Raw genomic sequence first — 57,671 nt, 5'->3', positions numbered from 1 at the left:
TCTAAGGAGGACAGCATGAAAAGCGCAAAAGAGTTTGCAGCCTGGCTGATAGAGAGGTTTGATTCACAGGCCAACGTTTGGCTGACACGGCGGGACATTACCGAGTTAACCAGCAGGCAGTCACTGCGGAGTGAGTTTATTCATGACGTGCACTGCGAGCTAATGAGCTTCGGTCGCGGCCTGATAGCCGACATTAAAAATGACCGTTACTACATGGTGTCACTGAGTGAAACCTACTGGAAAGATGTGGGTGATATCTACGCCAAACCCCTTCCCGCGATGAAAGCGCGTCAGGCTGATCCCGCACCATTGATCCGGGCGTTTCAAAAGCAAACTTCTTGATCTGCCTTTCTATTTTCCTTTTTTATTCAGCCCGCTGTTGGCGGGTTTTTTTGCCTCCAACATTAAATCACCTAATGAACTTTCCGCGACTAAATGCCTGCCCGTTGATTCCGACAATTGACGCCCGCGGCCTGCATTGCAGGCTATTTATTGCACAAACAGTTTGAGTTCAAAATAAATCCCCACTTTTAAGGTTGAATTAAAAACACTGTTCAATAGAATGGCGGACTCTTATTGGTAAGATGGATATTATTCATGAGAAATATAACAACCAACATTTTGCAAACACACACGTTGAAAACCATGCTCGTTGCTCTCACACTCCTTGTGACAGGCTGTTCCAGCATCGTCAATGGCTCCACACAGCAGTTATCAGTGAAAGCGACGCCTGAACAGGCACATATCCGTCTGCTGACCGCTAACGGCGATTTGCTCAAAGAGCAGCAAGGGAGCCTGACCTACTTGATGAAGCGCCACACCGGCTACTTCGAAGGGGCGGAGTACAAGCTGGAAGTGGGGTATGACGGTTACCAAAGCCAGTCCATCGAACTCATGCCAACCACCAGTGGCTGGTATCTGGCGGGCAACCTGTTTTTTGGTGGTTTGATTGGCTGGCTGGTGGTTGATCCGCTCACTGGCGGTATGTGGGTGATTGAAGCCAGCAACCAGCAGGAGACCGATGCGCTGAATGTAACCCTGCTGAAAATGGCTTCTCCCGAAATGATGGAAAACGCCGTTAAAGTTAACTGATCCCGACTTTTTGTACCGCCTCAGAAACTGTAAAGTGGCGGTACAATTTTCACCACATGCCTGCCTGTAAAATTTGAACCTGTCTCGAAAGTGAGCGCCTTATCAATATTTTTAAAAAAATATATATCGCTATATTTCAGAGTCTTAACTTCATTTACTTATGAGCGAAAGCAAAGATCAACGAGATAGATACTGTGCGGTATACGCACCTGGTTTGATTTTCCACTGTCTCTGCTAAATTAGAAAGACGACGTTTTTATCGCCAACTGCCGCCTTCCTTTTTGCAGCTGAAAACGTCGCTGTGATTCCATAAAGCAGTGCATTTTCAGATACAACGCCTTCAAAAACTGACAGGGATGACACCGATAATGTCGCCGGATTGACGCCGGTTCTCGCACACTAACTCATCATCAAACTGGAGTAGCCTATGTTGACAGCAACAGAGGTTAAAGCTGTTGTTTTCGAACTGGACGGAACCTTGGTAGATACCGCTGCTGATGTCCGTCATGCTGCTGAAGAAATGCTGACCGATCTTACCCTGCCCAGCCTGCATGCAAAGCATGTCAGCGACTGGATGGGAGATGGCACAGACAAACTCATACATCGCATATTGTCCCGCAAAATCGATGGCGTCGTGCCAGATCCGGTTTTCCGTCTCGGCAGTGCGCTGTTTTTGAAAGCTTACCAACGACGCAACCATGCGAAAGCTGCCCTTTATCCGGGCGTCGAAGCCTGTTTACGTCAACTGACAAGAAAAAAAGTGCCGATGGTGGTTGTCACCAATCAGGCAACGTCACTGGCAAACGAACTGCTGACCCGGCTTGGGATCCGCAGCCACTTTTCACTGATATTGGGGCGTGATGCCTTGCAGGAGCCTAAGCCTTCGCCGGATGGTTTGCTGGAGGCCGCCCTGTTGCTGCATCTTAACCCCGAGCAGTTGATGGTGGTTGGCGGAAGCGTAAACGATGTAAACGCGGCAAGGGCAGCAGGGTGCGGCGTGGTTTGTGTCAGCCATGGCTACAACTATGGCGTGGACATCCGCCATGCAGCGCCTGATCTCGTCCTCGAATCGCTGGCAGAACTGCCCGCCTATCTGGAAACTGAAAAACCACAACCGACAAAAGCGCGAACACGGCGATCGTATCCCTCTTTCCCTTCGTTGAGAGAAAAGCGCTGAAAGGCGCTTTTTTCACATCTGACTGAATAAACACCACTTTGATGCGTTCAATGTGAGTTAACGCAAGCTACTGTAATGGAGTGTAAATCCGATATTCCCCCCACAGAACACGCCTTAAGATGCCGCCATTGATAACAACGAAGCGCCAATCAATCCGCCTTCATTAGTCATTTTTATCACCGTTGGTGGAAGGCAATTTGCGCGAAATATGGATAGGCACTTCGGGGATTGCACATGTCGACCAAGACAACAAAACAAGAAAAACCGTTTGGCGTAAAAGGGTTCATCAAGGCGCTGTTGGATTTTCCTCCGTATCTCTATTTTCCGGTCAAACTGAATCAGCCAAAAGAGCCAGATACACAGAAATCCAATGTAGCGAACTGACGACATAAACAAGCAGAAATAGGTAATGAGTAGCCCGCTACCCAAGGGGCTTGCTGTAATCAATGGTAAGGAAAAGAGACATGAAAAAACTGTTAATCGGTGTACTGGTGCTGGTGGGTGTAATGGGAACGGCGCATGCCCTGGACATGCACCTTATGCAGGACTGGCATCTGCCGGGCGTATCATTTTTTGGGTGCGGTCACTAACAGAAAAGTGCCACGCGAGTGGCACTTTCTGGCAAACGCCCTTCAAGGCTTGATGTACGCAAAGCCCTCAGATTGCCTTGCCACCAGATACAGCACGCCTACAGGCACCTCCTGCACAAAATCAGGCAGCGCTGCCAAATCAATATTCTGCGCTTTCATCGAATTGCGGCAAACGTGGATCTTCGCCCCTGCTTTGTTCAGGGCGTCCAGCTCTTTCTGGTAATCGTTCTGGCTACTCCCGTCAAACACCGCGACAGCAGCACCATTAACCAGTACCGCGATATTTGAAGACTCCATATTCACCACTGGCAGAGTGTTCTGAAGGTTAGAAATGACTTGTGGCCATTTCTCAAACTCATTGATATGAAAGACAACATTGATACTTTGCACGCTAGCTCCCCGACTATTGTTTTGAACATAAGGTTAAGTTTAGAAGCAATTACGGGCATGGTGCTGATTGTTAAGGCTACCTGATAACCTTGGAGGTAACGGTATGCAATCAAATTGTATCCAATTTAGACACGATGAAAATGCAAAATTCATGCGTTACGTTCTGCGAATAACCGCACGCAGATAAATGCCTCGCCTTGCAAATCAATCCATATAATTCCTGTGGTGAAATTTAGACAAGTCATCAGGGAGAAGATGAATGCGAGAAGTGGAAACCATTAACTTTAATCGGGTCGAAGTAAAACTTGCAGGTACGGATGACCCACTAGCAACGCAAATATCTTGGAACCCCGCTAAATCAGGCGGTGCAAACTTTAAAACGCAGAAGATAGTTGATTCTAATGAGCGTATCACTATTCAACGAAGTGTAAGGGCAACCCTGTTTTATATGGTTTTTGTCATTCCAGGTTTGTTTGCCATTCTTGTCGGTGTGCCATACTTCTTCCAACAAGGCGATATGATCCCAACAGTTTTCGCCTTGATTTGGGGACTCTTATTTGGCGGAGGGGGCGTATATGCCATTAAAAAAAGCAAACCTTTCGCGATAGACAAACGCAAGGGGCTCTATTTCTTTGGAAATGAATACCCGTCAGCACAGCAGCCAAATCCAATGGAATTTGGTTCAGTGAAGAATATACATGCTATTCAGTTGCTCACAGAACGAATCAGATCAGATTCTAACTCCTTCAACAGCTTTGAAATGAATCTGGTTTTTAAGGATGGTCAGCGCCTAAACATAATGGATAGCGGTGATGCTCAGGAAGTAAGATACGCCGCTAAAATTATCGGTACACACTTGAACATTCCCATCTGGGAAGCCAGCTATTAAGCGTTTTTAAGCATACTCGCCGCGATGGCGAGTATGCTTTCCCTCTCTTTACAAAGCGCGGATCCTGACTATTTCATCCTGCGCGATGCCGAGCGATTCCAGAAACTTCTGATGTTCCTCCGGCTCCATCTGCTCAAACGTCTGATGCCATTTGACCATGTCATTTTCACTGAAGCCTGAGGCAGCCATGATTTGAGTCCAGCGTTCTTTGTTCACGATGTTTTCCTCCAGTAGATAGGGTTCCTGCAGCAGCGCAACAATGGCTTTTTGTTGCGCTTTCAGAACCTGAATTTCACGCTCCAAAGCGTTGAAGTGGGCTTTCAGGATCTGCGGCTGCGTTTGCGCTTTCTGCGAAATCAGTGACTTTATGCTGGCGATGGGTAAGCCATATGCCCGGTAAGCGACAATATCACCCAGCAGCGACACTTCCTTTTCGCCATACCAGCGATAGCCATTCTCTGATCGGCAGGACGGCGTCAGTAACCCTTCACGCTCGTAGTAAAGCAAGGTGGCGCGCGAGATACCGAACTGTCGGGCAAGTTGTGTCACTGTAAGCATGAAAATCCCCTTTTTCGCTGAAAGTGATTTCATCGTGGACCCTGATCTAATAGACGGGTCAAGGAACATTGTTGGCGTTGGCGGTGAAAAAGAAAAGGGCCTCCCAATGGGAAGCCCTTGTCGGAATCAGCGATATGGCGTTTTACTTCTTGCCACGATTTTGCAGGTACGCATCTTGGAGGATATACATGCGCTTCACGTCGCAGTATTCACCGTTAACGAAAATATCCTGCACCAGATGTCCTTCCTCGATGAAGCCGCAATCTTCGTAAAGGTGGATCGCTTTTTCGTTGTTCACCGCCACGCTCAGATACACCTTATGCAGGTTCAGAATCGTGAAAGCGTAGTTCAGCGCTTTGTTGATCAGGGTGCGCGCATAGCCACATCCCTGGAAATCAGGCGCGATGATGATTTGGAATTCTGCCTTGCGGTGAATCGAATCGATTTCAACCAGCTCCACCAGACCGACAGATTGCTTGTCGCTGTTTTCAGCAATAAAGCGTCGCTCGTTATTGTCGTGGATGTGCTTGCGGAACAACTCTTCCAGTTCGTAGTAGGACTCATAAGGCTCTTCGAACCAATAAGACATAATCGAGCGGTTGTTGTTCAGTTGGTGAATAAAACGAAGGTCAGTTTGCTCTAGCGCGCGGAGTCGGATTTCATTATCCATGTTACTTTCCATTAACAGGTGATGTTAGATTTATTGACACAAATAATTGGCTTTTACGTCATGGAAGGAACATATCACCATTAAATCCATCGTAGAAATGAAATATTGATGGATTGTGCTGAATGGTGAACAACTGTGCAATGCAACCTCTGGCGTCAAACCCGACAGCCAAGCCCCCGCCGTGTCCGACCTTTCTCTGCTTTTATAAGCCTACATTTCGTGAGGTTACTCGCGAATTTAAACAGTAGTGCTTCCGGGGATGCAGAAATACACAATTCATGATCTGGTTTATAAAATTAAATCAAAAGTGAACTTTCAGTGAGAGGAATATCAATAAACCCAAAGTGTAAATCGGAATGAATTTTGACCAAAGTAACACTTTGTGTGTCATTTCAGTTTACTAAAGGTAACTATGGCTATTGATGATATGTAAACCCGTGCGTAAAGTGGCGGCATTAAAGTTTACATTTGTTGACCAAGGCCATGCAGGTAAAGCAAGTTAAGTTTACGCAACTGGACAGGGAACACCTTGCTCGATACTTCCGTGTCGCAGACACGATTGCCGATCTTATCGGCCCACACTGCGAAGTGGTGATCCACTCGTTTGAAAGCCTCGAACATTCCGTCGTGAAAATCGTCAATGGTCACCATACCGGCCGGAAACTGGGTTCACCTGTCACGGATCTTGGCCTGCAGATGTGGCGTGAATTTGAAAAAACCGGGCAGGTTTCGCCGAAAAGTTATTTCACCAATGCCGCAGATGGATCGTTATTAAAATCAACCACCTGTATTTTGGCGGGTGATAACGATAAGCCTATTGGTATGTTGTGCATCAACATGAACCTGTCGTTTCCGTTCCCGGAAATTATCAAAACACTGATGCCGGATTGTTCACCGAACAGTTTTGTCAGTGAAAGCTTTTGCAACAACGTGCAGGACGTCATTACCAAGGCGCTCAATGCCGCGATTGCGGAGGTTGATACTGACGCCTCCATCACACCGAAAATTCGCAACAAAGCGATCATCCGCCGCCTGTATGACAACGGTATGTTTGAGCTGAAAGAGACCACGGCGCACGTGGCGGAATCGCTCCATATAAGCCGACAGGCGGTTTACAAATTCTTACGGGAATTCAAATCTGAGTAATTTCTTTTTTATCAGGAGTTAAGTAGTGAAAGAAATCATCGCCACAGCCAAGGCGCCGGAAGCCATCGGCCCTTATTCACAAGGTACGGGCTTTAATGGCCTGGTTTATACCTCAGGCCAACTGCCGTTAGATCCGCAAACCATGCAGTTTGCTGAAGGCGGCATCGAAGCGCAGGCGCGCCAATCGCTGGAAAACCTGAAAGCGGTATTGGAAGCGGGCGGTGCCGGTATTGATACCGTCATCAAAACCACCTGTTTCCTGGCTGACATGGAACACTTCGCGGCATTCAATGAAATCTACACCAGCGTATTCGGCACAGAAAATGCGCCAGCCCGCTCTTGTGTAGAAGTTTCACGCCTGCCGAAAGACGCACTGGTTGAAATTGAAGCGGTTGCATATCGCAAGTAATTGCTGAGATCGATAAGGAGTATCTCATGAGCTTTACGTTTATTGCTTTGTGTTCCATTTTTCTTGGCTTTTACGCCCTTCTTTCTAACTTTAAAAAGCAGAAAAAAAGCTTCAACTTCCGCGTACTGACTGCGCTGGTGTGTGGCTTGCTGTTCGGTGGTGCAATTCAGCTGACGCTGGGCTTTGGCAGTGAAAGTGTTGCCGGTTTCTCAGAGTTTATCTCTGTGTTCGGCAAGGGCTACATCAAGCTGCTGCAGATGATTGTTATCCCGCTGGTTTTCGTGGCGATGATCTCGTCCATCATGAACGTGGATGGCGGCGGTGCGCTGTCTAAAATCGCACCGAAAATCATCGGTATCCTGATTTTCACCGTGTCAATTTCCGCCATTGTTGGTGTAGCGAGCATCTACCTGTTCGGCATCGATGCCAACGCGCTGATTTCATCGGTGGGTACTAACGATTCGATTATCGCGCGTGGTGAGGCAGTGGTCAGCACCCAGAACGCAATGGCAAGCAAAGGCCTGTCTGGTCTGGTGCTGTCTATCATCCCAGCCAACATCTTCGACATGCTGACCGGTTCACAGCGTACTTCCACGCTTTCAACCGTGCTGTTCGGCATGTTCCTGGGTTACAGCATCCTGCAGGTGAAAAAGCGCAAGCCTGAGAAAGTGCAGAGCTTTGTTGATTTCATCAACGCAGCGAAAGAAGTCGTGCTGTCAATGGTGCGTGAAATCCTGAAGTTGACACCATACGGTGTATTCGCACTGATGACCTCGTTCATGATGACCAACGACCTGTTCGCACTGGCAGAGATGGGTCGCTTCCTGGTGGCTAGCTACGTGGCTATCGGCGTGATGTTCGCGATTCACTTCATCATGGTGGGCATGTTCGGCCTGTCACCAGCGAAGTTCATGAAGAAAACATGGCCTGTACTGGTGTTCGGTTTCGGCTCGCGCTCAAGTATGGCGGCGATTCCATTGAACGTGGAAACCCAAACCCAGCGTCTGGGTGTGGATGAAGAAACTGCCAACATGTCAGCGACTTTCGGTACCAGTATCGGCCAGAACGGTTGTGCGGGTATCTACCCAGCCATGCTGGCAATCATGGCCGCGCAGGTAATGGGTCTGGACGTTGACCTTGCCTTTATCCTGCAACTGACCGCAGTGATCGCGATTGCTTCATTCGGTATTGCCGGTGTGGGCGGTGGCGCAACATTCGCAGCGGTAGCGGTATTGACCATCATGGGTCTGGATATCACCGTCGTAGCGATTCTGGTCTCCATCGAAGCACTGATTGATATGGCGCGTACTGCCCTGAATATCTCAGGCTCCATGCTTTCCGGTGTGGTGACGGCCAAGACCAATGGCTCGCTCAACCTTGAGCAATACAACGCTGAGGTGACGGGTAAGTCATCTGGCGACAGCGAAGCCATCGCATAAAAAATAACAAAAATATCAGAGGCTCCCTTCACGGGAGCCTTAAACGTACAAGGTAAATAGAATGAAAATTGTTGTCGTTGGCGGTAACGCCGCTGGAATGAGCTTTGCGGCCAAATACAAACGTAACCAACCTTCAGATGAAGTGATTGTTATCGAGAAAAGAAGCTATATCTCGTTTGGTGGCTGTGGCCTGCCGTACTTTGTCGGCGACATGTTTGAAGACACAGACCGCATGATTTCCCGCACCCCGGAGCAGGCAATCCAATCGGGTCTGGATGTGCGCGTGAATACAGAAGTGACCGCACTGGACAGCCAGAACAAAACCCTGACCCTGCGCCACGAAGGCGGTGAAGAGACTCTGGGTTACGACAAACTGATTATTTGCACCGGAGCGCGTCCAATCGTGCCGGCGTTTGGTGAATACAACACCCGTAATGTGTTTACCCTGACCAGCATGGAAGACGGCCTGGCGCTGAAAGAGGCGTTCCAGCAAGCGTCAAACCAGCGTATCTGCATTATCGGTGGTGGCTTTATCGGCCTTGAAGTGTTCGATGCGGCGCATCACCTTGGCAAGCAAGTGACCCTGATTGAGCGCGAAGCGCACGTCATGAGCCGTCAGTTCAGCCCAGAGTCCATCACCCTGGTTGAAAGTGCGATGGTCGAAGCAGGCGCTGATCTCAAACTGGGTTGCAGCGTTGAACGCATCCGCGACGCTGAAAACGGCGGGTATGTGATTGAAACCAGCCAAGGCGAAGTGGAAGCCGATGTGGTTGTATTGTCGCTGGGCTTTAAACCAAACACCGAGCAGTTTGACCTGCCAAAAGCACCGAACGGCGCGCTGGTGGTGAACGAGTTTGGTGCGACTGATGATGCCCACATCTACGCAGTGGGTGACTGTGCGCTGGTGCACCATATGGCACTGGGCGAATCTGTCTACCTGCCACTGGCAACCGTTGCCAACAAACAGGCGCGCATGATGGCTGACCACCTCGCAGGCAAAGACACCTTCTTGAAAGGCTTCCTGGGTTCATCTTGCCTGAAAGTGTTGGACTACGAACTGGCTTGCACTGGCGTGACCGAACTGATGGCACAGCAAGCAGGCATGGCGGTGAAGGTTTCAGTCATCAAAGACAAAAACCAGACCGACTACTTCCCAGGTCAGGAAGACATTCTGGTGAAGCTGGTTTACCAACCAGAAACCAAAGTGCTGCTGGGCGGCGAGATTGTCGGTAAGAAAGGCGCGGTAGGCCGCGTGAACGCACTGGCAGTCGCGATTTCAGCGGGCATGACCACAGAGCAACTGGGTTACCTGGATTTTTGCTACGCACCGCCATTCGCCCGCACCTGGGATGTACTGAACGTTGCTGGCAACGTGGCGAAGTAACCACCCAAGAAACGAATAACCATAACAGAAACACCCTACGACACAGCGCCCTCCGGGGCGCTTTTTTTGTGCGGAGGGAGCGGGGTTTGCGTGTTGGAGGCGAGCGGACTGACCGGTTTTTTGATGCTTTTATGGGGTGGTTTGGGGCAATTTTCCCTCGTCGTGGAAGTAGACAAATGCTCTTGGTTCTTTCCCCTTTTTAAGGGGGAAGTTAGATGGGGGTTTTGGCTCTTTGCGCTTCGGTTGTGCGAATTGGAAAGGGATATAAATGAATTTCAGATTGGGGAACGCGAAGTGGACGGCTTTGTTGTTCGAGAGCATTGGCTGCTAACGCAGCCAAAAGAATGCGATTGCCTATTGACCGGAGAAGGGCTCATATGTGTTAGGCTTTTTTTACCGACTTTGGTTTCACAGTTGGTCTTTTAGGTTTTTGTTCTGCTTCAGCATCAATTTGATATTGTGCTAAAAGTTTCACGAGCTGTGCGGAGGTAGTAGTTTTTCCTGACCCCGTAGAAAATCTAATAACATGTGGTTTATCAGCACTATTTTGAGTTTGAGCTTTAAGCTTCTCAACCTCAGCTTTCAAGTCCTTAACAAGATCAGCTTGAGACTGATGTTTACCATTAGATGAATCTAATTCATTAAACAATCTGTCGATTTCTGCTATATTTTTATCATTCTCTTTTTTAAAAGCTTCATTCTCTTTTTTAACCGCTTCTAGATCTCTCGCTGTCGACTCGAATTCATTCACGAGTTCTTTTACAAAAGACCCCATTTCGTCAGCACTACCTGCCAATCTATTAAATATGCGTAAAAAATAAGATATTTGTGGATTATCAGAAAAATTAGGGTATCTGATCTTATGGTCAATCTCACTCCAACCCTCTTCAAAGATAGTCCGTACCTGAACTTCTGTATAAACAATTTGGTTAAGCGGCTGAGATTCGAACACATAGTGCAATGATCTGTAACCCGCAGGATGCGGCTTAACATCAAACTGTTCAAGTTCATCCTTAGTTTCATCACCGTCTCTAACGTAGTATGTTGGCTTTTCTTTCGTATTCCATATACCACAAAGGTAGCTATCAATTTCTAAGCAATCGTCTTTAAACAAATGAAGTGCCCTTATACCGACTAAATCTGTAATTATTTCATGATAATTATCCTTGTTAATGCCGACGTAGTCGCTATTAAATGAGTTCGCATCATTAATTGTTTTCCGAACAATTTTCTCCATTAAATGCTCGGGATCTTTAACTCTCCACCTAACAGAGTGAACTTTTGAGCAGCGCTGAATTATTCTAGCAAAAAGCTCTGCCGTTTCTTTTCGTTGTTCCACCTTTGATTGGTGGTCTATTCCAATATCTCTTAACGTTTGCCACTCAATGTCGCTTGAGTTCCACTCATCAGCACTTATATTATTTTTTGCTAGAAAAGTCTCTAATTCTAAATTCTCTACTTTCATTTAATCTTCCAATAAACCTAACAATTTATCAGATCCCAATTTGGGGCATTTACCCCCGTTTTGGGATTTCTCATACATCTAATGAACACTGAAATTCAGCGTAAACACATGTTTTTAATAGGATATCATGGAGTGTATCAAAAGAGAGAATGATAAAATACGACAAAATAGACTATTTCTTTACAGCTTACGATTGGCATTAGAAAATCTATCTAAAACTCTTAAAGTGAGATTGGTAACCTCTAATGTCTGAAACAAGGGGTGGGGCATAAACGTGCCAGAACAGATCTGCCGGACACGCGTAGGAACAGTTCCGAGTTAGGGGTTGTGGTTGAGTGCGGCTATATCGGATAAGTAGAGTTTCGCGAAATTCATCTTCAAACTCGGTTGCTATTCACAGATAAGTAACCTTTGAGTTAAGTTGTGCAAGGGTAAACGCATAACACGTAGTACAATACCTTGAGTTTATTTTGGGGTAAGCACATGTTTAAAAACATAAAATCAATAAAAAACTTCGGCATTTTCAAGGATGCTAGGACCAATGGTGGCCTGCCTTTCTATCAGTTCAATCTGTTTTATGGCTTTAACTATTCAGGTAAAACAACATTATCACGTATCTTCCGTGCTATGCAGTTAGGTGAAATGCCTGAGGGGTTTGAAACTGGTTCGTTTGAAATTGATCAGCATGAAAGCATTTCAATCAAAAGCAACGCGATCAAAAAGGTTGAGAACCTACGTGTATTCAATTCAGACTACATAGCAAAGAACGTTAACTTTGATGAATCAAGTGTTAGCCCTGTTTTGATTGTTGGTGAACGCAACATCGACTTAGAAAATGAAATTCAAGAACTTGAGGCAGCTATTCCTAGCAAAGAACAAGAACGAGAAGATAATTTAAAATCAGCCGCTTGCAAAGAGAAAGAAAAGAACATAAGACTTACAACCGTTGGTCGCAATGTCACAGACTTAAACATTCTTGGAAGATCGACCTTCAATGCAGCAAGTGTAAAATCAATGCTTAGTGGTGCAACCGCTGAACATAAACTAACACCAGAACAATTAGGTGCATTCACAGATACAGCAAAAGCCACTGCCGTTGCTAGTGCGCCTAAAGCAGTAATTTCTGTTCCTGATATGACAACTGTCTTCAACGAAATCGAAGACATCTTGCGTACGTCGGTTACACAGATAACCATTGCTGAATTAGATGCAGACAAGAAATTAAGGGACTGGGTTGAAGACGGTATTGAACGTAACGAAGGCCACACGACTTGTCAGTTCTGTCAAAGTCCTATCAATCCGGCACGGTTAGAAGAACTAAATACATACTTCTCAAAGGCGTATAAAGATTTAAGTCAGCGAATTGATTCTGCTATTGAGACGGTAAAAGCAAAATCATTAACTTCCAGTATTCCTAAAACTAGCCAGTTGTACCCTGACTTACAGGCAGGATTTGATGATCTTAGAAATGAAGTTGAGTCACTGAATGAATCTTTTGATGCTGTCAAGATATCACTAATTGATTTGCTGACCGATAAAAAAGAACACATGGCTGAAGATGTCACTTTCAGTGCTTCAGATTATCCGTTGCCAGATGCAACAGAGTTAATTGAGAAATTCAATGTGCCAATCAAAGCACATAACGAAAGAGTCTCTAATCATTCAACTGAACAGCGACAAGCTATTGAAGCGATCAAGCGTCACTATGTTTATCAAGAGACGCAGGATTACGACCACCCACAAGCAGTAATAGATATCCAAGCATTTCAAGATGCAGCAAAAACATTGCAAGGTGACATAGATGCTAGGAATACACGTATCGCTGCCATCAAAGCTGAACTGAATAATACCAAGCAAGGTGCCCAAAGCCTTAATGACAACCTAAGACAGTACTTTGGCAAGACAGATATTGAAATTAAGCCGATTGATGGCACATACAAGTTCATGCGCGAAGAACGAGAAGCCAAGCACTTATCTGATGGTGAACGTACGGCTATTGCCTTTGCGTATTTCATAACTCAGCTTGAAGATGAAGCACTGAAAGATGTTAAGCCAATTGTGTATCTGGATGACCCCATCTGTAGCCTTGATTCAAACCACATTTACAACGTTCTTGGGATCATTAAAAGTAAGCTGAATCATGACCACGTAGAGCAGCTTTTTATATCTACGCATAACTTTGAATTCTTCAATCTAGTGAAGATGTGGATGTCTTACTATCGTGCAAAAGAAGGCAACCAGAAACGTTCGCAGTACTTCTTGATTAACCGTAAAGGCGATCATTCGCAAATTGACCAGTTGCCTGACTTATTAAAGAGCCATAGGTCTGAATACGCTTATCTAATCAGTAAAATCAAAGAAGCGGTCACTCAACCACAAAACTGTGACGCTATTGCTGTTCAGTCGTATGTCAGAAAGATAATGGAAGTGTATTTTTCGTTTAGGTTCAACCTGACTGATTTCAGAAAGCAAGGGACAGATCATATCGCCCCTAATTTATTGAAAGGTATTGATGACGCAGAAGTGAAGTCAAACGCCTTGTATGAGTACATGAATGAAAAGTGCCATGCCAAGTCGATAGAGCTTGGTACCCAACTTCCTGAAGCCGTACAGCCACAATTAGCGGCTATTTGGGGCATAATCTGCACTGCTATTGAAACGAATGATAAGCCACACTATGACGCTTATTTCGCTTGATTCATTCTTCGAGTTTTGAGCTCAGCCTAGAGTCAGTGATTCCTTCGCTGACTCCATGGTCGCATAAGAAAATGTAACGGAAACTGTCGAACTGATATTGATAGTGTTTGCTGTCTCAAAATCACTTTGGGACATGAACGTGCCATAGCAGGTCGACTTGGCACGAGTAAGCGCTAAACCAACCCCATCCTAACCTTCCCCTTAAAAAGGGGAAGGGACTAAAAGCTGGAGGTGCATTGGGTTTAGGGCATAAACGAGCCAATGAGAGCTGTCTCGAATCTCATACCATTACTGGTTTATCAACCTAGCTCCAATTCGCCATAGTACGCGCAGTATTTTTATTTCTATCAGTGAGTTGAAGCCGTGAGTGTTACCAGTGTCCTGTCTGTGGTTGAGGTGATAGAAAACTGCCTGCCGGAAACCCTGAGTGTTTCGGAGATCGCCAAACGATGCGGGCTGAGTCGCTCCAATCTCCAGCATCAGTTTAAAAACAAGACCGGACTGACCATCAGCCAATACCAGAGCCGACGCCTGCTTTCTCTGGCCGCTGGCGAAATTGCCAACACTGACCGGCGTATTCTGGATATCGCGCTGGATTATGGTTTTGAATCCCAGGAAGCCTTTGCCCGCGCGTTTAAGCGCTTTGCTTGGGTTGCCCCGAAAAACCTGCGTGAGCAACCGGTTTGGGCTGCCCGCGTTGAATTTCCCGCTATCGACAAAGCGGTACTGGAAAAGCTCACTTATCTGAAATCCCTGCCTTTGGTCGAGAACGCTGCCCCCGCTTCCCGCTGGGCATGTTACGGCTTTGAAGTGGACTCCCTTGCAAGGCAAGCTGATGAGATGGATTCTGCCATTTACCAAAACTTTGAAAGGTTTTATGACCAGCCTTTTGCGCGATATTTTGAAGGGCTGGGGAGCCATATCGTCGAGTTTTGGGATCACTGCCAGTTTGCTAATTCCCGTTTTCCACTGGCGATTGGTTTCGAGGTAGATGAGGAAAAAGCTATCCCACCAGAAATGGTTGAAGTGCATGTGCCGCCAAGGCGAACAATGACCATTTCGCTTCCGGGCAGTGACTACATCCGTGAAATGGGGATGTGCCTGCCTTATCGGTTAAAGGATGAATTGGGACTGAAGCTCGGTCTGCCGCCCCATTTTTGGCTTGCGAGCCCTGACTCCCGCGCGCTGCATTTTACTTTTTCGGTAGAGGACATCAGTGATGATTCACTGGATGACTTGCTGACTGCGTTTTCCGCCTCGTTGGAGACTTTGAGAGTGACGGGGCAGGAACTCGAACCGCTTTGTTTTCCGCAAGGAAAGAACTTGGGTACTCGCCGTCTTTCCACCCTGTTTAGCGAGTTTCAGGATGTATTAACGGCTGTCTCTATTCAGGATGATGGTCAGGTGATATTGGACAATATGGTGCATGGAGAAGATGCGCAGGTTCAGGGGTTTTTCACATCGCCGGAGAGCACAGAGGCGCTGTCGTTCGAGGGGTTATATTTAATCACCGAGTGGGAGGGTGACGATATCTACAGCGTCGAAAATAGGCTAGAGACGCTTTATCACGCACTCAATCACAGCCCGGCAATCTACATATCCCCGGGGTTTGAGGTGATAAGAAACCTGTCGCTGGAAAAGGGCTATTTTGCCTTTCAGTTACTGATCCCTGTCCGTTTCAGGCGGGGCAGCAGTTCGGTATAGAAGACGCCCAGTGCACAAATGGCTGCACCAGGCGACCCCAAATATCACGTCAGAAACGTTCGGTTAGAAAAGGTTCGTCAGATAGATAGTCTGGTTCTGCGCCTGGGTATGGGCGAACTTTATCTGCTCCATGTTGGGGGTTCCCTGAAGGGCAGGGTTGTTGGAAAACCCAAATCCCTCGGCGGGCAGGCCGCCAGCACCCATGGTTAACGTCATGTTCCCATCCGTGTCCTGAAACGCCATCACACCATAGTAACCTGCAGGCAGGGTATCAATCGTCACCCCGTTTTTTACTTCCTCGACAGAATACGGGCGGGCGTGGGCAGTCGGCGTACCAAATAACACATCACTTTCTTTGTAAACCAACACCATGACAGGCGCAGCGTCGTCCTTTATCTGCTCGATTTTGATGGTGAGCGGATAGTGTTCATTCTCTGCGATAGTGACAGTTTCCTGTTTGCCCGTGCCAGCCATCCCTGTCGCCAAGACGATGACGAAAATGGATGAGAGCGCCGACGCAGGCAAGATGGGAAAAGCCATAGATTTTCGAGCGTTTTGCAGCCAAGCCGCTATCCAGAGTGTCGCGGTAAGCGCGAACACTTCCGCAATGTAAAACTAAGCGTGACGCATCTTAGTCAATAACGGTGCACTGATATAAATCAGCACTGCCTGCCAGGTAAACACCTGTAGCGATTGCCTGCCGATATAGCCAAGCGGACGGAAATCGAGCAAGTTCGGTGCTTTGCGGATAATGACGGCAACCAAATAGACCCAGAGTGCGAGGTTGAGTATGCGAAGCCAACCCAGCTCGGGTTTGTCAGCCATTGAATAGAGCACACCTTGATGGATACCAAAGCTGAGAAAAGCGTGGTGATGGGCGGCAAACAAGAGACCGGAAAGCACGGCGACGACAACCGCGACGACAGGGTGATACCAAACCAGGGTGCCTTTTCGCATGAAATAGCCAATGGCAGAGCCGCCAATAAACAACAGCTGCCATGCGAACGGGTCAAAGTAACCGAACTGGACGCTGAGATCTGGCGAAATGGCATTGAAAATAGGAGCAAGCACAGTCGCTTGAATGCTATTGCTTAACGCCCAAACGCCCGTGCTCACCAGCAAAACAAGCCAAACATATCCACGGCGATACGCATAAAGCGCCAATGGCAACACCAGCATAAACATGATGTAGAGCGGCAGGATTTCCAGATAGTCCGGCTTGTTAACCAGCAACGCACTGAGGGCAACGGTCAGCAACGGAGTGTCTGTCAGGTTGTTAAAGCTGGCGCCGAATACAGACGTGAGGGAGGGTAGGAACGCGACGCAAAAGGTGAACCACAGCATCACTACAAAAAGGCTGGCAACGTGGTATTTGTAGATGGTAAATGCGCGGTGCCATACTTTACGTTTGGCTTCTCCATTGCTCAATTCGCGACGACTGTAAACCGCACCAGCCAGCAGGCCAGAGATCAATATAAAGCCTTCAGCTGCGCCAAACTGCCCCAACGGTTGCAGGGTAAAATACTGCAACGCACTTTGGCCCCCGCTTATCCAAATTAAGTGGTTGATGGTCATGATGACCAACAGCAAACCACGGATGCTATCCAATGCTGGAATGCGTTTCATAGTCTATCTCCTTGTTTTCATTTAAGGAGATTCTGCCGCAGGTAAAAACGGAAGATCTGACCGAATGTGCTGTTTGAAAAACTGACACGGAAAAACTGAGACGCAGAAGGTGCTTAGTAAAAACGAGGGCTGATTGTCTTCACCCGTTTGCGGCTACTCGCACCAGATTCAGGCCTTCACCCTCTGTAGGGGGGTCAAAATACTGAGTGACATGATGGAAAACCGCTTCGGTATCAAAGTGGGCCCGTTGCGGTTGTTCCGTCCGGCGTTTCGCGATTTGAGACAGGCACTGTTCGTCGGAAAGGTCGAGATACCAAAGTTGATGCTCGCAGTTTGTTTCGTGGCAAAGTGTCGTAAACCAGGCTCTTTGCTTTACCGTATTTGCGGGAAAGTCCATGACAACATTCACGCCTAACTTCAGAAGATTTTGCACATGACGTTTGACGAAAGGTTTGATCAGGATTGAATACTTGATGTAGTCATCAAAGGTCTGGATCTGGCCGGGATAGTGCGCAGATAGCCAGTCGTCTTCTGAAATGAGTATGGCGCTGTTTTCCGCGGCTAATGACTTGGATTTTGTCGATTTACCTGCGCCCATTTTTCCACAAAAGAAGAGCAGCTTTCCCTGATTGTCCATTTGTTACCCTCTGCGCTTATTGATGAATTCGCTACTGCTCAATTAACCCCAAGGCTTTAACGGTACCAAGAATATCGAAAGGTGTGTTGAATATTTCACTGGCGCTAAATTGCTGGAAGTCTTCACCTTCAAGTTTGTCGAGATCTTGTTGCATTTCTGGTGAATGCCAGGTTCTGTGGAGCTCAATAAAGGCAGACAGCGCCTCGATGTCTCCCGATTTCTTGGCCTGGTCATAAAGAGCCAGTACGACGTCGTACTCTTCTTTCTCTGAACACTGCTCAAGCGCTGATTGACCAACTTTTAGAATCGCCGCTTTTTTTAACTCAACCGGCAAGGAGTTAAACCAGCTATTGTCTATCTTTCCGATAATACGGTTCTTCTTGGTATTGCAAATTTCTACTCTTTCTCCGTACTTTGCCATTGCGGAAATTACTTCATCTGAAGTGTTATTGGGTAACTCTTGGGCGAACGCAGAAGTAGTCAGCAAAAACACTGATGTTAGATTAACGAGTCGCAGCACTTACACACCTCCAAAATTTTGCCTCTTCTCCATTGGAAAATATCGCTGCCTCGGTTGCGATATTATTGATCTTTGTTCTGGCGATTCTAGGCACGGCACGCATTGCTTGCCCAAATTCTTCCCAATCATGCTCTGCGATAGCTTTCAACCTACTACCGGATGACATTCGACCTGAGAATAGTTTTACCATCGGATGAGCAGACATAACGAGCGCTAAATGATCGGCGACCGTCTGTGCGTTATCAATCTGATTTATATACCTTCTCATTCGGTCGCTAATTTGGAACTCATCGATTCGACAATAATTAAACACAGACATAGTGAGACCTCGTTGTTTGTCTCTTGAATGCTAAGAGGTTCGAGGTTCTCGTCAAATAGTTACCATCTGACGCCATCAATTTTCCTATGTAACTACGTGTTAGATCGTGGGTTTATGGAAATACAAACTGCACATTTACACTGAAGCAAGGGAGTTTTGCTCTCGCTGACAGTTAAAAAGTCTTTTTGAAAGTTGAACGAAAAAGAGCCTCAACCGAGGCTCTTCGTTTATCCATTTGTAGCGAATTACTTCTGCACTTTTGGCTCGATGATGTTGAACCAGAATTCGAAGTTATCCAGCATGCCTGCGATGTCGGCCAGGGCTTTCGCGTTGCCTTCGATCTTGGCATTGCCCGCTTTCACCAACTGGCTGATCGAGGTTTTGCCCATCAGCACTTTGTTCAGTTCAGCGCGGTTGATCGTCAGGGTCATGTCTGGGTTGTCCGACTGAACGCCTTTGAGGTTGTTCAGGTGCGCGTTTTCCAGTTCAACCAAGAATTTTTCGTTCACATCCGGCAGCACGAAGTTGATGGTGTATTCCACGCCAGCCGCTTTGTCGCCGTTGAGGCGAACGCCCAGGTAATCCAGGAACAGTTCAGTGTCCATCGCTACCACGGTATCTGCACCGGCAGTTTTGGTTGCGCCAGATTTAGGCAGGCCGTGGCGAAGCTCATATGCACCCATCAGGTAGGTGTTGCGCTCACCGGCTGATTCACTTTGGTAACCCAGTTGCTCCAAGCAATCTGCCTGCAGGTAACGCGCTTGCTTGTTGCCAGGCTCAGCAAATACCGCTTTATCGACAATCTCAGCACACCAGCGGTAATCGCCAGCGTTGAAGGCGTCTTTACCCACTTTCAGCACGTTGTCCATGCCACCCATGGCTGCCACGTATTTTGGCGCAGCATCAGCCGGAGCTAGTGGGCGAAGGGTCGCTGGGTTCATGTCGAAGTAACCCAGGTATTTGTTTATCACCGCTTTGGCATTGCGGTGGTAGCTGCCGTGGTAACCGCGGTTGTACCACTCGTGTGCCAGTACGTCAGGTACGTGGAATTCGTCCTGGATTTCGTTGATGGTCACACCGTGGTTTGCCAGACGCAGCGCCTGATCGTGAATGTAGCCGTACATATCACGCTGCTTGCGCAGGAATTCGTTGATGGTGTCGTTGCCCCAGCGAGGCCATGAGTGAGACGCAAACATTACCGTCGCATCTTTCGCGTACAGGTGGATAGATTCGTTGATGTACTTGCTCCACGCTTTAGCATCACGCACTTCAGCGCCGCGCAGGGTGTAAACATTGTGCAGGCCACCCACGGTGTTTTCTGCCATCCACAGCGCATCAAACTGCGGGAAATAGGTGTTCATTTCCGCTGGCGATTCAGTGCCCGGGGTGTTCTGGAATTCCATGGTGATGCCGTCGATCACTAGGGTTTCAGTTGGTTCGGAAATCACTTTAGTCGGTGCAATCAGGCTGACTTCACCTTGTGCAACGCCTTTACCGATTGCAGCATCGACCTGACCGGTAGCCGATTTTGCCAGCGCATTACCGTATTGGTAGGTCACACGGCGGGACATGGCGTTACCCGCCAGCACGTTTTCTGCCACTGCATGGTGCAGGAAGCCTTTTGGCGCGATGATTTGCACTTCGCCGCTGTCTGCCTGCTCCTGGGTCACGATACCCTTCACGCCGCCGAAGTGATCAGCGTGCGCGTGGCTGTAAACCACGGCTTTCACCGGACGTTCGCCCAGCTCTTTGTTCACGAATTCCAGTGCAGCCTTTGCGGTTTCTGGTACTGTCAGAGGATCGAAAACGATCCAGCCTGTGTCGCCCTGAACAAACGTGATGTTGGCAAGATCGTAGCCACGAACCTGGTAAATGCGGTCGGTCACTTTGTACAGGCCGTGGTGCATGTTCAGTTGTGCCTGACGCTGAAGGCTTGGGTGAATACTGTCGTAGTTTTTTCCATCCAGCAGGAAGCTGTAGTTACCCAGTTCCCACACCACTTTGCCTTGTGCGTTTTTGATTTCGAGGTTGTCTTGCTGGGCGATGAAGCCTTTTTCGACCAGTTTGAAATCTTCTTTGTCGGCAAAAGGCAGGGTTTCACGCTGCTCAGCGGCAAATGCTTGTGTGGTTTCGCTTGGGGCTTTGGTTTCTGAAGTGAATGAATGCGCAGAAACAGGAGATGCCGCTGCAACCAGCAGGGCTAAAAGCGTTGGTTTACATACTGTTTTCATGAGGTATCTCTTCTTGTATGTCGAAAGGAAGCGCTGACAACAATAGGAGAGAACAGCACGAAGAACGATTCGCCCCGCGATAATCAATAATTAAGTAATGCTTAACTATTTTTGGTTGAGAATATCTTCGACAAGATCGCGTAGCCAGATCAGCCCTTCATCGTGTTGCTTGGCTTTGTGCCAGCAAACGAAGGTGGGAACAGGACGGATCGAAAAGGGCAGGGGTTGGATCGTCAGCCCGAGTTTTTCTGCCCACATATCGGCCAAGCGTTTGGGGGTGAAGCAGAGCAGATCAGTGACGGATGCCGTTGCCATCAGGTTGAGCATAGAGTCGCTTTGGTAGTGCACTTTGCGCGCAGGTAATGGCTGATCAACCAGGTTGGAAAACATGTAGTTACCGAAGCGGCGGCTTGTCAGCGCGGTGTGTTTTTCGGCAAAAAACTGCTGAAAAGTCAGCTCGCCTTTAATGCGAGGATGGTTCTTTGCAAACACCACCACCAAGGCTTCTTCCGTCACTTGTGAGGTGATCACGGATGGATGGCTTACCGGCAGGGAGGAGAGAAAAAGATCCGCTTCCCGTTCGCTTAACACCTGACTGGGTGTGAAGTGGTTATCTTCATAAGGCCTTAAATTGACGGTGATATTCGGTGCAATATCACTTAGCTTTTGTAGAAGCTGGGGAAGCACCACCAAGTCAAAATAGGCATGGCCGCCAATCACAAATTCACGGGTACTGGTGGCAGGATCAAAACTGGCGTTGGTTTCCAGCCCAAAGCGGATCGCGCTTAACCCTTCAGAGACATGCTTGTGCATGTTGAGCGCGTATTGTGTGGGTTGCAAACCCCGCCCTTGGCGAACAAACAACGGTTCACCGACCTGTTCACGCAACCGGGAAAGGTTCTGGCTGACTGCAGCTGAAGTCATGTTGAGTTTGTCGGCGGCTTTGCCCACAGCACCGAGAGTCATCACGGCATCGAACACAGTGAGAAGGTTAAGATCGTAATCGCGCAGCATGGCTATTTATTAAGCAATGGTTAAGATTTGTAGCCTAGCACGGATAGGGTTGGGTGAGATAGTGCGCGATGGAGAGAGAAAGGGGAGGGGAGACGCCTCCCTCATGGGGGAGAGAGGCGCGTTATGGGGTTACACCGTAAAGTGCGACACCATTTTATCCAGCGATTCAGCGGTTTCTTTCAACTGGCGGCTGCTGCTTTGGGATTGGGTAGCTGCACTTGAAAGCTCGCTGACGACCTGCGAGATCTCAACCAGATCCAGGCTCACCTGCTCAGACACCAAGCTTTGCTGAACAGCGATACTTGCCACTTCCGTGTTCAACTGGGAAATGTTGTCCACTTCCGAAGTCATCTGGGTTAGTTGAACGGCAGCTTCATTTGCCAGCGCAACGCAGGACTGAGCGCTCCGGCTGCCTGCATCCATCACTTGTACCGCGTTTAGCGCGTCTGACTGAAGCTGGTTAATCAGATCGTAGATTTCCTGCGTGGAAGATTGGGTGCGCAGTGAAAGCGAACGGACTTCATCTGCAACCACCGCAAAGCCACGGCCATATTCACCGGCGCGGGCAGCTTCAATCGCGGCATTCAACGCCAGTAGGTTGGTCTGGTCGGCAATACCTTTGATCACATCGATGATCGAATGCACGTTCTGGCTGTTTTCGCCCAGACGGGAGATAACGTCTGATGCTTCAGATACTTCAGTTTCCAGCTTCTCAATGGCGCGCTGTGCGTCAGTCAGTTTTTCCTGACCGAGAGCCGCGGCACTTTGTGTGCTGGTGGCAGCGCGCGCTGCACTTTCTGCGTGATGGGCAACGGTCTGTGCGGTGGTGCTCATTTCAGTTGAAGCAGCAGCAACCTGATTCACCATTTGCATCTGGCGGCTGACGCCTTGCAGCGTTTGTTCCGAAACGGCCGAAGACTGGATGGCGCTGTCTGACACCGTATGGCTGGTTGCTGCAACCTGCTTGATAACACTCTGGGTTTTATCCAGGAATGTGTTGCATGCACGTGCTAGCTCGCCGGTCTCGTCCGGCGCGTCAGCTTCGCTGCCAAGGCGGCGGGTAAAATCGCCGTCGGCTACCTGCAGCATAAATTGTGCAGTTGAACGAATTGGTGCCGCGATGCGACCGGCAATCACCCAGATCAGCGCAATGTTGATTCCAAGAGCGAATAGCCCCATCAGCATCGACATCATGGTCAGATCGCGTTGGTCTTCCTCGGCCTGTGCCTGAAGGGCGATAACGTCTTTCAGTACCAGTGCTTTGTCCAGTGTCACCACCAGTGTCCAAGATGCCATGCTGACATCCGGTTTAACCGGGATCATCGCAATAATGCGTTGACCGTCTTCGCTGGTGAAGCTTTGGAAGCGGTTTTGACCGATAAGTTTCGCCCATTCCTGATCGTCGCGGGAAAGTGAGCTGATTTTACGCCCTAAAGCGCGGTCATCGCTGTCTGCCGCAATGGTACCGCGATCTGTCACCAGCATCACGTGGCTTTGGCCTTTGTACAGGTGTTGGCTGGTGGTTTCAGCGACGCGCGACAGTGAGGCCAGAGAAATATCCAGACCGGTAATACCCGCAAATCGGCCGTTCACCATGATTGGTGAAACCACGGAAGTCAGGAGAACATTTTCGCCGTTGATTGGGTAAATGTAGGGGTCAAGCAGACAGTTACGCTGGCTGTCGCGCGAGCAAAGATAGTACTCACCCACACGCGCCCCGTTATCAGCGCGGCTCTCATCGTTGTACCCCGCTAGTGGCTCCAACTGGAAACGGCCGTGGTTGTCACGGTTCCAGTAAGGAATAAAGCGGCCGGTGGCATCATGGCCGTTTTGGTTCGCGTAGAGGCTGTCCATTCCGTCCAGCATGCCCGGTTCCCACGCGGTATAAACGCCCAGTGCATGCGGGTTGGTTTCCAACAAGCCTTGCAGTTGAAGGTTGATGTTGGCGCGCAGCGTATCACGGGAGTCTGTGTCACTGGCTCTTTGTTGGCGTGAAAAGCTTTCCGCCATCAGTGATGTTTGCAGGAAACTGTCTGACAGTTCGCTGGCAATGGTTTCGGCAGCGGCACTTAACTCCGCTTGCAAACCGCTGTCGAACATTTCAAGTAACAGGGTTTGGTTTCGTTGGTTTGACTGGGCTTGTAACTCAGTTGAGGAATACAAAGAAAATGCAGTCATTGCACTCACTGCCGCCAGCGTAGCGATACCAGTGAAGACACTGATCTTTAGCTTAATAGACTTCATAAAGTGTGTTTTAGAACCGGGTAATGTTGGAACTAAAGAAAAAGGGGCGCAATGTTCGGTTAAGCCTGCGTAAAAGTCTATTTTTAAATGAATTTCAAGCGATAAATTTTACACCTAGTGATGCATATTTGAGACTGGATGGAATGTTTTCCTGTTTTTATAAATCTTTAATGATTTATTTTAATGGTAAGGCGCAAAACCATTTGTTTTCGGGTGGGGGAGGTGGGCAGCTTTCCCGAAAACACCGTTTGGTTTTGTTGGACGGTATTGCAGCTAAATTTCGGTAATTCGCGAAAATATCCCAGTCATTTCCAATGAATAAAACACTCACCATGTCGACTAACATTAACACCTTGTTTAAGGTTTTTATTTAGCCAAATTGCCACAGGGAAATGGATGGAAAAGCGGTACCAGGATCTCTATTGGGGGGCACGCTATCACCTGAAACGTGATGGTTTTGGTCAGTATTATCTGATAGGGATGCAACAAAAAATCTGGCAGGTTTTCGGCTTGTTAGCCTGCGTTCCGATGATCGCCTCTGTCGTGATGGCGTTAGCGACTTGGCTACGCAAAGATACCATTCCCTACTTTTACCTAATTGCGGCCTCGTTTCTCTTCTTGCTCGTCATCTTCTTACTGAAAAGAAGCGAGCGGTTTGTGTTCCAGCATGATCGCGTGACGCATTTGCTCGGTTGGGGGAAATCACCGGCCGAGAAAGCGTCATGGCCGATGCACGAATGCGACCTCACCATTATGCCAATTGTGGAGCATGGAACAGGATGTTGGCTCCGGCTCAATGCCAATGGGCAATCCCTCACCCGAAACAGCATTGGCAAATTCGCTCAAAGCGCTGAAATGGCGCTATTCATCGTCCAAGAAACAGGCATTACCGCTTACGACAATGTGACGAAATGGCCGGCAAAAGTCCGGTTGGAATCCAGGGTGACGGGTGATGCTCGTGTGGTGAAGCCGCAGCGGGCAGAAGGCAGTCAGTTTCAGGTGCAAGGTTCAATTTGGCGTATGTTGCTGGTGTTTCCAGCGACCCTTGGCGTGAGTGTTTTGCTGTTTGCGTTGCATTGGTTTGGGGGTAAGTAATGGTAAACCCTGCTTCAAACTCCGGTGCAGTCCGCGAAGTAAGGCTCGGCGGGGGCGGTGTGCTCAGGGTTTTCGGAATTTCATTTTTACTCTATGCCGTCTTTCTCGCGCTGTCGAATTCCGTCGATTCCTATGACCGAATTGTCTACTGGGCAGTGTGGGCGGGCTTTGGCTGGCACATGGCATTTCTTGACCATCACGTTCGCGTTGACATGCGCCAAGGCACCCTGGTGAGGCAAATAACCAGTATTTACCCCGTTTATCGGTTTTCGGCCAACCTTCATGCCGTGAGCGGATTTTGCGTAACGAAAAGCTTGATATCCCGAAGCAGTCACTACGGCACCAGACGTTATGAGCTGGTAGTACTGTTCGACACGGGAGAGCGTCAGCACTTAATGCGATTGGGCGGACGTGCGATGTTGATTGCTCATGGGAAAGAGATTGCGGCCATGTGCGGTAAGCCATTTTTGGTGGATGAAAGCTGAATGCAGGTACTAAGAAGCGGAGATTAAGGAAAGGATATGACAAAGAAGATGCCATTAAATCGCCCCAGAGTGAGCCAATGTGTTGCCGCTGTTGTTATGACAGTGACGTCTTTTTGTGCGTTTGCAGCCACCGATTTGGAACAGAACTTAAGCGCGGTTGAAGCGTTTAGTGCTCGCACCGAGCCTTTGATTGAAGAGGCTCAGGAAAATGGCGATGCTTACTCCCTGCTTGTCGAGGAAGTCGGTGATGTAATGGCGCGCACCCAGAGTGCAAAAGCGGCCATGCAAACCGTCGATCTTTCTAAACTGGCAGCCCTTGCGCGTAGCAATGCGGCGTTGGGTGACAAATACGTCTCTGAATACAAAGCATTTATCGGTGCATTGGCATCTGATTCTGCCTGTAACCGTCCCGAATCTGTGGTGGAATTTAATCAGAATATCCAAAAGCTTCGCGATACAGCCACCACCCTCTCTACACTAGCTCCCCCTAGCACGGAGGAACAAGCTCTTGAGACGCTAATGATGCTGAGTGCAAACAGTGTCCTGGTTGCCACCGTCCCTTCGATGTTTGCAGTCAATAATCTTTGCATGCTCGAAGACGCAGCGCCTGTCCTTGAGCAGTTTGGCGAAGTGGAAGCCGATATCGTGAAAGCGCTGGTTGGTCAGGCGATATTAGCGGGAGATGATGGTGATGATCTCTTCCCAGAGGCTTTCGAAGAAGACGATTTTGACCAAGATGGTGCCAATTGATTGCCACGGATTGCGGCAAAGACAGTGTGTTTTAGCGCGAGGAGCAATAATGAATAATTGGCTAGGACGAACAACAAAATCTGTCGCAGTAAGCGCGACGCTCGGCGTACTGTTATTTGGAAATGCTCTGGCAGGAGAGCTGTTTAGTGCGCCGCCGGAAAGTGAACTTGAAGCGCGAACGGTTCAGCATTACACCAAGTTTCCCTTGGTTACTGGGTTTGAGAAAGGCGAACCCATTGCAAAGCCGCAAGGTGGTCGATTGACCCGTTTGGCCTACAAACTGCCAGCGGGCGTTGAGCCTTTTCATTTAATTAATAACTACAAGGCGCAGATTGAAGCCTTAGGCGGAGAAGTGCTGTTTGCGTGTGAGGAAAAAGAGTGTGGGCGGCTAAAGAACCTCAAAAAACTGATTGAACCTACGTTGGATAATCCGGGGGATGCACCTGTTTTGCTGGTGGCGAAGATCAATCATGAGATCAAACCCATCTTCTTGTCCCTTTACTCTGCCACTTCTCATCTTTACACCGGCTTGCAAGTGGATGTGATCGAAGAAATCGAGGAGCCGCTTGATCTGATCAGCGTCGACGCGGCTTATTTGAGCGCGCCAATCGAAGCGTTGAGCTTTGAAGATAAGTCGAGTAAAGATGAAAATGGCAGCCAAGATCACCCTATGATCCAACGTTTACCGGGCGCATATATTCGAGAATACGTTCAACACGGTTACGGGCAGATAAAAGTGATGACGGCGGTGACAGGTAAAGGCGAACAACAGTTTGTGTCATTGGACGGAAAAATTACCGACATCGGTTACGTGTTGCCTCGCCTGTACTCAGAATATGAGGCGTTTGCTAACTATCAGTCAGCACTCAGTAAGCTCGGGTTTGTGCCTCAGTTTCGTTGTCAGGGTACAAGCTGCGGTGATGATAAAAAGCTGCAAAAGGGCCTGAAAACCTTGGTCGATATCGGCAATGAGGACAATCAGTATTACGGTTTGTTCATGCTGGAAAGGCCCGAAGGCAAGGTTCACGCCATGGTCTATGTCCTCGGCTTCAATGGTGGCCTTTGGGGAGAGCTGCGCGTTATTGAAGAAACCGATCTAAAAGATGACCGCTTGGTTATCGACTTGGAAGGCCTGACAGACAAAATCGCCCAAACAGGGCATGTGGCGTTGGATGGGTTGCTGTTTGAATTCGACAGCGACCAAATGTTGCCGGAATCCAAAGAGGTAATGGATACCTTGGCAACGTACCTGAAAACCCATCCAGACTGGCAGTTCTATGTCGTCGGACACACCGATGACAAAGGCAGTGAGTCATACAACCAAAAGCTTGCGGATAAGCGCGCCAAATCGGTGGTGAATGCTTTAACCAAAGATTATCAGATCCCGAAAAAGCAGCTTACCGCAAAAGGTGTCGGGGAATATTCACCCGTTGCAAATAACCTCAATGAAGACGGTCAGCAGCAAAATCGCCGTGTCGAACTGGTACTGAGATCTGATACTCGATAGCACATTCAAATAATACTGATTCTTCAGCCGCACCGGGCTGGAGAATCAGATTTTCCCTTTTAGTTAATTTCAGCGGGAACACATTTCACTGCAAATGTTTATCCCTATATTCTGGTTTGATCTCAGCGGGTGGATGCAGCTCATCCAGTGATTGTGGCGCTGCCCCTGTGCCTCCGTCGGCGGAACCCAGTGTGATAAAGTCTGAAGCTGTATCCAATACAGTCTAAAAACAAACGAAATTTTAAAAGCATGGAGAGAGGCGATGTACAAAGACGTACTGACATTTTGGTTTGAAGAACTGACGCCAAAAGACTGGTTTATGAAAAATGAGGCGCTGGACAAAGCTATCGCCGCGCGTTTCTTGCCACTACTCGAAACGGGCGCACAGTCAGCCTTGTTTGATTGGCGCGATACCGCCGAAGGCCGGTTGGCGGAAATCATCGTCCTCGATCAGTTTTCCCGCAATATTTACCGCGACACACCGAAAGCCTTTGCGCAGGATCCACTGGCGCTCGCACTGGCACAGGAGGCCGTTGCACAAGGTTTTGACCGCGAATTAGATGTCGTGCATCGCGCATTTATGTATATGCCTTACATGCACAGCGAATCGCTGGCTGTTCACGAGGAGGCGGTAAAGCTTTTCAACCAGCCCGGCCTTGAAAACAACTACGAGTTTGAGCTGAAGCACAAAGCCATCATCGACAGGTTTGGACGTTATCCTCACCGCAACGCTATCCTTGGGCGCGAAAGTACCGACGAGGAAGTACAGTTTCTGACAGAGCCGGGTTCGAGCTTCTAAGTGAATGGGCTGCAATACCCAGTCGGTATTGCAGCCTAAGAGCGGTGTCGTTTGGCGACCAAGGTGAACTTGTAATCCGTTGATTTGAAGTAGTTACGGCTGTATTCGAAAACCGTGTCATCCAATAGGTGTCCGCGGGTGCGCTTCTCGATAATTGGCTGGTTTGGGTCTATCGCCAAAAGTTCGGCGATTTCCTTCGGTGGAAGTACGGGGATAATTTCCTGCTCACTGCGGTCAATCACCATCCCTTTGGTGTTCTCGATAAAATCGTATTTAGACCCCTGCATGACCTGATAACTGAGATCCGGGAACATCTCGGTGGGCAGCCAGGTTTCTTCAACAGTGATGGGCGCATCATCCACATAGCGCACACGTTTAACGTAAAAAACCTTGTCGCCTTCCGCGATGTTAAGGTTCTCTGCCATCGTCAGGGAGGCATTGGTCACTTCAAACGCCAATACATCACTGCGGATCACGGAATCAAGGTGTGACCACTTCTCAGCAAAGCTGCTTTGGTGGTAGATGTCGTAATTAACTTTGTTTTCTTTAACGTAAGTGCCGCTGCCCTGCTTACTCTCCAGCTCGCCGCTTTCTACCAGCAGCTTAATCGCCTGGCGAACCGTCACTCGGCTGACGGAGTAGGTTTCACGAAGCTGCGCTTCAGTGGGCAAGGCTTCCCCAACTTTGTATTCTCCCGCACTGATTTTCTCGCGAATCGCATCCGCAATTTGGCGGTACATTGGCAATCTGGCCATAAAGCTCTCTTGAAATTCAGGCAATTTTCATCGGTGCAATCTAGCGAAATTGCACCCTGTATTGCGCCTAAATGTATCATACGAATCAGATTTTCCATACAAGAAGACAAACCGCCGCACTGATTGTTAATACAAATTAAATACATCTAATTTGAAATTAGCGATCTCTATCACGTCATATTTGTATTATAAAGGTATTATTCACGCATTGTTGTTGGGACAACTATGAATAACGTGACAATGGGAAAAATGTTATGAATCTAACCTCTCTGACCCACCCATCGCTGATCAATTTACAAACGACCTTTACCAGTCGGGATGAGGCGATAAGAGCCCTTGCCGACCAACTAGAACAACAAGGCAAGTTGCACGACAAACAGCAATATCTGGACGCTGTGTTTGCGCGTGAAGACCAAGGCCCGACTGCGTTAGGTGAAGGATTGGCAGTACCGCATGGGAAGACGGATGCCGTTAAGGAATCTGCGTTTGCAATGGCAACGCTGAAGCAGGATATGAAGTGGCAAGGCATCGATGAAGAGGAAGACGTTAACCTCATTTTCCTGATTGCCATTCCTAATGCGGAAGCGGGCTCTACCCACATTCAGCTTCTGACTGAATTGACGACAACCCTGGTCGATGACGATGTGCGTGAAGCGATGTTGAATGCAACATCAGCCGAGCAAGTATTGGCGCTATTGGACAACAAAGAAGAAACTGAAAGCGAATCTCAAGACAACATAGATACAAATTTACCGACAATTGTCTGTGTCACTGCCTGCCCAGCGGGTATCGCACACACTTACATGGCGGCTGAGTATCTTGAAAAAGCCGGTAAGAAGCTGGGTATCAATGTCTTCGTTGAAAAACAGGGCGCAAATGGTATTGAAGACCGCTTAACGGCAGAACAACTTAACAATGCGGTTGCCTGTGTATTTGCCGCGGAAGTGGCTATCAAAGAGCAGGAACGTTTCAACGGTATTCCACGTGTCGAAGTGCCTGTGGCTGAGCCCATCAGACATGCTGAGCGCATTCTCAATGAAGCGCTGGAGGCGGGCAAGAAAGGCAGTGGCGCAGAACGTGCAGTGATCACTGATGACAAACCTAAACGTCTGCCACTGAAAACCGAGCTGAAACAAGCGCTGCTGTCAGGTATCTCCTACGCTGTCCCACTGATTGTGGCAGGGGGAACTGTGCTTGCGGTTGCTGTGTTGCTGGCCCAAATGTTCAACCTGCAGGAACTTTACGCAACGGACGGTTCTTGGCTGAACATGTACCGCAAACTTGGCGGTGGCCTGCTGGGAACCCTGATGGTGCCGGTACTGGCCGCTTACACCGCGTATTCTTTGGCAGACAAACCTGCGCTGGGCCCCGGCTTTGCCGCGGGTATTGCCGCAAACCTGATTGGCTCCGGCTTTCTTGGCGGTGTTGTCGGTGGCTTGATCGCCGGTTATGTAATGCGCTGGGTGAAAGAAAACATCCGCCTCAATCCTGCGTTCAACGGCTTCCTGACTTTCTATCTCTACCCTGTGATTGGCACTTTGGTGGCTGGCTCTCTGATGCTGTTTGTTATCGGTAAACCGGTCGCATGGCTGAACCAGGGGCTGACCGACTGGCTGAACGGTATGTCTGGCACCAATGCCCTGTTGCTTGGCGCGGTGATTGGTCTTTTCGTTTCTTTCGACCTTGGTGGTCCGGTAAATAAAGCGGCTTACGCTTTCTGTCTGGGAGCGATGGCAAACGGTGTGTATGGCCCATACGCCATCTTTGGCTCCGTCAAAATGGTATCCGCGTTCACGGTGACCGCTTCAACCATGCTGGTTCCGCGTCTGTTTAAAGACTTTGAAATTGAAACCGGTAAATCGACTTGGCTGCTTGGCCTTGCGGGCATCACTGAAGGCGCGATCCCGATGGCAATTGAAGACCCTATCCGCGTGATCGGCTCCTTCCTGCTGGGCTCTGTCGTAACAGGTGCCATGGTGGGCGCAGCGGGGATTGGCCTTTCAACACCGGGTGCAGGCATCTTCTCAATTTTCCTTCTGCATGATGCCGGAATCGGTGCTTATACCGCAGCGGCAATCTGGTTCGGCGCAGCCTTGATTGGTGCGGCAATTTCCACTGCAACCCTGATTGCATGGCGTACACACGCCGTTCGCAGCGGCAAATACACCGTCCAAAACGCAACCGCAAACTAAGAAAAACAACAAAAGGGTGCCTGAATTCAGGCGCCCTAAGACCCAATTCGATTGTCGAGCCTTTTCGCTCAATAGGTAACAGTAATGGCTACATCTCGCGTACACATCACTCCACACATGCACTGGGACCGTGAATGGTATTTCACGACGGAAGAATCGCGCATTCTTCTGGTGAACAACATGGAAGAAATCATGCAGCGTCTGGAAAGCGACCCTGCATACAAATACTACGTTTTGGACGGTCAAACCGCCGTACTGGAAGACTACTTCGCGATTAAACCTGAGAACAAAGAGCGTGTTAAAGCGCTGGTTCAGGCGGGCAAGCTGATCATTGGCCCATGGTATTCCCAAACTGACACCATGCAGGTTTCCGGCGAATCAATTGTCCGCAACATGCTTTATGGCATCCGCGATTGTCTGGCGCTGGGTGAGCCAATGAAGATTGGCTATCTGCCGGATTCATTCTCCATGAGTTCTCAACTGCCAATGATTTACAACGGCTTTGGCATCGACCGCGCTATGTTCTGGCGTGGCTGTTCAGAGCGCCACGGCACGGATAAAACCGAGTTCATCTGGCAATCCAATGATGGCAGTGAAGTGACCGCACAGGTGCTGCCGCTGGGTTACGCGATTGGTAAATACCTGCCACAGGATGAAAAAGGGCTGCGTGACCGTCTGGATAAATACTTCCCGGTGCTGGAAGCGCCATCTGTGACCAAAGACATTCTGCTGCCTAACGGTCACGACCAGATGCCAATCCAGAAAGATATCTTTGAGGTGATGGACAAACTGCGCGAAATCTACCCGGATCGCGAGTTCTTGATGAGCCGTTATGAAGAGGTCTTTGAACGTATCGAGGCGATGCGCGATCAGCTTGATACCATCAAAGGCGAGTTTAACGACGGCAAGTACATGCGCGTTCACCGCACCATTTCCTCTACGCGCATGGATATCAAACTCATCCACGCTGAAGTGGAGAACAAGATCGTCAATATACTTGAACCGCTGGCTGCTATTGCCTGGACGCTTGGCTTTGAATACCACCACGGTCTGATCGAGAAAATGTGGAAAGAGAGCATGAAGAACCATGCCCACGATTCGATTGGCTGCTGTTGTTCAGACAAGGTACATGCAGAGATCATGAACCGCTATATCCTCGCGGACGATATGGCGACTAACCTGATTAACTTCTACAAGCGCAAGATTGTCGACCACATGCCTGCCCGTGGCGACTGCGACAAACTGGCGCTGTTCAACCTGTCGCCTTACGCCCGAGAAGAGGTGATCAACACTACCATCACCCTACGTGCCAAAGAGTTCAACCTGTTCGACGATAACGGCAATGCGATTGAGTACTTTATCCAAGATCAGCGTGTTATCGACCCGGGCAAGATTGACCGCCAGATTGTTCACTACGGAAACTATGACCCGTTTGTTGAATACGACATCCAGTTTAAACACCAAGTGCCGGCCATGGGCTTCACGACCCTGCATATCGAAGCGCACAGCAAAGGCAAAACCAAGGTCGCTGAACAAGGTGAACACCTGCTGGAAAATGAGTTCTACCGCATCAAGGTAAACACCAACAGTACGTTGACCATTTTTGATAAAGAAACCCTGCACACTTACGATCAGGCGTTGCGTATTGAAGATGGCTCTGACGACGGTGACGAGTATGACTACTCTCCATCCCGTCAGGAATGGCTACTGTATTCCGACGAGTTTGACGCGCATACCGAGATCAAGCACGAAGGCTTCCAGTCTGTTGCCAACATTGGGCTGAGAATGGCGGTGCCTGCCAACCTGCAGGAGCGCGAAGAACGCTCAGGCCAGAATGGCTATCTGGATGTTCAATGTCAGGTTGTACTGAAGCAAGGCAGCCGCCGCATTGAAGTGCGCATGGAACTGGATAACCAAGCCGATGACCACCGCGTCCGCGTGCTGATCCCGACGCCGTTTGTGTCTGAAACGGTTGTGGCTGATAACCAGTTTGGCCTGATTACCCGCCCGACAAACGACCCGGCAATGGCCGTTTGGGAACAGGAAGGCTGGAAAGAGGCACCGGTACCGGTTTACCAGTTGATGAACTTCGCCGCTCTGGAAAATGCGTCGGGTGGTATGGCTTTAATGACCAACGGCCTGCGTGAATTTGAAGTGATTTCAAGCCAAGGTAACGAGGAGCGCGATACTTTTGCCCTGACACTACTTCGTGGTGTGGGCACCCTGGGTAAAGAAGAGTTGCTGCTGCGTCCGGGTCGTCCGTCAGGGATTAAGATCCCAACGCCGGATTCGCAAACCCGCGGTAAGCTGGTGTGTGAATTTGCCCTGTTCGGTTACGCAGGTGATCACATCAGTGCAAACATCATGGCAGAAGCGCGCGACAACGTGACGCCAATCCAGTGCTACAACAAGATCCCTTACAACGCGATGAAGCTGAACGTTGGCGAGCAGAATTTGCCGTTGACCTACAGCTTATTGTCGAAAGAGAAGCGTGGCGTTGTCCTGAGTGTGCTGAAAAAAGCAGAAGATGAACAAGGCTTGGTGCTTCGCGTCTACAACCCGGCAGAAAGTGGCGATCTTGAAGATGCGGTCAGCTTCAACCTGCCTGTCTCTTCCTGGCAACAGGTCAGCATGGATGAGCAGCCACTGGATGCTGTCTCAGCAACAGAGACTGGATTTGGTGCAGTAAAACCGTGTCAGGCTAAGTCATTCCTGGTTAAGTTCTAACTGTCTGTCATTCCGATCTAAGTAAAACAAAACACCCATGACGCACAGTGCGGCATGGGTGTTTTGCTTTCCAGTTCGTATCTACGCACTGATGCCGCGCATTGATTCGTCTAGGTGATGCAGTCGGGTAACTTATTGGTTTAGGTTGGTCAGCAACACTATCAGCGCATCAACTGCTTTCCCCATATCTTCATCGCTCGCATATTCTGCCGGGTTATGGCTGATACCCTTGCGACAGCGCACGAACAGCATGGCTACTTTGGTGAGGTCGGCCATGGCGGACGCATCGTGTGTTGCGCCGGAAGGCAGGTAGAAAACTTTCTCGCCAGTGGCTGCAATGGCATGAGCAATCGCCTGTTGTAAGCCATCATCACACAGCGTTGCGTTCTGGCTGTAGGTGCGTTCTATGTGGCACTCAAGGTCACGAAGCTGCGCCGTTTCCAGCGCATAGCTTTTCAGCATCTCGCCTGCTTTTTCTCGCACCGCATCGTTGGGTGAGCGAAGTTCGATGGAAAGGGTAACACTGCCCGGAACGGCGTTGACCACATTGGGTGACACATTCAACTGGCCGACGGTTGCCAGCAGTTCCGGGATACGGATTGCCAGCTTTTCGGCTTCCAGTATGACGGCAGCAGCGCCTGCAAGGGCATCTTTGCGTAAATGCATAGGAACGGTTCCGGCATGTGCCGCCTGACCGGTGAAGGTCAAAGTGTGGCGTTCAATACCGTTGATAGCGGTAACAACCCCCAACGGTAATCCTTCGTGCTCCAATACCGGGCCCTGTTCGATATGGGTTTCAATAAACCCGAGGATATTGTCCGGTGAACGTTTAAGTTTTGGGATGCTCTCTGGGTTTGCACCAAACCCGCGAAGTGCGTCTGCCAGTGATACACCGTCACTATCTGTGCGGTTTAGTACATCTAAATCGAGGGTGTCCGCCAAAGCCCGGGGGCCAAGCAGGGCGGTGGGGAATCGGACACCTTCTTCATCGGCAAAGGCCAGGATTTCGACAGAGAAAGGCAAGCGGATCCCTCGCTGCTGAATGGCTTGCAGCGCCACAATACCCAGAACGATGCCCATAATGCCGTCGTAACCGCCGCCCTGTTTTACGCTGTCCTGATGGCTTCCCATCAGGAGTACAGGTTTTCCTTCCCCGGCGTTGTAGCGGCCAATCAGGGTGCCCGCATCATCCATAGAGATGGACAGCCCGGCTTCGCATATCCAGCCTTTAATCAGATCAGCGGCGCGCTGGTGCTGCGCGGTAAATGGTAAACGGGTGACACTGTTTTCGGTTTCAGAGCATTCAGCCAACTGGGTCAGGTAGTGCTGGGCTTTTTGCCCTAAGGAGTAGTTCATGGTTAACGCTCCGGGTTTTCGCGGGTGGGTAGGGTAGTGAGCCAGCGCTGGTAATCGCTGTCTTGGTATTGTTCATACAGCCGTTGCAGAGCGGTTAAAGGGGTTTCGTGGTAGTCAATACGCAAGGTCAGCGGTGGGGTGTCTGGGCGAAAGACTAACAAGGATGCGGACAGCAACCCCCGGTGGTCGCCGCCAGCTTGCTGCGCTGCCACCAGCGTCTCGATAAGCTTTTCTTCAAAGCAGGCTTTAGAGCCTTGCATGGTATCGACCATGACATCCAGCACCTTCAGGTCAGTGAGAAGATTGCCGCTGACTACCAAATCCTTTTCCCAGCGGCCACCCCGGGCATTGCCGTTATTTTTACCGGTATAGATGGCGCCGTTTCCCTGTAAGTCCAGCGCTGCCAACTGACGGTATTCTGCGCCGCTGTCAGATTGGGTGACGGCATTGATGGCAGCATGTGCACTGCTTCCGGCTGCCATCAGTGTCAGTACGTCCTCGCCCCACATAGTGCTGGGTTTTGCCCCCTGCGAGGCTGACATTCCGGCATTGGGGTTGCCGCGTATCACCCAGCCACCCACACACAAGCTTCCCGTTGCCGCGGCAGCGCCAATCGCACCGCTTTGCGGATCACGTGCTAATACTGAAAAGGTCATAGGTCTCACTCCTGAGCCAATCATTGAAGTGTGGAATGGTCACACTTTGAACATAATTTATCATGATAAATACTTGCGGCAAGTAATTTATAGTGATAAATCTGAATAAAAGTTAACCGTGCGTTAACTGTTTGGTAACCGCACGCAAACCAGTCACACAAACAAATGGGAAGGAGTTTCCCCATGAAACAAGCGAAAAGTGAGTTCATGAAATCGCTGCGGAGTGCAGCCAAAAGCGCGTTGATTGCAGTCTGTGCACTACTGCCGCTGACAGTTGCAGCACAAACACCACCCAATGTGCTGATCGTCGGTCAGGTTGCAGAGCCGAAATCGCTGGATCCGCAGGCGGTGACGGCGGTGAATGATTTCCGCATCCTGATGAACCTGTATGAAGGCTTGGTGCGCTACAAAGACGGCACACTGGAAGTAGAGCCTGCGCTGGCAGAGAGCTGGACAGTCAGTGATGACGGTAAGGAATACACCTTCAAGCTGCGTAAAGGCGTGACTTTCCACGACGGTACACCTCTCACGGCAGAAGCAGTGAAATTCAATTTTGACCGCATGCTGGATGAGTCACACCCTTACCACAACACTGGGCCTTTCCCGCTGGCTTTCTTCTTTTCCTCGGTGGACAACGTGGAAGCGGTAGACCCGCAAACCGTGAAATTCACGCTCAGTGCGCCTTATGCGCCGTTTCTTTCCAACCTTGCTTATCCAACCGGGCTGATTGTGTCGCCGGAAGCGGTGAAAAAATACGGCAAAGACTTTGGCCGCAACCCGTCAGGCACTGGCCCTTTCCGTTTTGCTGAGTGGGAGTCCAACAGCAAGGTGGTAGCAGTACGCAATGATGACTACTGGGGCGACAAAGCCAAGCTGGAAGCGGTGGTGTTCCGCCCAATTACCGATGCCAACACCCGCGTGGCGGAAATGTTGGCTGGCAGCATCGACATGATGGTGGAAGTGCCGCCCAATGCCTTGTCTGAATTTGAAAACGACCGCTTTAAAGTGGAAGAGCAGGCTGGCCCACACCTGTGGTTTTTGATCCTCAATGCCAAAGAAGGGCCGTTTGCCGATAAACGTATGCGCCAGGCGGTGAACTATGCCATCAATAAAAAAGCACTCGTTGAAGGTGTGCTGGAAGGCACAGCTGAAGTCGCGGCTGGCCCAACGCCGCCCGCGTTTGCCTGGGCATACAATGACAGCCTGCAGCCGTACCCATATGACCCTGAAAAAGCCAAAGCGCTGATCAAAGAAGCGGGTCAGGAAGGGGCGAAGCTGACGTTTTATGTGACTGAAGGCGGCTCAGGTATGTTAGATCCTGTGCCATTGGGCACTGCGATTCAGGCCGATCTGAAAGCGGTCGGGCTGGATGCAAACATTGAAACCTATGAGTGGAACACCTTCCTTGGCAAGGTAAACCCTGGGCTGGAAGGTAAGGCAGACATGGCTGAAATGGCGTGGATGACCAATGACCCGGATACCCTGCCGTACCTTGCGCTTCGCACTGAAGCGTGGCCAGACAAAGGCGGCTTCAACTCGGGTTACTACTCCAACCCTGAAGTCGACAAACTGTTGGTGGCAGCCCGCGAGTCGACTGATCAGGCCGAGCGCGCCAAGCTCTACCGCCAAATGCAGGAAATTGTGCAGGAAGATGCGCCTTGGGTCTTTGTCGCGAACTGGAAGCAAAATGCGGTGACCAGCGCTCAGGTGAAGGATTTCAAACTGCAGCCTTCTTTCTTCCTCATCCTGGATGATGTTCAGAAATAAAACCAATGCACCCGGGCGTTTTGTCTGGGTGCTGTTTTTCCTGACGTGAACGCAGAAGGGAGCACTGCGCGTGGGTAGCTATTTTTTACGCCGTCTGGTGTCGGCAATACCGGTGTTGTTCGGTATTACCGTGATTGTTTTTCTAATCATGTCCATGATCCCCGGCGACCCGGCAACGGCGATCCTCGGTGCGTATGCGACCCCTGAAAATGTCGCCAAAATCAACAAAGACCTCGGCCTCGACCAGCCATTGGTAAATCAATATTTTATCTGGCTGACGAATATGCTGCAGGGCGACTTTGGCCGTTCCTATTCGCTCAACCGTCCTGTGATTGATGAAGTGATGGAACGTTTCAACGCCACCATGATCCTGGCGGGGGTGTCGTTTGTGCTCTGTTCGTTTCTCGGCATCATTGCCGGTGTGGTCTCTGCAGCGCGTCAATTTTCGCTGGCGGACAAAGGCATCACACTGGTGGTGTTACTGGGCATTTCAATTCCGTCCTTTTTCCTCGGCATGATGATGATCCTGCTGTTTGCCGTGAACCTGCGCTGGCTGCCGGTTTCAGGCATGTATGCGATATACGGTGGTGGCGACCTCCCAGATTTGCTGATGCACCTCATCATGCCCGCAGTGGCACTTGCTTCGGTAGCAACCGGGGTTATCGCCCGCCTTTCACGCTCTGCCATGCTCGAAGTGCTGCGTCAGGATTACATCCGTACCGCCCGTGCCAAAGGTGTGCACGAACGAAAAGTGATTTGGAAGCACGCGCTCAAGGCCGCCATGGTCAGCATCATTCCTGTGCTGGGTATCCAGGCGGGTTTTGTGCTTTCCGGTGCGGTGTATATCGAGATGGTTTTCCAGTGGCCGGGTGTCGGCAAAATGCTGGTGGAAGGGATTTTGAAACGCGACATCCTGCTGGTGCAGGGCGGTGTGGTGTTCGTGGCAGCCTGTTATGTGCTGTTTAACATCGCCGTGGATATGTTGCAAAGCTGGCTCGACCCGAGGATCAAAGCATGACGGCATTTTTAAAACTGCTGGCACGCAACCGGCTGGCTGCTTTTGGCGGCATTGTGCTCAGTATTATCGTATTTCTGGTGCTGGTCACCCCGCTGCTGGGCTTGCAGGATCCGGCAGCGACGGATACCGCGAACCGTTTTTTGCGCCCATTGAGTGACGGTCACCTGCTGGGTACTGACCAACTTGGCCGTGATTTGCTGTCCCGACTTTTGTGGGGGACGCAACTGAGTCTGGCGGTAGGCTTTGCCGCGGCATTGATTGCGGCTTTGATTGGCTCGGCCATTGGGATTGTCGCCGGGTATTTTGGCGGGCGTATCGATAATGTCTTTATGCGAGGCATCGATATCCTGATGGCATTTCCTTACATCCTCTTGGCGCTGGCCATTGTGGCAGCACTGGGGCCGGGCCTGCTTAACGCGCTGGTGGCGGTAGCTGCGGTCAATATTCCCTTTTTCGCCCGTAATATCCGCGGCGTGACAGTTTCTCTGGCGCAACGTGAATTTGTCGAAGCGGCGCGTCTTTGTGGCATGTCTGACATGCGGATTATCTGGTCTGAAATTGTCCCGAATGTGATCCCTGTGATTGTGATTGCGATGTCGACAACCATTGGCTGGATGATTCTGGAAACCGCGGGGCTGTCATTCCTCGGCTTGGGCTCACAGCCGCCGCAGGCAGATCTGGGCTCAATGCTGGGCGAAGCGAGAAATGCGCTAATCACCGACCCTCACGCCAGCGTGGTGCCAGGCATTATGATTTTCTTTATCGTGATGAGCATTAACCTTCTGGGTGATGGGGTGCGTGATGCGCTCGATCCGCGCCTTAAATCCGGTGCGCTAACCCGTCCGCAACCGGCGACCAAGATTGACCCCACTTTCAATGACGCGAAAGAAGAGAGTAATCCTGATGCCGTGCTGTCGGTGAATGCACTCGAAACCCAGTTCCGTATCGCGAAGCGCGTTTACCGCGCAGTAAACCAGGTGTCGTTTGATATCGCTCCGGGTGAGTGTCTTGGGCTTATCGGTGAGAGTGGGTCGGGTAAATCGGTCACCGCACTTTCGGTGATGGGGCTGGTCGCCTCACCGCCGGGCGTGATCAGTGGCGGTGATATCCGGTTCAAAGGCGATTCGCTGATAGGCGCCAGCTACGAAACCTTGCGTAAACTTCGCGGCAACGATGTGGCGTATATTTTCCAGGATCCGCTGGCCACACTGCACCCATTGTTCCGGGTCGGTGAGCAAATGATGGAAGCGATTCTGGTGCATGAAAAAGTCCCCCCCGCCGATGCCCATGCGCGGGCAGTTTCCCTGCTTGAAGCGGTGCATATTCCGAATGCGCCAGAGCGGATGAATGCCTTTCCCCATGAACTTTCCGGAGGAATGCGTCAGCGGGTGGCGATTGCCATGGCGTTGGTAAATAACCCGTCGCTGATCATTGCAGATGAACCGACGACTGCGCTGGATGTGACCGTGCAGGGGCAGATCCTCGCGCGGCTGGATGAGCTTCGCCGCACCCGCAATGTGTCTGTGCTTTTCATTACTCATGACTTTGGTGTGGTCGCCCAGCTTTGCGATCGCGTAGCGGTGATGTACGCCGGGAAAATAGTCGAAACCGGGAAAACGGCAGAGGTGCTGGATGCGCCAGCGCACCCTTACACCAAAAAGTTGATTGCCTGTGTGCCGGAGCTGGGTCGTGGTAAGGGCGATCTGGAAGCCATTCCCGGTTTGCCTCCGGTGGTGGATAAACTGCCACCGGGCTGCGCATTCGCGGCACGTTGCTCAAAAGCCAAGGCGGCCTGTGAGACTGGCGATGTTGCATGTCACCAACATGCCGGACGCATGGTGTTGTGTCACTTTCCTGAGGAGAAATGGGTATGACCGCAGCGTTGCAAATTCAGGGATTGAAGAAAACCTTCTATTTCAAAAAACCGCTCTTTTCTGCTGCGATGCCCGGCGTGAAAGCGGTACGCACAATCAGTCTGGATGTTGAGCAGGGCGAAACGCTGGGTATTGTGGGCGAATCTGGTTGCGGCAAATCGACCCTCGCCCGCATGCTGGTGGGGCTGACAACACCCACAGAAGGCAATGTATTGGTGGAAGGCGAGCCACTTGCGCTGGATAAACCGGAAGAAAACGGCAAACGCATCCAGTATGTGTTTCAGGATCCGATAAGCAGTCTGAATCCGCGCAAGACTATCCGCCAGTTGATGGAGGTGCCGCTGATTTATCTGCATAAAATGGACAAGGGCGCACGCGAACAACGTATCCGGGAAATCTTTGCTGAGGTGGGGCTTCGTGAAGAGTTTCTGGATCGCTACCCCCACGAGTTCTCTGGTGGACAGGCGCAGCGGATTGGTATCGCCCGTGCGCTGGCAGCCAACGCTCGTATATTGGTGTTGGATGAACCGGTGTCGGCGCTGGATGTGTCGGTACAGGCGCAGGTGCTGAACCTGTTGGCAGCACTGAAACAATCGCTGTCGCTGACGTATCTTTTTATCAGCCACGATTTGGCGGTAGTGGAGGCGGTGAGCGACAGGGTCGCTGTGATGTATTTCGGCTCACTGGTGGAGCTTGCCCCGGCAGAAAAGATTTTCAATTCACCCAAACATCCTTACACTCAGTTGCTGGCAAATAGTGCCCCAGTGGTAGGTCGTCCTCTGCAAGTGCCTAATCAGCATGCAGAATTGCCCGACCCGCTTAATCCGCCGAAAGGGTGTGCGTTTGCCTCAAGGTGTCCTCGTGCCCAACCTGATTGCCTGGAAGCATCGCCCCCTTTGACACAAGTTACGGAGAATGAATTTGTCGCCTGCTACCACCCCCTCGAATAACACAGCGCCGTCTGCCAAAATGCGCCGCCCTTATCAGGTCGCGGAGGCAATAAAAAGCTGGATAGTCGAACAGGGGCTTCAGCCCGGAGACAAATTGCCCCACGAACAGACCCTGATGGAGCTGTTTGGCATGTCCAAAGGCACCATTCGTGAAACCATGCGGGTGTTGGAAGCCCAGGGGCTGATCATTACCCGCACTGGCCCAAAAGGCGGCGCGTTTATCAATGCGGTGTCTGAGCCGCTGGCCAGCAGCTTGCTGAGCAATTATTTCTTCTTTAATGAGTTGTCAGTAAAAGACATCTATCAGCTGCGTCGATTACTGGAACCTGAACTGGTGGCGAATCTCGCAGGCAAACTGACTGAACCACAGTTGGCCGCGCTGGAGTCAAATTTAGAGAAATATGCAGAGCCTGCGAAGACGGCAGAAGATGAACGGCGTCAACATATTGATTCGCTCCAGTTCCACCTTATTCTTGCAGAGCTTGCAGGGAATGAACTGCTTGGTTTTATGATCCGCTTTATGGTGCGGATGCTGACGGATCTGACTGTCTATCGCCGTCTTTACGAGCCGCCTAACCACGAATTGTGGGAGCAGGGGTTTAATCATCAGAAAAACCTGATCGTTGCGCTACGAGATGGCCGCGCAGAGGACGCCCGTGCGATCATGCATGAGCACATGGACATGGCGCAAAGACTGATGGAAGCGCAGGAAGCGGAAATGGCGCGCCGTTTTATGCGCCACACCCCGTAGCTGTCCCCCATTCTGATACAGATCATTATTTCCTTCATTGAATTGGCGTGCTTCAGGTATGGCACACATACTAAAAAGAGAAGGCATTGTTGCCGTTCTCCGAGGAGGGAATGATGAAAAACGAACTGGATCCCACCAAGTTGCTCGCCGCCTATGAAGTGGTGATGCAAAAAGGGACAGAGACTGAGTTGGGGAAAATCTACCAAGGCGTGGAAGCCGTGTCGGATTATGACGGTTACAACGTGTTTTTGCGCGGGATTGGGGTGGAAGTGCATATTGGCTTTCACAACACCTATAACATCAAATACGATCAACTCCACATACGAGACAGTTTTTTGCAAAAAATCGATGCATTAGTCTCTGAGAAGACAATCGACACCCACCATTAAAAAAGCCCGGGCAACCGGGCTTTCTCATCATTAGTTTTCCAAATCAGCTTTCCAGTTTCTCTCCCACTCTCCGCGGGGACGATTTTTCAAACTGCACCAGAAACCGCGTGAATGGCAGTTTTTCCAACCCAAATACCAGCGCAAATGAAAGTAGCAGCGTGAGTGGCGCGACCAGGAGATCTTTCGTCAAACCCTCAATGCCGTAAATACCGAAGAGGTTAAACAGGATGATCAACGGGACGAAGTGTGCAACATAAACGCCGAGTACCCGTTTGCTGAGTGCATGCACCAAAGGTTTATTCCCCAACTGCGGATGGTTTTTCAGCAAAGAGAACAGGCCAATGGCAATCAGTGGCGTGCCGAGCAAAAAGTCGTGGTTTGCCATCCAGATGTCATAACGGCCAAGGAGAGTGCCTTCTGCGAGGATAAGCACCGTGCCTCCGACAAACATCATCCACGACATGCTGTTGGAAAAAGTAATGTTGCGACGGCGCAGTTCAAAACCGGCGGTTACCATCAACAAGCTGAAAAACGGGCCGTTGCGGGTAAAGATAGGCGCCGTTCCTTCCATGACCGGTTGGTAGCTTCCTGCCCCCAATCCCCATACATAAAGTCCAAGCGCCAAGGGAACAATAAGGCTTTGCTGACCTTTACCGATCAGTAGCGCCAAGATGCCAAGCGCGCAGAGCAAACCGGGAATATACCAAAGGTGCACCAAGCCACCTTCAAACAGAGTATTTAACGGAGTCTGCAGCAGGTAATCCCAATAACCGGAACGCTCTGCCAAGTAACCCTCAGTGAAAACAAGGTCGAATCGGAATGGCAGGGCGAGATAGATAGCACTCCAAGCCAACCAAATCACCATCAGGGGATTGGCATAGCCTAGAAAGGTTTCTTTCGGCGCTTGTGTCAGTTTGGGTTGGACAAAAAAGCCGGTCAGGACAAAAAAGAAAGGCACGGCAAAACGGCACACTTGGTTAATCACATCCGACAGGGTGTTGATATTTTCACTGTAGAGTTCGCCGCGAAGGGGGCCGGCGTGAATCGTCACGACGGCAAAAATAGCCAGCAAACGCCCCAGTTCGAGCGAAGAGATCCGCGAAGTAGACATAGAAGCTCCGATTGAGGGAACGTGTAAAAATTGCTGCGCACTATAAAGAGGAAACTTCCTGACTCTGAGTATTGTTTCTCTGATTTGCGAAGTTGAGAGGGATTGCAGGCTGAATAATGGTGTGTTTGGTTGAAAAAAAATCGCTTTGTCTCCAACTCCTCAATCACAAACGACAAAAGTCATGACTCGCCATTAAGAAGAAGAGAAAAGCGCTGATTCTGGGTTTGGGTATCGCGCAATTCGGGTCTACGCTGTAATCCGAAACTAGGCAAGGTAACAATGGTTGGGTGGGAAAACGGGTCTCCCGGAGAGGAAATGGCCCCGTAGCGTACGGAAATAGCTGCCAAAATACGCAGAATAGTGTCTGGAAATGCGCTCGTGACAACTTATCGTCTATCACTGCGCTCTACATGTTTCTTTACGCGACAACGCCTGCTATACTCCCCGCCCTGATATAAGCCAGTAATTGTTTATAGAGACGAACAATGACAGATCTAAATAAATACAGAAACATTGGTATTTTCGCGCACGTTGACGCGGGTAAGACCACTACCACCGAGCGTATCCTGAAGCTGACCGGTAAGATCCACCGCACCGGTGAGGTTCACGATGGTGAATCAACTATGGACTTCATGGATCAGGAAGCTGAGCGTGGTATCACCATCCAGTCAGCAGCAACTACCTGTTTCTGGAAGGATCATCGTTTCAACGTAATCGACACCCCGGGACACGTTGACTTCACAGTTGAAGTATACCGTTCTCTGAAAGTACTGGACGGCGGTATCGGTGTATTCTGTGGTTCAGGCGGCGTTGAGCCTCAGTCAGAAACTAACTGGCGTTACGCGAACGATTCAGAAGTATCTCGTCTGATCTTCGTAAACAAACTGGACCGTATGGGTGCAGATTTCTTCCGCGTAGTAGAGCAAGTTAAGAAAGTTCTGGGCGCAAACCCACTGGTTATGACTCTGCCAATCGGCCGCGAAGACGAGTTTGTAGGTGTGGTTGACGTTCTGACTCGCCAAGCGTTCTTCTGGGACGACTCAGGTCTGCCAGAAAACTTCGAAATCAAAGAAATCCCAGCAGACATGGTTGACGATGTTGAAGAATATCGTGAAATGATGATCGAGTCTGCAGTTGAGCAAGACGACGACCTGATGATGGCTTACATGGACGGCGAAGAGCCTTCTATCGAAGACATCAAGCGTTGTATCCGTAAAGGTACCCGTGATCTGGCGTTCTTCCCAACTTACTGTGGTTCTGCATTCAAGAACAAAGGTATGCAACTTCTGCTAGACGCAGTTGTAGATTACCTGCCTTCTCCAACTGAAGTTGACCCACAAGAACTGACTGATCCAGAAACTGGTGAGCCAACTGGCGCAGTAGCAACTGTATCTGTAGATGAGCCTTTCCGCGCTCTGGCGTTCAAAATCATGGACGACCGTTTCGGTGCACTGACCTTCATCCGTATCTACTCAGGTAAACTGAAGAAGGGTGACACTGTACTGAACAGCGCAACGGGTAAAACTGAGCGTATCGGCCGTATGGTTGAGATGCACGCAAACGACCGTAACGAGCTGGATTCAGCACAAGCTGGTGACATCATCGCGGTTGTTGGTATGAAGAACGTTCAAACTGGTCACACTCTGTGTGATGTTAAGCACGAATGTACTCTGGAACCAATGATCTTCCCAACTCCAGTAATCTCTATCGCTGTTACTCCTAAGGACAAAGGCGCTTCTGAGAAACTGGGTGTTGCACTGGGTAAGATGGTTGCAGAAGATCCATCATTCCAAGTTGAAACTGACGAAGAAACTGGCGACACCATCCTGAAAGGTATGGGTGAGCTTCACCTGGATATCAAAGTTGACATCCTGAAGCGTACTCACGGTGTTGAACTGACTGTTGGTGCTCCACAGGTTGCTTACCGTGAAACCATCACCAAGCCAGTTGAAGACAGCTACACTCACAAGAAACAGTCTGGTGGTTCAGGTCAGTTCGGTAAGATCGACTACCGCATCAAGCCAGGCGAAGTGGGTTCAGGCTTCAAGTTCTCTTCTACCGTTGTTGGTGGTAACGTTCCTAAGGAATTCTGGCCAGCAATCGAGAAAGGCTTCAAGTCTATGATGGAAACTGGTCCAATGGCTGGCTTCCCAGTACTGGACGTTGAAGTTGAGCTGTTCGACGGTGGCTTCCACGCAGTTGACTCATCAGCAATCGCGTTCGAAATCGCAGCGAAAGGTGCGTTCCGTCAATCTATGCCTAAGGCTGGTCCACAACTGCTGGAACCAATCATGAAGGTTGACGTGTTCACTCCAGAAGATCACGTTGGTGACGTAATCGGTGACCTGAACCGTCGTCGTGGTATGATCAAAGACCAGCAAGCTGGTACCACTGGTGTTCGCATCAAGGGTGACGTACCTCTGTCAGAAATGTTCGGTTACATCGGTACCCTGCGTACTATGACTTCTGGTCGTGGTCAGTTCTCTATGGAGTTCTCACACTACGCACCATGTCCTACTAACGTAGCTGACAAAGTAATCGCAGAGCAAAAAGAGAAAGACGCTAAGAAGTAATTCTTAACGACTCTTTAGCTTAAAAAGCCCCGCAAGTGAAAGCTTGCGGGGCTTTTCTATTTTGTAAAATCAAAGTCAATCAGGCTTCCCGTTGCTTCTCCAAACCTTATCGGATTATTGTGGCGAAGGCTGGGTAGCGAGTTTGGCGAGAGTGACCAGCGCTTTATTCACTTTCTCTACGGAAAGCCCACAGCCATCCAGTTGATGGCGTTCCAGTATGTAGGCAGGTTTGTTGTACCCCAGCCATACCTTGCCATCTTCCGCCTCCCAAATCAGCGCCTTCTGCGGCAAATCGATACCCGCACTCTGGCTACAGGCCATAAAAGGTGTACCCACTTTCGGATTCCCAAAAATCACCAACTCGGTAGGCCGCAGTTTCAGCCCCGCGTCTTCGGCTGCTTGTGCGTGGTTAATGCGTCCAATGACTTTAAGCCCTTTGGCGCGGATAGCGGCGAGCAGCCGATCTGTGGTGGTGGGTACATCGTATTGGCTCTGCACCTGCACCATACCTTCTTGCGCCATTGAAGGCAGACTGAAAAGCGCGAATACCAGGGTCAACAGTTGGAGGTACACTCTCATGATCGCTTCCTTATTACGCTAACTTTTGAATACCAAAGAAAATGCCAGAGTGCCTGCTGCCCAGCATTTTGTCTGTCTGGACATGACAGCACCGTGCCTTTAAAGACTAGCAAATCGTACTGGGTGTCACTGGAATTGGTGTAGTAGCAATGAGAGTCACAAACAGATCTCTTTTTCTGCTGTGGATTTTATTAGGCAGGAAGAAAGTTCAGAAATGGACTTCAACGGGCATCCCTTCCGCCCATTCCTGGGTTGGGATCTCTTTGTTCAAGGTCAATGTCACGCGGAGCAATGCCGGGCTGCCCTCGAATGGCTTAGCAAGCTGGGGCGGGAGCTTGCTGGCAATTTCAGTGGGTTCAGATACCGTGGCATCCAGTCGCTCACCGTTCGGAAAAATTACCTTAGCTTTGCTGCCAGTCTGTGCGCTATCAATGTACTTTGCGCTCAAATAAGCGATGATTTTGGGCTCACTGTTGGGAGACACCATGACAACAGGTGCACCTGCTGCGACCCTCTCGCCTGTCTGAACAAAAATATTTAAAACTGAACCGCTATAAGGGCTTTCGATACTGAGTTGCTGCATTTTCGCGTGCATATTGTCCAGGTTCAGGATCATCTCGCGTCTGGCCTGTGCCACTGGTCCTGCCAGCCTCTCCTGCAAAGCATCTGCTTTGGCTTTTTTGAGGGTGATTTCCGCGCTTGCCAGTGATAGCTGGGCAGCGTTATACATCTGAAATGCTGACGCCATATCGATTTGTGAAACCTGACCCTGTTCGCTGAACTTGCGGTAACGGGCAAGAACTCGCTCCATTTCAGCGAGGTTACTTTTTGCATCGCTTACCGCGCTTTCGTAGAGAGTAAAGCTGTCGTCAGGGCGGTTTCTCAGGGTTTCATCCATTTCGACAATTTGTTGCTGCAACGATTCTATATCCTTCGCCAGCACCGGATCCCACAGTGACACCAGCAGGGTCTGGTTTTTCACACTGTCGCCATTTTTCACCGTGATTTCTGCTACCACAGCTTCCTGAGGGCTGGTCAGGGTGACAGGATTGACGGACACGATGCCAGGCGCGGTGATAAGCACAGCATCTTTGGCAAAGAAATAGGCCATGACCAGTAAAGGGCTGAGCACAATGGCCAGAAGCAGATACCAACGGAGCTTGTAGCCGCCACGCTTGGCGTGTCCGTAGGTGACTTTCATCCCTTTTTCCGTTGTGGGGGCCTGCTTCTTATCAAGATGAAATTCCACTTTCATGATTAGAACCGCTTCCCTCGCTTCAGCACCCACCAGGGAGCCATTGATGACTCTTCATGACTGCGGCGCAATACTTCATTGACCATTGAAAAAGCAGTCACCATACGCATAAGAAAAAGATAGACCGGATACAGGGGAAGCCAGACAGCCATTGAGATATCTGTACGCGGACGTTCAGAAATAAAGCCGGTGTAGGCCACAAATGACAACAGCAAGAGTCCCAGATAGGTCAGGTACAGTGCTGTCATCAGTGCGATGACAACCGTGGGAGGATAGACCACCACAAGCCATACCGTAAAACCCAGTACCAGCAGGGGCAAGAGGACGTTTTGCAATACGCCATAGACAAAGACAAACAGGAAGTTTCCCCAGCCAAGCAGTTTGGGTGTCAGACCCTGCCGGTGTTTACGCAGGAAGAGGAACAACAAATCCCCATCCCATCGCAGTCTTTGCATCACAAGCCCTTTGACGGTGTCCGGCACGTCGGTATGCCCAATCGCATGGGTAGCAAACCCGAGCGATTTGTCAGGATAGCGGGTCTTGTATTGCTTCAGGCGCATGGTGAGGTCGAGGTCTTCGGCCGTGTGGGTATCCCAGCCTCCCGCACGTTCGAGAATGTCGCGGTGAAACGCGCCGAAGGCACCGGAGATATTGTTAAGTACGCCCCAGGTCGCCATGCCCGTTTTACCCATTTGCATCGAAAGCATATATTCAAGCGCCTGCATCCGTGTCAGCAGATTTTGCCGCCAGTTTCGTACCCGCAAGGCGCCGCCACAGGCAAGGTATTTGGGTTGCTGCAGCATATTGACAATGGTTCGTACCATGTCGTTGTCGAAAGAGGTGTCACCGTCGACATTAATGACAATTGAATGGGAGGCTTCAGAAAGCCCTGCATTCAGGGTGCTGACGCGGCCACCCCGCTGCCACTTTGGCACCAGCCGCACGGGGCGGTTTTTTACCCCGGCGTATTTTCTCTTGGCGGCGAGGGCAGCGACATAGGTATGTTGGTTTTGCACCGCGCCATCAATAACAGGCAGGATCTCTATTTCGCCGCCATAAAGTTGTTCGACCAGGGTATCGATAGTGATGGCAATGGCGTCACCTTCGCCATAACAGGTAATGATCACGCTGATGCCGGGCGTTGTCTGTCTTTGGTCGCCGGATACATCCTGATGAGCTGTCCAGCGGAAAACGCCTGTCATAACAAGAAGATACAGCGGCAACTCCACGGCTATCAGCATTGGCATCAAGGTCAGCCAGAGTGCGCTGTCTTCAGACAGTGCAGCGAATATGCCGCGCAGGAAATACAGGGTTTCAGTCATCCACCTGCCCGCTCATTTTCATAACCAGCCAGTTGGCGGCATCGTCTGTCATCAATTCATCGGGTAGCGTCCATGCGTAAACCTGCAGGGTAAAGTCATCCACTTCGATAAGTGATGCCAATTCTGTGATTTTCTCCTGTAAGCGGCCAAGAGCGGCCTGGGGTGTTTGGGGCATTAAAAGTAACAGGGTATCCAGCGTGTATTGGCAGCAAAGATCGGTATCGCGCAGCAAGCCGTTCAAGCGCTCTGAGAGATGCTCGGTCAGGGAAAGGGTTTTAAGTTCGCCGTGCTTTTGTCCGTAGTTTTCCAGGCCGGGAAGGTGGAGAGCGAGTATCAGGTGCTGCTGTTGGTGTCGCCGTGCGAGCTTGTTGATCCAGGGAAGCAGGCTAAGTAAAAAAGGGGCATCGACCAAATGGTTGAGCGACAACGCAGGTATCTGGAATGTCTGTCCATTTCGCAATAGGGAAGCGGTCTGCATGCCCGTATCAAAGCGGTAGATTTGACGGGCAATCAGCGTATTGGGTGCAGAAAAAGTATCACAGGAGAGGCAGCGGGCTTTGGTCTGGGCTTCGCTGAATCTGTGCTTGCAGCTCTGGCAAACGTAAGTTTCCAGTGGACGGTCATAATCGACGCCAATATGGCGAAGCTGGGTCAGGCAATTCGGGCAAACCAGTTTTCCACTCCGGGTGAACGCTTCCTGATCCGCGACATGTCCACAGGTGAAGCAGTGCAGAGAATGCTCGTGGCGAATATCCAGGCCCTTGCAGTGAGGGCAGGTTTCGACATAGTTGAGGTGTCCGCTTTGGCAGCTGGGGCAAAAACGCACCTTATCCACCAGTTCTCCCTGAACAAGGTAACCGCGTTGGGTCAGCTGCAGGAGGGCATGATAGGGCGTAGCCCGCTCTTCGTTGTATGCTTCTAGCAATGGGTAGCGGTATATCCCGCGGGAGCTGGCATCACGGACAGGCTGCAACTCCCTCTCATCATCCAGCCATAGCCAGGCGAGCAATGGCTCACTTTCCCCATTTTTTATTGCCGCGAGATACTGACGGTGATCCTGCCATACTGATTCAAGATTGTCCGGGATATGCGCCCCGTCACTCAATGCGGCGGAAAGTGCAGAGGGTTGCGAGACATAGATGCGCCATTGCCAGAAACGCTGGCTGCGGTGCATGGCTTCCAGCAGGGCATCCTGCTCTGCGCTGTCAGTAATGACCACGATACCGGGCGTCTCAGGCAGAGCCCGCCAATCGGAAATAAACTGCGCTGGGTAGCGTTCTGTTGCGTCGACACCTAACTGGAAAAAAGGCAGGGATTGCGCCATGACGATACGACCTGTCTGTCTCACTGCAAGACTGAAAGTGTAGGGGATAAAAGTAGATATTGCGTGTAACAAGGAAGTGACGGTTGGGTGCCGCGGCCTTCGGAAACCAAAAGGCCGCGTGAAGGGAGCGGGGTTACTCGTGGGCAGTCAGTTCATTCAATAAAGACGGGAAGCCCCAACTGTCTTTACCCACCTCGACCGGCATGCCAGTGAGGTACTCATAGATTGTGGGTGCGAGCGATCCGTTAATGGCCGTCCCAACCCGGGTGTTGGCTGAAACCGGTGCTCCCCAGAAGCCAAGGAAGGCATCCTTTTCATGAAAGTGTTCACCGGCATGACGTCCGGGGACTTTGGTGTTGTAGCCCACGCCCTGTGCCGGAAACAGGTTGATGGTTCCGGCGCGGCTTTCGTCATACAGGTGGGCAAGTTGATTGACGCTGTCAGGGCGCGGCGTCAGCCGAGTTAGCTGTTGCCATGCCGTTGAATCACACCAGCTTGAAACATCATCTTCCTGTGCCTTGTCGATACACTGGCTGATCAGCTGCTGCTTTTCAGCTTCCTGGTCAGGGGAAAGCGCTGCGGCGTAAGGGTTCGGCCTTTCGATATCGAGAAGCTGTGGCCTGCCTTCCTGTTCGCCGTAATAGCGGACTTTGTTGCCTTGCCGCTCGATAAATTCATCAACACGCTCACCGCCTTTTACCCTGACAAGCCGGATAGTGCAGGCTGAAAGATCGCAGTCACGTTCCCGTACCACCAGATAGTCCAGGCTGTCACCCAAGCGAGTGGCAGCCTCCGAGACAATATCAATCGCCGGCGCACTTTCGGCGAGAGAAGAGGGTTTCCATCCCGTCAACTCTTTATACAAAGGTTGCACCTGCCAGCCACGACCTGAATTGAACAGATCCATCATATAGTTACCCCCGGCGGTGGAGGCGACAATGATGTCCGCGTCTTTATTGCTGGGATAGTCAAAGGCATGGGTGATTTTGGGGCCTTCCCCTTCATCAGACGAGATTTTCCTGACGTTAATGGCAAGCTCATGATCTTGCTCGATACCATCAAAAACGACCTGTTCCGGGCTGACAATATGGTGGATGGGGGTAAGGCCGTGATCGCCTGCCATGCCCCAGAGTGTCTGGTTGTACACGCCGGCGTTGCGGTAAACGGTTTCCATCTGGCTGAGCCAGAAATCCAGTCGGTTCAGTTCACCGGTGGGGGCAATAATTTCATCGGCAAACGGGCCAGTGAAATGGGCGAAATGATCCGGCCAGGGGTTATACGCCAAAAGGAAGTCCGGTAACCCGCCTTGGGATTGTTCTGCGTACGCTGCCAGGGCATCTTTTATGGCAAGACGCTTGGTAAACATTGTCACCGGCGTCCACCATGACATCTCTTGGTACGCCTTGATGTCGTCAATCAATGCAATGCGCCGTTCCCTGAGCTTGGTTTCCATCTCGCCCCGATGGCGTAGCTCTTTCAAACACCGCTGTTCGCCAAAGTCCCGCACAGCTTCCCCGAGGCCGAGGTTGAGCAGGGCATCAAAGCTGGATTCTGCGTACCAGTCATACTGCGCATTGCAGTTCATGGTGATGCGGGGAACCAAACGTTCGAACTGGGTTTTGGCGCCGTGACTGGCAAAAATTGGGTCGAGTTGCAGGGCATCATTGCCAAAAAAGTAATAGGCGCGGTCTACATCGCGGTCAACAAAATGGAAGTTGGGAATACCAGTACCTCCCTCTCCGGCAACATTTGCTCCGGTCTTGATGATAGGCAGATTGCGAACACTGATAGTAGGTGTGGTGGAAACGCCGTACTCGACAATGCCATTGGCACCTGTCTGGTAAATACGCTTGAAAAAAGGCAGGTAGCGCGGATCGTCCAATGGCTTGTTAGCGACTGCATACAGGAAATCATTTTTCGGAGTGTGGTTGGGGCTGGAAACCGGCAATCCTTGTGGCGCCATGCTCGCGGCATCCTGCTCATCGCGTTTTACCTGCTGTAAAAACGGAGATGGGGTAGGGCTGACCAATCCTTGCATCAACCCTTGTTGTAAGCCATCAACAGTGATCTGTACGCCCAATGGACGTTTGTTCTGATGGGTCAGGTATTCAAGCAATTGCTGGGGGTTGTCAGAAAACTGCGTTTGCAGCCAGTCGTCAAGCGCGTCGGCTTTCGCCTTGTTGAGCAGAAACTGACGGTACCCTTTCAGCACGTTCAGGCGTACAAAGTCGACAAGGCTGATGGTGATGGCTTCCGCCTTGTTGTTGTGCTTGTCTTGGTTTGAAGGATTACCGTCTTCCACGATGGCCATCACTGCGGCTTTCATGTCGCCTTCTTCTAGGCTCTGGCTGTATTTATCGAGCATGGAAACCAGAATCGCCTGCACGGTGGCGACGGTTTCCCTGTCATTGGCGGAATCGGTCAGATAAGGATATTGATCCGGGATTTCGTCGCCGTAGAGCCATTTATCCTTGCCGAAAAGTGCATCATATAAGGTCACCAGCGTTGCAATGAACTGGCGGTTCAGCAGGCTTTTACCCTGTTTGTCTTCTTCTGTTTCTGAAGGGGTTTCAACGGTTTCGGCGTCAGGTTCCAGCGTAAACAGGGAATGCTGCCATTGTGCTAGCTCGCCGGTGCTGTAGGTATCGAGAAGATACCGCTTGAAGATGTCTTCATTGATGACTTCACCGGTGTATTTGTCGTAAAAACTGTAGAGCAGGTGACCGAGCTGGATAGCATAGCGGGGGTTGGAAAGCTGGCCTATCACCCGGGTTTTCACTTCCGCATCCAGCGGCAATGTGAGGATCAGCGTATCAAGGGTGACACCGCCGACAGTGAATAACGCAATGTCCCTGCTGGTCGCAGCGGACACTTCAATCGAGTCGAAAATGTTGGAAAAGACCAACTGGCTGCTGTTGTAGACGGCACCAATGACTGGTGTGTTGCCAAGGTCATTGGTGGCTGCAGCGGGAGACGCGCCCAATGCCGCGCCAAGAATCCAGGGGTAAAAGCGGTTCAAAATCATAATGTCACTGTATTGGCGAAATTGTTTAGAGCTTACCGGAGTGATGGGGAAGGGTAACGGAGAGCGGCGCATTTTTGTGCGCCGCCTCCTTGATTCATCGGTACAGTGTCCCTGTTTTACTCAGTGCCGTAATAAGTGGAAAGGTAGGTGACAACAGCCTCATGATCAGCTTCGTCCAGTTCATCCATGCCCTGTTCATCCACCATCCATTCTAAGGTTTCCTCCCAGCTGTCTCGGCTCAATCCTTGCTGTGCGACGAGATGCAAGGAATGGCAGGCCGAGCAGACGGACGCAACGAGCGCCATGTTCTCGCCCGGTTCCAGGATGCCATCACCGGCTGATTTAACGGGCGCACTGGCGGCGGCTGTTGTCCAGTCTGGTGGGGTGGGGTTTTTGGTGGCGAGCCATGCGATGATCGCCGCACGGGCTCCGGGGTCTGCCACGCCCGGGAATACCATGTTCGTGCCGGGTGCGTAACTCGCCGGATCGGCAAGGAATACATCCAGTTTTTCTGCATCCCATTTGCCGCTATGTTGTTTTAGCCCGTCGCTGTAATTAAAGCCCGGATAGGACGCGATCTCTCTTTCTGCAATGCCGTAAAGGGGAGGTCCAACGACGGTGACGCCGTTAGGTTCGAACTGGTGACAGGCTTTACAAACCATCGCTTGTTGTCCACCGGCTGCAATTAATGCTTCATCTGCTACGGCATTGCCGCTGAGCAGGAAAAGCGATGAAAAGAAGAGCGGGATAACCCGCTCGTTCATATTCTTATTTGTCATTCCACTTACCCCTTCACGACCAGTGCCACGCGGTGGAAGCTGTTGTTCAGGTAGCCTTTCGGATTCCATGCAATGGCAAACGGCTGGCTGATACCCTGATCGTCCGTGGCTTTTGCCCACACCTCATAGTAGCCAGGCTGCGGAAACGTCACCTTGGCATTGAAGGTTTGCCATGCGCCCGGGTTTGCCGGCTCTTCAAGCTCTGCGTCAATCCAGGTTGCGCCAAAGTCGTTGGAGAGCTGTACGTTTTTGACTTTTCGATCCCCAGACCAGGCATGGCCGCGCACCAACACTTCTTTGCCTGTGATTTCGCTGTTGGTTTGGGGGGAGGTGATCAAGGATTTCACCGGCATACGCTCGATGATCACAAAATCTTCTTTATCGACCTTTTCCCCCGGCGCAACCGGCCGGTTTGGAACCCGGTACGAGGTGCCTGTCATTTTCGGCCCATCATGCACCTGGTCACGAACCTGAATGCGGTTTAGCCATTTTTGCGAACAGGAACCCGGCCAGCCGGGCACAACCAAGCGAAGCGGTGCACCGTTCATTGGGTGAAGTGGCTGACCGTTTTGCGCAAAGGCGATCAGGTTTTCGCTGCCCATGGCTTTTTCAATGGGTAGGCCACGGGAAATCGGCAGCTTTCCTTCTTTGCCTGAAAGGTGTTTGTCGGCGCCATAATGTGCCGTATATACAGCGCCATCTTTCACGCCGGCGGCTTTCAGCACATCGGCAAGGCGGACACCAGTCCAGTTAGAGCAGGCTACGGCACCATACGTCCACTGGTTGCCTTTCGCGGGCGGTTCAAAAAAGGCACGGCCGTTCCCGCCACATTCGACAACCAACTGTTGCTCGACAACATCGAAGTTCTTTTTTAAATCTTCAATGGTCAGGGTCATAGGTTTGTCGACCAGCCCATCGATGGTGAGCGTCCAGGTTTCCGGATTCACTTCGGTCGGGGGAATACCGTTGTTGCGGATAAAGTGGCGCTGGGTGGGGGTGACATCGTCATTGAGCAGGTGTGGTGGTGTTTCAGCATTCATGGGCCGGTCGTTGAGCACCACCAGTCCATCCTTTCCTTCGATCACGACATCCTCAAGCCCTTCTGCAAATGCAGCCGGGATTATTCCTGCCGGCATATTGCGGTGAAAGGGGATAGCGCCTCCTAACACTGCTGCCATGGTGGCAAGTCCAGCGCCTTTCAAAAAGCCGCGGCGATCCGGGTAGCTGACTCTTCCAAACACCTTTTTATCCGCGTTTTCTGGGTCGTTTTGGTAGATATCGAAGATACCTTGCTTGCCTTTGTTTTCCTCATTTGCCATAGCTGACTTCCTTTCTGGTTATAATTTATTCGATTAAATTATAGACATGTCAGTAAGGCTGCCAGCCGGCTTCCGGGCGAATGCGTGGGCATCAGAACTGGGTAGATAACCAGTTTTCGACCATAAATGTATTATCCGCCAAGGCGATAAAACGCCATTTATCAAAGGTTAAGCAAGGGTGAGAACCTGAGAAGGCAATGATATCTCCCACTTTTATATCAAGGTCATCCGGAACATTAACGAACATGTGTTGATCCATGACTTTTGTGGCCACGATACCTTCAACATCAATCGCTTCACCATTTCGAAATCCTCTCTCTGGTTTGGGCAAACCAGCATCGTAGGCAGTATCCCGTTTTCCAAGCCCGATCACAGCTTTTCCCTTTTCAGGCGTCGAAATGACGTACGCCCAAACCTCCAGGGCATTGCGCAAATCCCCTTCGAAATCTCCTCGCCGTTGCTGCTTTGCCAGTCTGTCGATCACTGCCCGCTGGGATTGTTCATAAATGCCGGTGTCATGGGTGACGTAACAGCCGGGACGGATCACCGGCAGAAGCGCGGGATAGCGGGCAAAAATGGCGGAGACAACGTCATACCAGGCAGAACCAGCGCCGGTAATGATCGCTTTGTCGGTGTCGATCAATTGCTCATCAAGCAGTTGTTCGCAAAACGCCGCGCAGGATTCGACAAAGTCATGCACTGCTCTTTCCGCATCATCACCGTGTATGACGCCTTCATAAAACTCGATGCCGGACAATGCTATTCCCGGCAGGGCATGGGCGAATGCCGCTAGTTTGCGGGCATCTTCCGGTGTCCGTTCACCGCAGCGTCCTTGTGGTACACCGAGTTCTATCAATACGTGAATGCACGCGGAACGTTGGGCAAAGTAGTCAGAAAGTGCCTGCAGGTTCTCTTCGCTGTCGACGCAGCAATAAACCGTAACCGGGAATGTTTGCTGCAGCGCTGCTATGGCTGCCATGTTGGCTTTGCCGACTAACTGGTTGGCAATAATGATGTTCTTGGCACCACACAGGGCGGCAATTTCGGCTTGGGCAGGAGAGGCGACCGTTAGTCCCCATGCGCCCTTTTCCAGTTGCGCTTTGAACAGCGCG

The 57,671-nt window shown here is 50.4% G+C and carries 51 protein-coding genes (1 of these 51 running past the window's edge); 27 read left to right on the top strand and 24 right to left on the bottom strand.

Annotation, left to right across the window (positions count from 1 at the left end):
• The first annotated feature begins 15 nt into the window (after positions 1 to 15).
• The 5 genes from KU854_RS09800 (at position 16) to KU854_RS24850 (ending at position 2,859) form a co-directional block, all read left to right on the top strand.
• Complete coding sequence (locus tag KU854_RS09800) at positions 16 to 342, top strand: hypothetical protein (protein WP_255555502.1); 327 nt, start codon at positions 16 to 18, stop codon at positions 340 to 342.
• 255 nt (positions 343 to 597) lie between these two features.
• Positions 598 to 1,092 (top strand): hypothetical protein, encoded by a 495-nt coding sequence (locus KU854_RS09795; protein ID WP_218358335.1) that lies wholly within the window; start codon positions 598 to 600, stop codon positions 1,090 to 1,092.
• A 427-nt stretch (positions 1,093 to 1,519) separates the two neighbouring features.
• Entirely contained in the window at positions 1,520 to 2,269 is a 750-nt protein-coding gene (locus KU854_RS09790; RefSeq protein WP_218358334.1) for an HAD-IA family hydrolase, read from the top strand.
• Between the two features lie 234 nt (positions 2,270 to 2,503).
• Positions 2,504 to 2,653, top strand: coding sequence for a hypothetical protein (locus KU854_RS09785; RefSeq protein ID WP_218358333.1), 150 nt, complete (start codon positions 2,504 to 2,506; stop codon positions 2,651 to 2,653).
• 80 nt (positions 2,654 to 2,733) lie between these two features.
• Complete coding sequence (locus tag KU854_RS24850) at positions 2,734 to 2,859, top strand: hypothetical protein (RefSeq protein ID WP_255555501.1); 126 nt, start codon at positions 2,734 to 2,736, stop codon at positions 2,857 to 2,859.
• A 42-nt stretch (positions 2,860 to 2,901) separates the two neighbouring features.
• Here the strand turns inward: KU854_RS24850 and KU854_RS09780 are convergent, their stop codons facing one another.
• A complete protein-coding gene (locus tag KU854_RS09780) occupies positions 2,902 to 3,249 on the bottom strand; it encodes a DsrE family protein (protein ID WP_218358332.1) in 348 nt (115 codons plus the stop codon).
• Between the two features lie 259 nt (positions 3,250 to 3,508).
• Here KU854_RS09780 and KU854_RS09775 point away from each other — a divergent pair, with 259 nt between their 5' ends.
• Positions 3,509 to 4,138 (top strand): hypothetical protein, encoded by a 630-nt coding sequence (locus KU854_RS09775; RefSeq protein WP_218358331.1) that lies wholly within the window; start codon positions 3,509 to 3,511, stop codon positions 4,136 to 4,138.
• Positions 4,139 to 4,186: 48 nt separating this feature from the next.
• Here KU854_RS09775 and KU854_RS09770 read toward each other — a convergent pair whose 3' ends face one another.
• Positions 4,187 to 4,696: a MerR family transcriptional regulator gene (locus KU854_RS09770; RefSeq protein WP_218358330.1), complete on the bottom strand. Its 510-nt coding sequence runs from the start codon at positions 4,694 to 4,696 to the stop codon at positions 4,187 to 4,189.
• A 142-nt stretch (positions 4,697 to 4,838) separates the two neighbouring features.
• Complete coding sequence (speG, locus tag KU854_RS09765) at positions 4,839 to 5,366, bottom strand: spermidine N1-acetyltransferase (RefSeq protein WP_218358329.1); 528 nt, start codon at positions 5,364 to 5,366, stop codon at positions 4,839 to 4,841.
• A 483-nt stretch (positions 5,367 to 5,849) separates the two neighbouring features.
• Between speG and KU854_RS09760 the strand changes: the two genes are divergently transcribed.
• From KU854_RS09760 to KU854_RS09745, 4 genes are all read left to right on the top strand, one after another.
• Positions 5,850 to 6,512, top strand: a complete 663-nt coding sequence (locus KU854_RS09760) for a helix-turn-helix transcriptional regulator (protein WP_218358328.1) — start codon at positions 5,850 to 5,852, stop codon at positions 6,510 to 6,512.
• 25 nt (positions 6,513 to 6,537) lie between these two features.
• The gene (locus tag KU854_RS09755; protein ID WP_218358327.1) at positions 6,538 to 6,921 is read left to right on the top strand and encodes a RidA family protein; all 384 of its coding nucleotides are present in this window, start codon (positions 6,538 to 6,540) and stop codon (positions 6,919 to 6,921) included.
• Between the two features lie 26 nt (positions 6,922 to 6,947).
• Entirely contained in the window at positions 6,948 to 8,360 is a 1,413-nt protein-coding gene (locus KU854_RS09750) for a cation:dicarboxylate symporter family transporter (RefSeq protein ID WP_218358325.1), read from the top strand.
• Between the two features lie 61 nt (positions 8,361 to 8,421).
• The gene (locus KU854_RS09745) at positions 8,422 to 9,744 is read left to right on the top strand and encodes a CoA-disulfide reductase (protein ID WP_218358323.1); all 1,323 of its coding nucleotides are present in this window, start codon (positions 8,422 to 8,424) and stop codon (positions 9,742 to 9,744) included.
• Between the two features lie 382 nt (positions 9,745 to 10,126).
• Here KU854_RS09745 and KU854_RS09740 read toward each other — a convergent pair whose 3' ends face one another.
• Positions 10,127 to 11,209, bottom strand: a complete 1,083-nt coding sequence (locus KU854_RS09740; protein WP_218358321.1) for a RelA/SpoT domain-containing protein — start codon at positions 11,207 to 11,209, stop codon at positions 10,127 to 10,129.
• A gap of 483 nt (positions 11,210 to 11,692) precedes the next feature.
• Here KU854_RS09740 and KU854_RS09735 point away from each other — a divergent pair, with 483 nt between their 5' ends.
• Together KU854_RS09735 and KU854_RS09730 are read left to right on the top strand one after the other, a co-directional pair.
• A complete protein-coding gene (locus KU854_RS09735; RefSeq protein ID WP_218358319.1) occupies positions 11,693 to 13,906 on the top strand; it encodes an AAA family ATPase in 2,214 nt (737 codons plus the stop codon).
• Positions 13,907 to 14,269: 363 nt separating this feature from the next.
• Positions 14,270 to 15,610, top strand: a complete 1,341-nt coding sequence (locus KU854_RS09730) for a helix-turn-helix domain-containing protein (RefSeq protein ID WP_218358318.1) — start codon at positions 14,270 to 14,272, stop codon at positions 15,608 to 15,610.
• A 63-nt stretch (positions 15,611 to 15,673) separates the two neighbouring features.
• On the opposite strand, the gene KU854_RS24845 is transcribed toward KU854_RS09730, so the two are convergent.
• From KU854_RS24845 to KU854_RS09695, 8 genes are all read right to left on the bottom strand, one after another.
• Positions 15,674 to 16,150: a DUF2141 domain-containing protein gene (locus tag KU854_RS24845; RefSeq protein ID WP_255555500.1), complete on the bottom strand. Its 477-nt coding sequence runs from the start codon at positions 16,148 to 16,150 to the stop codon at positions 15,674 to 15,676.
• A gap of 75 nt (positions 16,151 to 16,225) precedes the next feature.
• Positions 16,226 to 17,236: an OpgC domain-containing protein gene (opgC, locus tag KU854_RS24840; protein WP_255555499.1), complete on the bottom strand. Its 1,011-nt coding sequence runs from the start codon at positions 17,234 to 17,236 to the stop codon at positions 16,226 to 16,228.
• Between the two features lie 139 nt (positions 17,237 to 17,375).
• Complete coding sequence (locus KU854_RS09720) at positions 17,376 to 17,873, bottom strand: P-loop nucleotide/nucleoside kinase family protein (RefSeq protein WP_218358316.1); 498 nt, start codon at positions 17,871 to 17,873, stop codon at positions 17,376 to 17,378.
• A gap of 31 nt (positions 17,874 to 17,904) precedes the next feature.
• Positions 17,905 to 18,393, bottom strand: coding sequence for a hypothetical protein (locus KU854_RS09715; protein WP_218358315.1), 489 nt, complete (start codon positions 18,391 to 18,393; stop codon positions 17,905 to 17,907).
• Positions 18,377 to 18,712 carry a hypothetical protein gene (locus tag KU854_RS09710; RefSeq protein WP_218358314.1) on the bottom strand — a complete coding sequence of 112 codons (336 nt, stop codon included), beginning with the start codon at positions 18,710 to 18,712 and terminating at the stop codon, positions 18,377 to 18,379. The genes KU854_RS09715 and KU854_RS09710 overlap by 17 nt, the downstream gene beginning before the upstream one ends.
• Positions 18,713 to 18,957: 245 nt before the next feature.
• The gene (locus tag KU854_RS09705; RefSeq protein WP_218358312.1) at positions 18,958 to 20,943 is read right to left on the bottom strand and encodes an alkyl/aryl-sulfatase; all 1,986 of its coding nucleotides are present in this window, start codon (positions 20,941 to 20,943) and stop codon (positions 18,958 to 18,960) included.
• A 105-nt stretch (positions 20,944 to 21,048) separates the two neighbouring features.
• On the bottom strand, positions 21,049 to 21,957 hold the full coding sequence (locus tag KU854_RS09700) for a LysR family transcriptional regulator (protein WP_218358311.1): 909 nt from the start codon (positions 21,955 to 21,957) through the stop codon (positions 21,049 to 21,051).
• Positions 21,958 to 22,086: 129 nt separating this feature from the next.
• Positions 22,087 to 24,201, bottom strand: a complete 2,115-nt coding sequence (locus KU854_RS09695) for a methyl-accepting chemotaxis protein (RefSeq protein WP_218358310.1) — start codon at positions 24,199 to 24,201, stop codon at positions 22,087 to 22,089.
• Positions 24,202 to 24,224: 23 nt separating this feature from the next.
• On the opposite strand from KU854_RS09695, the gene KU854_RS09690 reads away from it, so the two are divergent.
• From KU854_RS09690 to KU854_RS09665, 6 genes are all read left to right on the top strand, one after another.
• Positions 24,225 to 24,488: a hypothetical protein gene (locus KU854_RS09690; protein ID WP_218358309.1), complete on the top strand. Its 264-nt coding sequence runs from the start codon at positions 24,225 to 24,227 to the stop codon at positions 24,486 to 24,488.
• Between the two features lie 109 nt (positions 24,489 to 24,597).
• Positions 24,598 to 25,296 (top strand): hypothetical protein, encoded by a 699-nt coding sequence (locus KU854_RS09685; RefSeq protein ID WP_218358308.1) that lies wholly within the window; start codon positions 24,598 to 24,600, stop codon positions 25,294 to 25,296.
• Positions 25,296 to 25,781 (top strand): hypothetical protein, encoded by a 486-nt coding sequence (locus KU854_RS09680; RefSeq protein ID WP_218358307.1) that lies wholly within the window; start codon positions 25,296 to 25,298, stop codon positions 25,779 to 25,781. Before KU854_RS09685 ends, KU854_RS09680 begins: the two co-directional genes overlap by 1 nt.
• 36 nt (positions 25,782 to 25,817) lie before the next feature.
• On the top strand, positions 25,818 to 26,531 hold the full coding sequence (locus KU854_RS09675; RefSeq protein ID WP_218358306.1) for a hypothetical protein: 714 nt from the start codon (positions 25,818 to 25,820) through the stop codon (positions 26,529 to 26,531).
• Between the two features lie 49 nt (positions 26,532 to 26,580).
• Positions 26,581 to 28,038, top strand: a complete 1,458-nt coding sequence (locus tag KU854_RS09670) for an OmpA family protein (RefSeq protein WP_218358304.1) — start codon at positions 26,581 to 26,583, stop codon at positions 28,036 to 28,038.
• Between the two features lie 262 nt (positions 28,039 to 28,300).
• Positions 28,301 to 28,837, top strand: a complete 537-nt coding sequence (locus KU854_RS09665; protein ID WP_218358303.1) for a DUF924 family protein — start codon at positions 28,301 to 28,303, stop codon at positions 28,835 to 28,837.
• Between the two features lie 35 nt (positions 28,838 to 28,872).
• Here the strand turns inward: KU854_RS09665 and KU854_RS09660 are convergent, their stop codons facing one another.
• A complete protein-coding gene (locus tag KU854_RS09660) occupies positions 28,873 to 29,592 on the bottom strand; it encodes a GntR family transcriptional regulator (RefSeq protein WP_218358301.1) in 720 nt (239 codons plus the stop codon).
• A 254-nt stretch (positions 29,593 to 29,846) separates the two neighbouring features.
• Between KU854_RS09660 and mngA the strand changes: the two genes are divergently transcribed.
• Positions 29,847 to 31,784, top strand: a complete 1,938-nt coding sequence (gene mngA, locus KU854_RS09655) for a PTS 2-O-a-mannosyl-D-glycerate transporter subunit IIABC (protein ID WP_218358299.1) — start codon at positions 29,847 to 29,849, stop codon at positions 31,782 to 31,784.
• A gap of 84 nt (positions 31,785 to 31,868) precedes the next feature.
• Positions 31,869 to 34,511 carry a mannosylglycerate hydrolase gene (gene mngB / locus KU854_RS09650; protein ID WP_218358297.1) on the top strand — a complete coding sequence of 881 codons (2,643 nt, stop codon included), beginning with the start codon at positions 31,869 to 31,871 and terminating at the stop codon, positions 34,509 to 34,511.
• Positions 34,512 to 34,643: 132 nt separating this feature from the next.
• Here the strand turns inward: mngB and KU854_RS09645 are convergent, their stop codons facing one another.
• Positions 34,644 to 35,867, bottom strand: coding sequence for a M20 family metallo-hydrolase (locus KU854_RS09645; protein WP_218358295.1), 1,224 nt, complete (start codon positions 35,865 to 35,867; stop codon positions 34,644 to 34,646).
• A gap of 2 nt (positions 35,868 to 35,869) precedes the next feature.
• Entirely contained in the window at positions 35,870 to 36,523 is a 654-nt protein-coding gene (locus tag KU854_RS09640) for a DUF1028 domain-containing protein (RefSeq protein ID WP_218358293.1), read from the bottom strand.
• Positions 36,524 to 36,706: 183 nt separating this feature from the next.
• On the opposite strand from KU854_RS09640, the gene KU854_RS09635 reads away from it, so the two are divergent.
• The 6 genes from KU854_RS09635 to KU854_RS09610 all read left to right on the top strand — a co-directional run bounded on the left by KU854_RS09635 (position 36,707) and on the right by KU854_RS09610 (position 43,272).
• Complete coding sequence (locus KU854_RS09635) at positions 36,707 to 38,290, top strand: ABC transporter substrate-binding protein (protein ID WP_218358291.1); 1,584 nt, start codon at positions 36,707 to 36,709, stop codon at positions 38,288 to 38,290.
• A gap of 70 nt (positions 38,291 to 38,360) precedes the next feature.
• Positions 38,361 to 39,308, top strand: coding sequence for an ABC transporter permease (locus KU854_RS09630; protein ID WP_218358289.1), 948 nt, complete (start codon positions 38,361 to 38,363; stop codon positions 39,306 to 39,308).
• On the top strand, positions 39,305 to 41,182 hold the full coding sequence (locus KU854_RS09625) for a dipeptide/oligopeptide/nickel ABC transporter permease/ATP-binding protein (RefSeq protein WP_218358288.1): 1,878 nt from the start codon (positions 39,305 to 39,307) through the stop codon (positions 41,180 to 41,182). Before KU854_RS09630 ends, KU854_RS09625 begins: the two co-directional genes overlap by 4 nt.
• Positions 41,179 to 42,132, top strand: a complete 954-nt coding sequence (locus KU854_RS09620) for an ABC transporter ATP-binding protein (RefSeq protein WP_218358286.1) — start codon at positions 41,179 to 41,181, stop codon at positions 42,130 to 42,132. The genes KU854_RS09625 and KU854_RS09620 overlap by 4 nt, the downstream gene beginning before the upstream one ends.
• The gene (locus KU854_RS09615) at positions 42,098 to 42,883 is read left to right on the top strand and encodes a FadR/GntR family transcriptional regulator (protein ID WP_218358285.1); all 786 of its coding nucleotides are present in this window, start codon (positions 42,098 to 42,100) and stop codon (positions 42,881 to 42,883) included. Before KU854_RS09620 ends, KU854_RS09615 begins: the two co-directional genes overlap by 35 nt.
• A gap of 113 nt (positions 42,884 to 42,996) precedes the next feature.
• Positions 42,997 to 43,272 (top strand): DUF3081 family protein, encoded by a 276-nt coding sequence (locus KU854_RS09610; RefSeq protein ID WP_218358284.1) that lies wholly within the window; start codon positions 42,997 to 42,999, stop codon positions 43,270 to 43,272.
• Positions 43,273 to 43,315: 43 nt separating this feature from the next.
• Here KU854_RS09610 and KU854_RS09605 read toward each other — a convergent pair whose 3' ends face one another.
• Positions 43,316 to 44,383, bottom strand: coding sequence for an acyltransferase (locus KU854_RS09605; RefSeq protein ID WP_218358283.1), 1,068 nt, complete (start codon positions 44,381 to 44,383; stop codon positions 43,316 to 43,318).
• Between the two features lie 485 nt (positions 44,384 to 44,868).
• Between KU854_RS09605 and fusA the strand changes: the two genes are divergently transcribed.
• Positions 44,869 to 46,956, top strand: coding sequence for an elongation factor G (gene fusA, locus KU854_RS09600; protein WP_218358282.1), 2,088 nt, complete (start codon positions 44,869 to 44,871; stop codon positions 46,954 to 46,956).
• Positions 46,957 to 47,070: 114 nt separating this feature from the next.
• On the opposite strand, the gene KU854_RS09595 is transcribed toward fusA, so the two are convergent.
• The 8 genes from KU854_RS09595 to KU854_RS09560 all read right to left on the bottom strand — a co-directional run.
• Positions 47,071 to 47,535 carry a DUF302 domain-containing protein gene (locus KU854_RS09595; protein ID WP_218358281.1) on the bottom strand — a complete coding sequence of 155 codons (465 nt, stop codon included), beginning with the start codon at positions 47,533 to 47,535 and terminating at the stop codon, positions 47,071 to 47,073.
• A gap of 208 nt (positions 47,536 to 47,743) precedes the next feature.
• Positions 47,744 to 48,736: an HlyD family secretion protein gene (locus tag KU854_RS09590; protein WP_218358280.1), complete on the bottom strand. Its 993-nt coding sequence runs from the start codon at positions 48,734 to 48,736 to the stop codon at positions 47,744 to 47,746.
• Between the two features lie 56 nt (positions 48,737 to 48,792).
• The gene (locus tag KU854_RS09585; RefSeq protein ID WP_218358279.1) at positions 48,793 to 50,112 is read right to left on the bottom strand and encodes a glycosyltransferase family 2 protein; all 1,320 of its coding nucleotides are present in this window, start codon (positions 50,110 to 50,112) and stop codon (positions 48,793 to 48,795) included.
• The gene (locus tag KU854_RS09580) at positions 50,105 to 51,436 is read right to left on the bottom strand and encodes a TackOD1 domain-containing metal-binding protein (protein WP_255555497.1); all 1,332 of its coding nucleotides are present in this window, start codon (positions 51,434 to 51,436) and stop codon (positions 50,105 to 50,107) included. Before KU854_RS09580 ends, KU854_RS09585 begins: the two co-directional genes overlap by 8 nt.
• Positions 51,437 to 51,569: 133 nt before the next feature.
• Positions 51,570 to 54,314 (bottom strand): alkaline phosphatase family protein, encoded by a 2,745-nt coding sequence (locus tag KU854_RS09575; protein WP_218358461.1) that lies wholly within the window; start codon positions 54,312 to 54,314, stop codon positions 51,570 to 51,572.
• A 263-nt stretch (positions 54,315 to 54,577) separates the two neighbouring features.
• The gene (locus tag KU854_RS09570) at positions 54,578 to 55,240 is read right to left on the bottom strand and encodes a c-type cytochrome (protein WP_218358278.1); all 663 of its coding nucleotides are present in this window, start codon (positions 55,238 to 55,240) and stop codon (positions 54,578 to 54,580) included.
• A 5-nt stretch (positions 55,241 to 55,245) separates the two neighbouring features.
• Positions 55,246 to 56,559 carry a molybdopterin-dependent oxidoreductase gene (locus KU854_RS09565; protein WP_218358277.1) on the bottom strand — a complete coding sequence of 438 codons (1,314 nt, stop codon included), beginning with the start codon at positions 56,557 to 56,559 and terminating at the stop codon, positions 55,246 to 55,248.
• A gap of 91 nt (positions 56,560 to 56,650) precedes the next feature.
• A protein-coding gene (locus KU854_RS09560) for an amino acid deaminase (protein WP_218358276.1) crosses the window boundary here: on the bottom strand, positions 56,651 to 57,671 show its 3' portion. 251 nt of this gene lie beyond the right edge of the window; the window shows 1,021 of its 1,272 coding nt (coding positions 252–1,272); the start codon falls outside the window, past its right edge; the stop codon is at positions 56,651 to 56,653.

It is taken from the genome of Enterovibrio paralichthyis (assembly GCF_019209835.1).
Classification (GTDB): Bacteria; Pseudomonadota; Gammaproteobacteria; order Enterobacterales; family Vibrionaceae; genus Enterovibrio; species Enterovibrio paralichthyis.
The sequence above is the reverse complement of the archived record's forward strand: the minus strand, read 5'-3'. Positions and strand labels throughout refer to the sequence as shown.

Excerpts from the sequence above, each read along its gene's own strand:
- KU854_RS09760 (WP_218358328.1), top strand. The coding sequence starts at position 5,850 with ATGCAGGTAAAGCAAGTTAAGTTTACGCAACTGGACAGGGAACACCTT.
- KU854_RS09580 (WP_255555497.1), bottom strand. The coding sequence starts at position 51,436 with ATGGCGCAATCCCTGCCTTTTTTCCAGTTAGGTGTCGACGCAACAGAA.
- KU854_RS09785 (WP_218358333.1), top strand. The coding sequence starts at position 2,504 with ATGTCGACCAAGACAACAAAACAAGAAAAACCGTTTGGCGTAAAAGGG.
- KU854_RS09700 (WP_218358311.1), bottom strand. The coding sequence starts at position 21,957 with ATGCTGCGCGATTACGATCTTAACCTTCTCACTGTGTTCGATGCCGTG.
- KU854_RS09685 (WP_218358308.1), top strand. The coding sequence starts at position 24,598 with ATGGAAAAGCGGTACCAGGATCTCTATTGGGGGGCACGCTATCACCTG.
- KU854_RS09720 (WP_218358316.1), bottom strand. The coding sequence starts at position 17,873 with ATGGACAATCAGGGAAAGCTGCTCTTCTTTTGTGGAAAAATGGGCGCA.
- KU854_RS09690 (WP_218358309.1), top strand. The coding sequence starts at position 24,225 with ATGTTGGAACTAAAGAAAAAGGGGCGCAATGTTCGGTTAAGCCTGCGT.
- KU854_RS09670 (WP_218358304.1), top strand. The coding sequence starts at position 26,581 with ATGAATAATTGGCTAGGACGAACAACAAAATCTGTCGCAGTAAGCGCG.
- KU854_RS09675 (WP_218358306.1), top strand. The coding sequence starts at position 25,818 with ATGACAAAGAAGATGCCATTAAATCGCCCCAGAGTGAGCCAATGTGTT.
- KU854_RS09605 (WP_218358283.1), bottom strand. The coding sequence starts at position 44,383 with ATGTCTACTTCGCGGATCTCTTCGCTCGAACTGGGGCGTTTGCTGGCT.
- KU854_RS09790 (WP_218358334.1), top strand. The coding sequence starts at position 1,520 with ATGTTGACAGCAACAGAGGTTAAAGCTGTTGTTTTCGAACTGGACGGA.
- fusA (WP_218358282.1), top strand. The coding sequence starts at position 44,869 with ATGACAGATCTAAATAAATACAGAAACATTGGTATTTTCGCGCACGTT.
- KU854_RS24850 (WP_255555501.1), top strand. The coding sequence starts at position 2,734 with ATGAAAAAACTGTTAATCGGTGTACTGGTGCTGGTGGGTGTAATGGGA.
- opgC (WP_255555499.1), bottom strand. The coding sequence starts at position 17,236 with ATGAAACGCATTCCAGCATTGGATAGCATCCGTGGTTTGCTGTTGGTC.
- KU854_RS09625 (WP_218358288.1), top strand. The coding sequence starts at position 39,305 with ATGACGGCATTTTTAAAACTGCTGGCACGCAACCGGCTGGCTGCTTTT.
- speG (WP_218358329.1), bottom strand. The coding sequence starts at position 5,366 with ATGGATAATGAAATCCGACTCCGCGCGCTAGAGCAAACTGACCTTCGT.
- mngB (WP_218358297.1), top strand. The coding sequence starts at position 31,869 with ATGGCTACATCTCGCGTACACATCACTCCACACATGCACTGGGACCGT.
- KU854_RS09795 (WP_218358335.1), top strand. The coding sequence starts at position 598 with ATGAGAAATATAACAACCAACATTTTGCAAACACACACGTTGAAAACC.
- KU854_RS09640 (WP_218358293.1), bottom strand. The coding sequence starts at position 36,523 with ATGACCTTTTCAGTATTAGCACGTGATCCGCAAAGCGGTGCGATTGGC.
- KU854_RS09570 (WP_218358278.1), bottom strand. The coding sequence starts at position 55,240 with ATGACAAATAAGAATATGAACGAGCGGGTTATCCCGCTCTTCTTTTCA.
- KU854_RS09750 (WP_218358325.1), top strand. The coding sequence starts at position 6,948 with ATGAGCTTTACGTTTATTGCTTTGTGTTCCATTTTTCTTGGCTTTTAC.
- KU854_RS09610 (WP_218358284.1), top strand. The coding sequence starts at position 42,997 with ATGAAAAACGAACTGGATCCCACCAAGTTGCTCGCCGCCTATGAAGTG.
- KU854_RS09710 (WP_218358314.1), bottom strand. The coding sequence starts at position 18,712 with ATGTCTGTGTTTAATTATTGTCGAATCGATGAGTTCCAAATTAGCGAC.
- KU854_RS09775 (WP_218358331.1), top strand. The coding sequence starts at position 3,509 with ATGCGAGAAGTGGAAACCATTAACTTTAATCGGGTCGAAGTAAAACTT.
- KU854_RS09800 (WP_255555502.1), top strand. The coding sequence starts at position 16 with ATGAAAAGCGCAAAAGAGTTTGCAGCCTGGCTGATAGAGAGGTTTGAT.
- KU854_RS09615 (WP_218358285.1), top strand. The coding sequence starts at position 42,098 with ATGAATTTGTCGCCTGCTACCACCCCCTCGAATAACACAGCGCCGTCT.
- KU854_RS24845 (WP_255555500.1), bottom strand. The coding sequence starts at position 16,150 with ATGGCTTTTCCCATCTTGCCTGCGTCGGCGCTCTCATCCATTTTCGTC.
- KU854_RS09770 (WP_218358330.1), bottom strand. The coding sequence starts at position 4,696 with ATGCTTACAGTGACACAACTTGCCCGACAGTTCGGTATCTCGCGCGCC.
- KU854_RS09745 (WP_218358323.1), top strand. The coding sequence starts at position 8,422 with ATGAAAATTGTTGTCGTTGGCGGTAACGCCGCTGGAATGAGCTTTGCG.
- KU854_RS09585 (WP_218358279.1), bottom strand. The coding sequence starts at position 50,112 with ATGACTGAAACCCTGTATTTCCTGCGCGGCATATTCGCTGCACTGTCT.
- KU854_RS09635 (WP_218358291.1), top strand. The coding sequence starts at position 36,707 with ATGAAACAAGCGAAAAGTGAGTTCATGAAATCGCTGCGGAGTGCAGCC.
- KU854_RS09660 (WP_218358301.1), bottom strand. The coding sequence starts at position 29,592 with ATGGCCAGATTGCCAATGTACCGCCAAATTGCGGATGCGATTCGCGAG.
- KU854_RS09645 (WP_218358295.1), bottom strand. The coding sequence starts at position 35,867 with ATGAACTACTCCTTAGGGCAAAAAGCCCAGCACTACCTGACCCAGTTG.
- KU854_RS09680 (WP_218358307.1), top strand. The coding sequence starts at position 25,296 with ATGGTAAACCCTGCTTCAAACTCCGGTGCAGTCCGCGAAGTAAGGCTC.
- KU854_RS09665 (WP_218358303.1), top strand. The coding sequence starts at position 28,301 with ATGTACAAAGACGTACTGACATTTTGGTTTGAAGAACTGACGCCAAAA.
- KU854_RS09705 (WP_218358312.1), bottom strand. The coding sequence starts at position 20,943 with ATGAAAACAGTATGTAAACCAACGCTTTTAGCCCTGCTGGTTGCAGCG.
- KU854_RS09565 (WP_218358277.1), bottom strand. The coding sequence starts at position 56,559 with ATGGCAAATGAGGAAAACAAAGGCAAGCAAGGTATCTTCGATATCTAC.
- KU854_RS09740 (WP_218358321.1), bottom strand. The coding sequence starts at position 11,209 with ATGAAAGTAGAGAATTTAGAATTAGAGACTTTTCTAGCAAAAAATAAT.
- mngA (WP_218358299.1), top strand. The coding sequence starts at position 29,847 with ATGAATCTAACCTCTCTGACCCACCCATCGCTGATCAATTTACAAACG.
- KU854_RS09695 (WP_218358310.1), bottom strand. The coding sequence starts at position 24,201 with ATGAAGTCTATTAAGCTAAAGATCAGTGTCTTCACTGGTATCGCTACG.
- KU854_RS09595 (WP_218358281.1), bottom strand. The coding sequence starts at position 47,535 with ATGAGAGTGTACCTCCAACTGTTGACCCTGGTATTCGCGCTTTTCAGT.
- KU854_RS09590 (WP_218358280.1), bottom strand. The coding sequence starts at position 48,736 with ATGAAAGTCACCTACGGACACGCCAAGCGTGGCGGCTACAAGCTCCGT.
- KU854_RS09735 (WP_218358319.1), top strand. The coding sequence starts at position 11,693 with ATGTTTAAAAACATAAAATCAATAAAAAACTTCGGCATTTTCAAGGAT.
- KU854_RS09620 (WP_218358286.1), top strand. The coding sequence starts at position 41,179 with ATGACCGCAGCGTTGCAAATTCAGGGATTGAAGAAAACCTTCTATTTC.